This window comes from Paraglaciecola mesophila KMM 241, assembly GCF_000315015.1.
GTDB classification, from domain to species: Bacteria; Pseudomonadota; Gammaproteobacteria; order Enterobacterales; family Alteromonadaceae; genus Paraglaciecola; species Paraglaciecola mesophila.
Window position 1 is genome coordinate 115343 of the sequence record NZ_BAEP01000075.1, and the last position, 57671, is coordinate 173013.

The 57671-nt window shown below is 45.4% G+C and carries 44 protein-coding genes, 2 tRNA genes, 1 other RNA gene and 2 pseudogenes; 23 read left to right on the plus strand and 26 right to left on the minus strand.

Going from position 1 to position 57671, the window contains the following annotated elements; translation table 11 throughout:
• Positions 1–35: 35 nt before the first annotated feature.
• From rpiA to ssrS, 6 genes are all read right to left on the minus strand, one after another.
• On the minus strand, positions 36–692 hold the full coding sequence (gene rpiA, locus GMES_RS18360) for a ribose-5-phosphate isomerase RpiA (protein WP_006994278.1): 657 nt from the start codon (positions 690–692) through the stop codon (positions 36–38).
• A gap of 141 nt (positions 693–833) precedes the next feature.
• A complete protein-coding gene (locus GMES_RS18365; protein ID WP_006994279.1) occupies positions 834–1430 on the minus strand; it encodes a 5-formyltetrahydrofolate cyclo-ligase in 597 nt (198 codons plus the stop codon).
• A gap of 154 nt (positions 1431–1584) precedes the next feature.
• Complete coding sequence (locus GMES_RS18370) at positions 1585–2520, minus strand: nucleoside hydrolase (RefSeq protein WP_006994280.1); 936 nt, start codon at positions 2518–2520, stop codon at positions 1585–1587.
• 21 nt (positions 2521–2541) lie between these two features.
• Positions 2542–3438: a ribokinase gene (locus GMES_RS18375; protein ID WP_006994281.1), complete on the minus strand. Its 897-nt coding sequence runs from the start codon at positions 3436–3438 to the stop codon at positions 2542–2544.
• A gap of 94 nt (positions 3439–3532) precedes the next feature.
• The gene (locus tag GMES_RS18380) at positions 3533–3943 is read right to left on the minus strand and encodes a hypothetical protein (RefSeq protein ID WP_006994282.1); all 411 of its coding nucleotides are present in this window, start codon (positions 3941–3943) and stop codon (positions 3533–3535) included.
• A 135-nt stretch (positions 3944–4078) separates the two neighbouring features.
• Positions 4079–4260: non-coding RNA, 6S RNA (ssrS, locus tag GMES_RS22325), on the minus strand.
• A 213-nt stretch (positions 4261–4473) separates the two neighbouring features.
• On the opposite strand from ssrS, the gene GMES_RS18385 reads away from it, so the two are divergent.
• The 6 genes from GMES_RS18385 (at position 4474) to GMES_RS18410 (ending at position 9556) form a co-directional block, all read left to right on the plus strand.
• Positions 4474–5043 carry a UPF0149 family protein gene (locus GMES_RS18385; RefSeq protein ID WP_006994283.1) on the plus strand — a complete coding sequence of 190 codons (570 nt, stop codon included), beginning with the start codon at positions 4474–4476 and terminating at the stop codon, positions 5041–5043.
• Positions 5044–5056: 13 nt separating this feature from the next.
• The gene (gene pepP / locus GMES_RS18390) at positions 5057–6388 is read left to right on the plus strand and encodes a Xaa-Pro aminopeptidase (RefSeq protein ID WP_006994284.1); all 1332 of its coding nucleotides are present in this window, start codon (positions 5057–5059) and stop codon (positions 6386–6388) included.
• Positions 6389–6427: 39 nt separating this feature from the next.
• Positions 6428–7654, plus strand: a complete 1227-nt coding sequence (locus tag GMES_RS18395) for an FAD-dependent monooxygenase (protein ID WP_006994285.1) — start codon at positions 6428–6430, stop codon at positions 7652–7654.
• Between the two features lie 32 nt (positions 7655–7686).
• Positions 7687–8154 (plus strand): Cys-tRNA(Pro) deacylase, encoded by a 468-nt coding sequence (gene ybaK / locus GMES_RS18400; protein ID WP_006994286.1) that lies wholly within the window; start codon positions 7687–7689, stop codon positions 8152–8154.
• 32 nt (positions 8155–8186) lie between these two features.
• Positions 8187–8663 carry a GNAT family N-acetyltransferase gene (locus tag GMES_RS18405; RefSeq protein WP_006994287.1) on the plus strand — a complete coding sequence of 159 codons (477 nt, stop codon included), beginning with the start codon at positions 8187–8189 and terminating at the stop codon, positions 8661–8663.
• A gap of 284 nt (positions 8664–8947) precedes the next feature.
• A complete protein-coding gene (locus GMES_RS18410) occupies positions 8948–9556 on the plus strand; it encodes a MarC family protein (RefSeq protein WP_006994288.1) in 609 nt (202 codons plus the stop codon).
• Between the two features lie 68 nt (positions 9557–9624).
• On the opposite strand, the gene GMES_RS18415 is transcribed toward GMES_RS18410, so the two are convergent.
• The 10 genes from GMES_RS18415 to GMES_RS18460 all read right to left on the minus strand — a co-directional run bounded on the left by GMES_RS18415 (position 9625) and on the right by GMES_RS18460 (position 24846).
• Positions 9625–11778 carry a hypothetical protein gene (locus tag GMES_RS18415; RefSeq protein WP_006994289.1) on the minus strand — a complete coding sequence of 718 codons (2154 nt, stop codon included), beginning with the start codon at positions 11776–11778 and terminating at the stop codon, positions 9625–9627.
• Entirely contained in the window at positions 11775–14240 is a 2466-nt protein-coding gene (locus GMES_RS18420; RefSeq protein ID WP_006994290.1) for a DUF4779 domain-containing protein, read from the minus strand. Before GMES_RS18420 ends, GMES_RS18415 begins: the two co-directional genes overlap by 4 nt.
• On the minus strand, positions 14240–15745 hold the full coding sequence (locus GMES_RS18425) for an N-terminal double-transmembrane domain-containing protein (protein ID WP_039987829.1): 1506 nt from the start codon (positions 15743–15745) through the stop codon (positions 14240–14242). Before GMES_RS18425 ends, GMES_RS18420 begins: the two co-directional genes overlap by 1 nt.
• Positions 15746–15747: 2 nt before the next feature.
• Complete coding sequence (locus tag GMES_RS18430) at positions 15748–16650, minus strand: DUF58 domain-containing protein (protein WP_006994292.1); 903 nt, start codon at positions 16648–16650, stop codon at positions 15748–15750.
• A gap of 2 nt (positions 16651–16652) precedes the next feature.
• Complete coding sequence (locus GMES_RS18435; RefSeq protein WP_006994293.1) at positions 16653–17714, minus strand: AAA family ATPase; 1062 nt, start codon at positions 17712–17714, stop codon at positions 16653–16655.
• A 55-nt stretch (positions 17715–17769) separates the two neighbouring features.
• Positions 17770–18480 (minus strand): DUF4159 domain-containing protein, encoded by a 711-nt coding sequence (locus GMES_RS18440; RefSeq protein WP_006994294.1) that lies wholly within the window; start codon positions 18478–18480, stop codon positions 17770–17772.
• 69 nt (positions 18481–18549) lie between these two features.
• A complete protein-coding gene (locus GMES_RS18445; RefSeq protein ID WP_006994295.1) occupies positions 18550–19884 on the minus strand; it encodes a TldD/PmbA family protein in 1335 nt (444 codons plus the stop codon).
• A gap of 26 nt (positions 19885–19910) precedes the next feature.
• Positions 19911–21539, minus strand: coding sequence for a TldD/PmbA family protein (locus GMES_RS18450; RefSeq protein ID WP_006994296.1), 1629 nt, complete (start codon positions 21537–21539; stop codon positions 19911–19913).
• 216 nt (positions 21540–21755) lie between these two features.
• Complete coding sequence (locus GMES_RS18455; protein ID WP_006994297.1) at positions 21756–23522, minus strand: DUF885 domain-containing protein; 1767 nt, start codon at positions 23520–23522, stop codon at positions 21756–21758.
• A gap of 31 nt (positions 23523–23553) precedes the next feature.
• Positions 23554–24846, minus strand: a complete 1293-nt coding sequence (locus GMES_RS18460) for a M24 family metallopeptidase (RefSeq protein WP_006994298.1) — start codon at positions 24844–24846, stop codon at positions 23554–23556.
• 234 nt (positions 24847–25080) lie between these two features.
• On the opposite strand from GMES_RS18460, the gene GMES_RS18465 reads away from it, so the two are divergent.
• Both GMES_RS18465 and GMES_RS18470 read left to right on the plus strand, forming a co-directional pair.
• A complete protein-coding gene (locus GMES_RS18465; RefSeq protein ID WP_006994299.1) occupies positions 25081–26352 on the plus strand; it encodes a methyltransferase in 1272 nt (423 codons plus the stop codon).
• Between the two features lie 149 nt (positions 26353–26501).
• Complete coding sequence (locus GMES_RS18470) at positions 26502–26912, plus strand: MerC domain-containing protein (protein ID WP_006994300.1); 411 nt, start codon at positions 26502–26504, stop codon at positions 26910–26912.
• A gap of 99 nt (positions 26913–27011) precedes the next feature.
• Here GMES_RS18470 and GMES_RS18475 read toward each other — a convergent pair whose 3' ends face one another.
• The 4 genes from GMES_RS18475 to rsgA form a co-directional block, all read right to left on the minus strand.
• Positions 27012–27704 carry a glycerophosphodiester phosphodiesterase gene (locus GMES_RS18475; RefSeq protein ID WP_006994301.1) on the minus strand — a complete coding sequence of 231 codons (693 nt, stop codon included), beginning with the start codon at positions 27702–27704 and terminating at the stop codon, positions 27012–27014.
• A gap of 9 nt (positions 27705–27713) precedes the next feature.
• Positions 27714–28580 (minus strand): DMT family transporter, encoded by an 867-nt coding sequence (locus tag GMES_RS18480; RefSeq protein WP_033185805.1) that lies wholly within the window; start codon positions 28578–28580, stop codon positions 27714–27716.
• A gap of 2 nt (positions 28581–28582) precedes the next feature.
• Entirely contained in the window at positions 28583–29443 is an 861-nt protein-coding gene (gene asd / locus GMES_RS18485; RefSeq protein ID WP_006994303.1) for an archaetidylserine decarboxylase, read from the minus strand.
• Between the two features lie 172 nt (positions 29444–29615).
• A complete protein-coding gene (rsgA, locus tag GMES_RS18490) occupies positions 29616–30644 on the minus strand; it encodes a small ribosomal subunit biogenesis GTPase RsgA (protein ID WP_039987782.1) in 1029 nt (342 codons plus the stop codon).
• A 112-nt stretch (positions 30645–30756) separates the two neighbouring features.
• On the opposite strand from rsgA, the gene orn reads away from it, so the two are divergent.
• The 6 genes from orn (at position 30757) to cynS (ending at position 35665) form a co-directional block, all read left to right on the plus strand.
• The gene (gene orn, locus GMES_RS18495; protein WP_006994305.1) at positions 30757–31302 is read left to right on the plus strand and encodes an oligoribonuclease; all 546 of its coding nucleotides are present in this window, start codon (positions 30757–30759) and stop codon (positions 31300–31302) included.
• Positions 31303–31475: 173 nt separating this feature from the next.
• Positions 31476–31550, plus strand: a tRNA-Gly gene (locus GMES_RS18500).
• Positions 31551–31778: 228 nt separating this feature from the next.
• Positions 31779–31853 (plus strand) — tRNA-Gly (locus tag GMES_RS18505).
• Positions 31854–32540: 687 nt separating this feature from the next.
• Positions 32541–33407, plus strand: coding sequence for a formate/nitrite transporter family protein (locus tag GMES_RS18515; protein ID WP_006994308.1), 867 nt, complete (start codon positions 32541–32543; stop codon positions 33405–33407).
• Positions 33394–35136, plus strand: coding sequence for a bifunctional protein-serine/threonine kinase/phosphatase (locus GMES_RS18520; RefSeq protein ID WP_006994309.1), 1743 nt, complete (start codon positions 33394–33396; stop codon positions 35134–35136). Before GMES_RS18515 ends, GMES_RS18520 begins: the two co-directional genes overlap by 14 nt.
• An 82-nt stretch (positions 35137–35218) precedes the next feature.
• Positions 35219–35665, plus strand: coding sequence for a cyanase (gene cynS / locus GMES_RS18525; protein ID WP_006994310.1), 447 nt, complete (start codon positions 35219–35221; stop codon positions 35663–35665).
• 44 nt (positions 35666–35709) lie between these two features.
• Here the strand turns inward: cynS and GMES_RS23000 are convergent.
• Both GMES_RS23000 and GMES_RS23005 read right to left on the minus strand, forming a co-directional pair.
• Positions 35710–36042, minus strand: a pseudogene (locus tag GMES_RS23000) (methyl-accepting chemotaxis protein); the annotation flags it as partial.
• A gap of 207 nt (positions 36043–36249) precedes the next feature.
• A pseudogene (locus GMES_RS23005) lies at positions 36250–37011 on the minus strand (PAS domain-containing protein); the annotation flags it as partial.
• Positions 37012–37333: 322 nt separating this feature from the next.
• Here GMES_RS23005 and GMES_RS18535 point away from each other — a divergent pair.
• On the plus strand, positions 37334–38299 hold the full coding sequence (locus tag GMES_RS18535; protein WP_006994312.1) for an MBL fold metallo-hydrolase: 966 nt from the start codon (positions 37334–37336) through the stop codon (positions 38297–38299).
• 59 nt (positions 38300–38358) lie between these two features.
• On the opposite strand, the gene norR is transcribed toward GMES_RS18535, so the two are convergent.
• Complete coding sequence (norR, locus tag GMES_RS18540) at positions 38359–39945, minus strand: nitric oxide reductase transcriptional regulator NorR (protein WP_006994313.1); 1587 nt, start codon at positions 39943–39945, stop codon at positions 38359–38361.
• A 283-nt stretch (positions 39946–40228) separates the two neighbouring features.
• Complete coding sequence (locus GMES_RS22535) at positions 40229–40366, minus strand: hypothetical protein (RefSeq protein WP_153811089.1); 138 nt, start codon at positions 40364–40366, stop codon at positions 40229–40231.
• A 165-nt stretch (positions 40367–40531) separates the two neighbouring features.
• Between GMES_RS22535 and GMES_RS18550 the strand changes: the two genes are divergently transcribed.
• Together GMES_RS18550 and hmpA are read left to right on the plus strand one after the other, a co-directional pair.
• Positions 40532–41800, plus strand: coding sequence for an NnrS family protein (locus GMES_RS18550; RefSeq protein WP_006994316.1), 1269 nt, complete (start codon positions 40532–40534; stop codon positions 41798–41800).
• A 95-nt stretch (positions 41801–41895) separates the two neighbouring features.
• Positions 41896–43086, plus strand: coding sequence for an NO-inducible flavohemoprotein (gene hmpA, locus GMES_RS18555; RefSeq protein ID WP_006994317.1), 1191 nt, complete (start codon positions 41896–41898; stop codon positions 43084–43086).
• Between the two features lie 68 nt (positions 43087–43154).
• On the opposite strand, the gene GMES_RS18560 is transcribed toward hmpA, so the two are convergent.
• A complete protein-coding gene (locus GMES_RS18560; RefSeq protein ID WP_006994318.1) occupies positions 43155–45353 on the minus strand; it encodes a glycoside hydrolase family 3 C-terminal domain-containing protein in 2199 nt (732 codons plus the stop codon).
• 213 nt (positions 45354–45566) lie between these two features.
• On the opposite strand from GMES_RS18560, the gene GMES_RS18565 reads away from it, so the two are divergent.
• The 6 genes from GMES_RS18565 (at position 45567) to GMES_RS18590 (ending at position 56225) form a co-directional block, all read left to right on the plus strand.
• Complete coding sequence (locus tag GMES_RS18565; protein ID WP_006994319.1) at positions 45567–47075, plus strand: sulfatase-like hydrolase/transferase; 1509 nt, start codon at positions 45567–45569, stop codon at positions 47073–47075.
• Position 47076: 1 nt separating this feature from the next.
• Positions 47077–48609 carry a sulfatase family protein gene (locus GMES_RS18570; RefSeq protein ID WP_006994320.1) on the plus strand — a complete coding sequence of 511 codons (1533 nt, stop codon included), beginning with the start codon at positions 47077–47079 and terminating at the stop codon, positions 48607–48609.
• 542 nt (positions 48610–49151) lie between these two features.
• Positions 49152–51602, plus strand: coding sequence for a TonB-dependent receptor (locus tag GMES_RS18575; protein WP_006994322.1), 2451 nt, complete (start codon positions 49152–49154; stop codon positions 51600–51602).
• Between the two features lie 97 nt (positions 51603–51699).
• Entirely contained in the window at positions 51700–53298 is a 1599-nt protein-coding gene (locus GMES_RS18580) for a tetratricopeptide repeat-containing sulfotransferase family protein (RefSeq protein ID WP_006994323.1), read from the plus strand.
• Positions 53299–53422: 124 nt separating this feature from the next.
• Positions 53423–54109 (plus strand): pseudouridine synthase, encoded by a 687-nt coding sequence (locus GMES_RS18585; RefSeq protein WP_006994324.1) that lies wholly within the window; start codon positions 53423–53425, stop codon positions 54107–54109.
• A gap of 520 nt (positions 54110–54629) precedes the next feature.
• Positions 54630–56225 carry a polysaccharide lyase family 7 protein gene (locus tag GMES_RS18590; RefSeq protein WP_006994325.1) on the plus strand — a complete coding sequence of 532 codons (1596 nt, stop codon included), beginning with the start codon at positions 54630–54632 and terminating at the stop codon, positions 56223–56225.
• Between the two features lie 196 nt (positions 56226–56421).
• On the opposite strand, the gene GMES_RS18595 is transcribed toward GMES_RS18590, so the two are convergent.
• On the minus strand, positions 56422–57549 hold the full coding sequence (locus tag GMES_RS18595) for an S-methyl thiohydantoin desulfurase family protein (protein ID WP_006994326.1): 1128 nt from the start codon (positions 57547–57549) through the stop codon (positions 56422–56424).
• Positions 57550–57671: the final 122 nt, after the last annotated feature.

A 57671-nucleotide genomic window follows, 5' to 3' on the forward strand; every position in this document is an offset into this window, starting at 1 on the left:
AAAAGCGGCTCTACTTGAGTTTGATAAATTAAGCGTTACTCGTTTACTTGAACACCGTTTTCACTGCCTGTGAGCACTACATCGGCCCCGCGCATTGCAAACAAGCCATTGGTGACAACACCAACAATGTTATTCAACTGTCGTTCTAGCTCAACAGGATTCAGTATTTTCAGATTATGCACGTCGAGAATGACGTTGCCATTGTCGGTCACCACACCTTGACGATACACTGGATCACCTCCTAGTTTTACAATCTCCCTAGCAACGTATGAGCGCGCCATAGGAATAACCTCAACAGGCAATGGGAAGGTGCCTAATACGCCGACATTTTTGGTATCGTCGATGATACAAACGAACTTCTGTGCTACCGCTGCAACAATTTTCTCACGAGTTAAAGCCGCGCCCCCACCTTTGATCATATGGCGGTGCTCAGTGATTTCATCCGCTCCATCAACGTACACTGACAATTGGTCAACCGAGTTCAAATCAAACACTTCTATGCCTAACGCTTTTAAACGCTCTGTTGATGCATCTGAACTGGATACCGCACCGATTATATTATTTTTTATTGGCGCTAAGGCCTCAATGAAGTAATTGACAGTAGAGCCTGTACCAACGCCTATTATGGAGTCTTGCTCTACATATCGTACTGCTGCTTGGGCGACTGCTTTTTTCTTATCGTCTTGATTCATCATGTTCTTCTTTGGGTCATTTGATGCGTAAAGTATACCCAAGGTAATGTTAGAAGCCAGAACCCAATGAGCATTAAGAACTGAAATGTACAGGCTGACCGTTAAGCATTGAAAAAGACAAAGGCTAAGCGCGATACACGGTTAGGTGTGGCTATAGATATGCGATGGAGTGATAATTTTGTGCATGGGGATATCCCACTTTTCATTTTTTAAACCGCTGCTTACTTTCTGGCAGTCGTGGGCCACCCCGTATATCTGCAAAGGTATTTCATGGCGTGTCACCGGAGCCAGCGTACGATCGTAGAAACCGCCTCCCATGCCTAATCGTTGGGCGCTATCATCGAAAGCAACTAACGGAGTAAAAATAACATCAAGTTTTGCAACGGGGACAATGTCACAGGCGTTAAGCTTTGGTTCGAGTATGCCAAAGCGATTTGTCTGCATTTTACTGTTTTGTCGGTAGTGCACGAAAATGAGATGCCCTTTGCAAAAAGGGTGCAACACGGGCAAGCAAACGGTTTTGCCCTTCAACCAAGCATCGTTGATTAATGGGTTCAATACGATTTCGCCATCTTGCGCTAAATAACAGGCCACAACGCGGGCATTTTGATATTCAGTCAAAGCGCAGCACTGCATCAAAAGTTGCTCGCTAGCAAAAGTCTGCTGAGCTTGGCTTAAGTTATTTCGCTCGTGGCGAAAGTGTCGTCGCAATTCATTGCGTTTATCAGGTACTGGCATGCTAATAAAAACTGAGGTGACGAGTGGAGAACATCATATTCAATCATCGTTTTTTTTGTCAGAGTTTTTGCTGTTTTATTGGATTTTGCATGGCGTTTGTTACTGGCAAAGAGACTGCACCTGTGTGTGCAGTCTCAATAAAACAGCCTAAGGCTTAGTAGGTGTCTAAATAAAGCTTGGTTAGACGCTCTTTATCTACTTTGACTGCCACATCAATCTGCTGCGCCTCAAGCCAATGAGGGCTTGCAGTCGTGTTTTCAGGAGCAACGGTAGTTTGCCCTATGTTCAACGGGTCGGTAGATACACGCGCGTGACCACGAACAATTTCGAATAAGCTTGGGTCAACCAAATGTGCAATAGGCATAGCATCATGGAAGAAACACACACGCTCTTCACGGTTTTGCGAATAAAAGTCCATGTAGAACTGCGCCGCGTCGTGAACAAACCCACCTAATTTGGCATTGTTATCACGTAAACCTTCTAAAAATGCAGGTTCAAAGGGCAGTGTCATTGTCACATCTAAACCGAACATGGTGAGATTCCAGTCAGCAGCAAATACGATCTCTGCCGCGTAAGCATCGTTCCAAATGTTGGCTTCCGCAACCGGTGTAACATTTCCAGGTACAAAAGCAGCACCACCCATAATAGACACGCCTTTTAACAGCTTAGGCAGTTCAGGCTCTAAACGAAGGGCTAATGCCAAGTTACCCAGAGGGCCAATGGCAACAACGGTGATTTCACCAGGGTGCTGGCGCGCCATATCAACAATAAATTGCGCTGAGCTACGAGGATCTAACGCTCGTTTTGATGGTTCAGGGCAAACGTTACCGAAGCCATCATCGCCATGAACAAAATGCGCATAAGTAGACTGAGGGCCAACCCATGGCATACCCACACCTTTACATACTGGAATATCTACTCCGGCCATTTCGCACAAAGTAAGCGCGTTTTGTGCAGCCATTTCAACGGGTACATTGCCATAAACGGTCGTTAAACCAAGTACGTCAATATCTGGAGATTGAAAAGCGAAAAAGATCGCCATTGCATCGTCGATACCCGGATCGGTATCAAGAATAATTTTATGACTCATACAGTCCTCGTTGAATATAATTTAACTATGATGTTTGGCAAGAAAACGATTAACTTGGTCTTCGTCCGGTATGGATTGCGCCGCCCCAACTTGGGTTACTGCTATGGCTGATGCTGCACAAGCTCTGGTCAATGCGACTTTCGCTTCAGTATGTTCACTGTACGCAGAAAGAAAGAAACCAATAAAGGTATCTCCAGCGGCCGTGGTGTCAACTGCGTCAACCACAAACGCATCAACTTCGATTCTGCGGCCGTTTTTGAGCATGCATACGCCCGCTTTACCTAATGTAATAATCACTTCACAGTCAGGCCAATTGGCGGCGAAATACTGCTCCATAGCATCAATGTCACTATGACCGGTAATTTCTTGGGCTTCTACTTCATTAACGATAAGTAAATCGATACAGTTAACAGGTAACTGTTTGACAGATTCTGTCATAGGGGCTGGGTTGAACGCCACTTTTAAGCCCGCTTCTTTGGCTTGTTTAAGTACTTCGTCAATTGAGCTGGTTTCATTTTGCGTTAGCACCCAATCGCTTGATTTGGCGCCATCAAGCGCGACCATCACATCTTTTGCGGTAATTTCATGATTTGCTCCGCCGAACAATACGATTGCGTTTTCCCCTGATGGGGTAACTTGGATGATGGCATGGCCTGAAGGGGCTTCTGTGCACGCAACATACTTGCAGTTGATGTTGTGCTTGATCATGATTTGCTTGAAGTTGGCATCCGCTTCATTGATGCGGCCAACGTGGCGCACTTCTGCTCCAGCCTTTGCTAATGCAATAGATTGATTCGCACCTTTGCCGCCCAGCAAGCATTGGTAATGCGTTGAGGCTAGAGTTTCACCAGGTTGCACAAAGTGCTCGACCTGATAAACATGGTCCACATTAATAGAACCAAAGTTAATAACAGCCATATAGCGTAATTCCGAAAGTTAATATCATTTTGGCGGTATTCTAACCGAGAAATCGCGTATATGTCCTAAATAAGTAACAAAATACCAGCCTTTTTTACTTTCGGAAGGCAAATATTCGTTTCAGTAGCGGCCTCTTTGAAACAAATGGTTCTTGGCTAACCATAAATAAACGAACCGACACCGTCGCCCCGTGCCCCCAAGGCCACCAAGCGAGCATCACGTCCGGACGCTCAGTTTCTTCAGAGTAATACAGCCTCTGCTTTTTGCTTAAAACAGCGTACTTACCCGCTAAGTGTTTCATTAGCATTGGCGCTTGTTTGATATTCTTCGCATGCCACTCAACCGCATAATGTTTTTTGACGATTGCATTGACTTGAGCTGCTTTATCCGCGGAAAACTCAGCCAAAAGGGCACGATTGAAGTCATCGTATTTCCATTTCACCACGCCATTAAGTGCATCAACGATAACGGCACCCCGTTGGCGTATTACTGATTCTTGATTCATGAGAGCCACTTATAATCGCGATTAATGTTACACGTAATAATGTGCATATTTTTTCATCCTTGAATTCAAAATGCATTAGGGTAATGAAAATAAATATTCATTAAAAAATATTCATAAAAAAGTGTGCAGGGAAGGGTGTCTCCCAAAATGCCGCTGTTCGGTGTTCGCCCGTGAACCGAAAGTTCAGGGCGGAAGTATCATCATTGCCGTAGGCGTCTCGATACGAGCCGAGCTTGCACAATAGCGATGGAATCAACTTCCTAGGTAAAAAGCATCGGCCAGGGACATTACTGAACTGGCAAACATTCCAGGAGACATAGCACATACTCATTGTTGAGCATGTTTTGAACCAAAATCGTTGGCTTTTACCGCAAAAGCAGTAGTAACCGCGATTTCAGAGCCATTATAGTATGGGACGGGGGGCAGTTGTCCAATTTCATTTCAGCAAATGCTGAATTACTCCTGTGCTTAACATGACCTGATTTGCCCATGATGTTAGAATTACACCATTAACCAAATGAGATAACGCTTTGAATACTGAAGAACAAAAATACGAACAGATTACCGCCGCGCTTCAGCGCAATAATATTCTGGCCAGCGCCGCAGAAGTACAAGGCGTGTTTTGCGGCATGCTAGGCGGTGGAATGCCCTTAGAATCTCAAGATTGGGTTGAAGCCATTGCCGACTTTGTCAATCAAGGTGAGCCTTTGGCAAAAGAAGTACAGTCATTATTAAACGAGTTGTACAACGAGACCTGTCAGCAATTGGTAGAAAGCGACTTTTCTTTGGTGCTGTGTTTACCTGATGATGCTGCCCCCATTAATGAACGTGGTCAGGCACTATTAGAGTGGGTTCAAGGGTTTATGCTCGGCTTTGGTTTACATCAAGACGATTTAACTAAATGCTCACCGGACGTGAAAGAAGCCTTAGAAGATTTCGCCGAAATCGCGCGTATGGACGAAGAAATGGCCGAAGGTGAAGAGTTTGAGCAAGCTTTATTTGAAGTGGTTGAATATGTGCGTGTCAGCGCAATGTTGTGCTTTAACGAATTAGGTAAGTCACCTGAAGAGCAGCAAAGCCAACCCAAGACGGTGCATTAAGCTTACTTGCCTTATGATAGAGTTCGATAAAAACGAGTTTGCCCAGCGCCGACAGAAACTGCTTAATAAGATGCTGCCCAATAGTATTTGTGTCGTGCCAAGTAGTGCGTTAGTGACGCGAAGTCGTGACACTGAGTTCCCGTTTCGCCAAGACAGTTACTTCGAGTATTTGAGCGGCTTCCCCGAGCCTGAAGCCTATTTGGTACTCACCAACTCCTGTGATTATCCGAACGGCTTAAGTGTACTTTTTTGCCAAGGCAAAGATCCCAGCGTAGAAATGTGGCAGGGCAAACGTATTGGGCCGCGAAAAGCCAAGCGCGATTTTGGTTTTGATATCGCTTTTGACAACGAAGAGTTCGATGAGCGCCTAATTGAATTAATGAATGGCCAAGAACAGTTGTATTTTGCCTTAGGTGCCAATCAAGAATGTGAAGAGCGTGTATTAGATTGTGTTGAACAGCTTCGTAGTGCACCAAAGCAAAGCCAAGCAGCGCCTTCGAGTATTGTTGACCCCCGCGCGCTTTTAGACGAGATGCGTTTGTTTAAGTCCCCATACGAGCAAAACATTATGCGCACGGCTGGGCAAATTAGCGCTCAAGCACATATTCGCGCCATGGAGTTTGCTAAACCCGAGCGCTTTGAATACCAATTAGAAGCTGAACTGCACCACGAATTTGCTATGCAGGGGGCTAAGCACCCAGCCTATAGCACCATAGTGGGCAGTGGCGAAAACGCCTGTATTCTACATTACACCGAAAACAGCGCTGAACTTAAAGAAGGTCAGCTCGTACTGATTGATGCAGGCTGTGAATTAAACGGGTATGCCGCTGATATCACGCGTACCTTTCCTGTGTCAGGGAGTTTTTCACAGGCGCAGCGCCAATTATATCAACTGGTGCTAGACGCTCAGTTAGCTGCCCTTGAATATATAAAACCTGGGCGCACTATCAGCGCAGCAAGTGCGGCGGCAATAGAAGTCATAACAGCTGGATTAATCGACTTGGGTTTACTCAAAGGCAGTGTGGCAGACAATATAATGGGCCAACATTACCGCGCCTTTTTTATGCACGGTTTAAGTCATTGGCTTGGGCTTGATGTGCACGACGTAGGTAATTACAAAGTTGCTGATAGAGATAGGCCTTTTGAAGCTGGGATGGTGCTAACGGTAGAGCCAGGCATTTATGTAGCAAGTGATGCGCCTGTAGCCGATTGTTGGCGCGGGATAGGTATTAGAATTGAAGATAATGTACTGATCACCGCTACAGGGCATGAGATATTAACCAAAGGTGTGCCCAAAGAAATCTCAGAAATAGAAACGTTAATGGCGGCTAAGTCTGTTAGCTAATCCTATTAGCGTTACGTTCACTTTTTAGGACAGCAATAAATGCAAAGTTATGATGTGGTTATCGTCGGTGGCGGAATAGTTGGTTTAACCGTTGCGCTAACATTGGCGAGTGGTGAGCTGGACGTAGCGATTATTGATGCGCAGTCAAGTGACACGGCACTTGGCGATAAACCTGAGCTACGAGTCAGCACTTTTACCTTAGCGACCCAAACCGTAATGCAAAATTTAGGGGTTTGGCCTTTACTTGCGCAACAGCGGCTATGCGCATATGAGCACATGTCGGTGTGGGACCAAGACAGTTTCGCCCATATAGGTTTTTCCCATACCGAGATAAAACAAGATTATCTTGGTCATGTAGTAGAAAATCAAAATCTAGCGCTTGCGCTGTGGGAAAAGGCAGAGCAAAGCCCTCACATTACTGTTTTGGCTCCGAACAAAGTCAGTAAAATGGTGTTTGGCCAGCAAGAGAGCTTCTTAACACTCGATGATGACACCATGTTAACGGCTAGGCTGGTGGTTGGTGCTGACGGTGCTAACTCCATGGTGCGGCAAAAAGCCAACTTACCGTTAACATTTTGGGATTACGAGCATCATTCGATTGTTGCCACGATTAAAACCGAAATGCCTCACGATAATACTGCTAGGCAGGTGTTTACCCCGAAAGGACCATTAGCCTTTTTACCCCTGTGGGATGCGCATCATTGCTCAATTGTTTGGTCTCAGCAGGAGCCTGCCGCCACAGCATTACTCGCTTTAGATGATGCCGCTTTTGTAAAAGCGCTGATGGCTGCGTTTGATATGCGTTTAGGCATATGTGAGTTGGTCAGTGAGCGCAAGAGCTTCCCGTTAAAAATGCGCTACGCGCGCCAATGGGTAACAGATAGAGTGGCGTTGGTTGGCGATGCTGCGCACACTATTCACCCCTTGGCGGGCCAAGGTGCAAACCTAGGAATTATGGATGGTGTGGCCCTAGCCGAACAGGTTATTAAAATAGCTGAGCAAGGTAAGGATATTGGCTTAACCAAAAACTTACGTGCATATGAGCGCTGGCGCAAAACTGAAGCAGTGAAAATGATTGCCACCATGGAGTCGTTTAAACGCTTATTTGATGGGGCTAACCCAGTGCAAAAGTTAGTGCGCGACATTGGCCTTAGCACCATGAACCACTTACCCAAAGCAAAACAGAAAATTGTTCAGCAAGCCGTTGGACTTGGTGGTGAACTACCCCACTTAGCGCAGAATAAACTGACAAGGGAAGCGTCTTAGGACTAATACTAACTAACAAGGAGAGTGCATCTATGACCCCAGCAATTAACTTACTCATAAAGCAAAAAGTGGCCCATGAAGTGTTGCAATATGAACATGACGCAAGTGCAGAGTCCTTCGGTTTAGAAGCAGCAGAAAAGCTCAACCTTGCGTCCAATTTGGTCTACAAAACACTTGTTGTAAAGCTAGACTCGCAAACATTGTGCGTCGCCATTTTACCTGTGGAGCGAATGTTAAGTATGAAGCTACTGGCCAAAGCCGCTGGGGCCAAAAAAGCACAAATGGCTGACAAAGCAGAAGTGGAACGTGTGACCGGATATGTGCTTGGCGGCGTGAGCCCGTTAGGACAAAAAAAGCGCTTGATGACGGTAATCGACGAATCAGCCCAAAAGTTAACGAATATGTACGTCAGTGCGGGTAAACGCGGGTTAGAAATTAACTTAGCGCCTCAAGCGCTTATCCAACTACTATCCGCTCGCTTCGCTCCATTATGTCAGTAGTCTGTTTCGCTTAGTCAGTAGATTGCTCCACTATGTCAGTAAATCACCAAGTGAAAAATACAAAAATAGAATACGTTGAAGGCTGTCTAAGTGACATTTTGCTCGTTAATACTCAAATCCCAGAGTTTGATAGGCGTATCACCCGGGCCGACTTACAGCTGAGGCTGAATAAGAAGACGCATTTGCTTCTTGTGGCAAAAATTAATGGTGGTGCGGTGGGTTACAAACTCGGTTATGCATTATCTTCAAGCGTGTTTTATAGCTGGTTAGGGGGTGTTATACCCGCCTACCGTCAAATGGGTATTGCGTCTTCATTATCCCAGCAGCAAGAAGACTGGGCACAGAAGTCAGGTTATGAACACGTTGAGGTTAAATCCATGAATCGATACCCAGCGATGCTGCAACTATTGATCAGTAGTGGATATCGAATTACCGGCTACGAAGATAGGGGGGATGAAAATAAGAGTAAAATTTGCTTCAGTAAGACGTTAACTAAGCAAAATGATTAGCGCTTAATTGCCTGAGGAATAAAACTCACTTTTTATTTACTCGACGTTCACTTCTTTTCATCGCTTATAGCCGATACTTCAGTGCAGCTAGATACATTAACTCACACTTTTTCACTCGCGTACCAACTCCATCGCGTGCTATCTTTAAGGCTGTAAGTTATAAGTCAGTGGCATCCATTTTTATAAGGAGTACAGATTCGCCTCCCATTTTTTAGTAACACTCCCAAAACGTGTTGGGTTAATATTTGACCCAAACTCCATGACTTTTCTTTTGTAGGAGCCATATGAGCGAATTAATCCCAGTTTTTATTTTCTTTTTTGCCGTTATCGATCCCATTGGTAGTGTTCCCGTTTTTATTGCAACTACTACAGGTTTTGATGCCAAAGCCAAACGCCATATTGCTTATAAGGCGATCATTGCAGCGACAGGGATATTGCTCTTTTTTATCGTGGCCGGTGAGTACATTTTGTCAGCTATGGGGATCCCACTCTCAGCATTTGAAATTGCCGGAGGGATTGTGTTGTTCTTGTTCGCCCTGACGATGATTTTCGGTGAAGGTAAAGCAAGCAATGAATTACGCATGGCCAAGTCAAAGACTGAGACAGCGATTTTTCCGCTGGCGGTGCCGTCTATCGCAAGCCCAGGTGCTATGTTAGCAGCGGTAATGTTGACTGAGAATGATCGATACTCCTTGGCTGAACAAGCAACGACCACAGGGGTGATGCTCACCGTACTCGTAATTACCTTAATTTTACTGTTAGCAGCAGCGCCTATTCACCGTGTTATAGGTAATGGTGGCGCGAATATCGTTAGCCGCGTTATGGGACTCATTTTGGCATCGCTGGCAACGGCTAGTATCTTAGAAGGTATCAAGACGTACTTCTCTTTGTAGTCTTGTCACTCACTTCATTTTAGCTAAATGACGTGTTCAGTCGTTTGCCTAGATGACTTTTAGTTAGATTAACGTAAGCGGCGTATTAACCATAATGCACTGAGCATAAGCACAAACATAGCGAACGGTGCGCCTTTATTCGGTGTGACGTCACGGGGCCTCGAATTGGTTTTTGCCGAGGAGTTTGCTACCGCATGACTCGCCCAGTGTTTAACTGCTTGCTGGGCCGCCAACCACGAGTTTGGCGAATACACATATCGGTACTCTTGTGCGGTAATAGCATTACTTACCCCTCTCTCAATCTTAGTGCTATTAGGTAGACTATCCTGCTGTGTTGAAGCCAATATGCGATACCAGCCTGTCGATTCTGGCCAGTAATGAGCACACGCAATGTTAGGTTGATCTTTACGTTGATTTAACATCAAAGGTTGCTGCGTTAGCTCGTTACTTTGCCCTTGGGCATATTCAATTGAGACTTGAACGTCTTTATGCCTAATACCGATACGCAAACAGGCGTCGACTTGGTTTCGTTCAAATACCAGTCGTGAAGCGTTCTCTTTTAGCCAATAAATCGCATCTGAATTGCGCGCAATGTGCTTTATGAGATAATGCCACAGCCGTTCATACTCACCGTTTGTTTGGTTCAACTTCCACTCATAGGTGCGGGGTAATAACGTAATAGCAACTTGGCCTAGCCCCAGGGAATGCTGCTTGACTAGCGCTCGCCCATTTGGTGCTTTCAATAATGTTTCAGCCTCTTCATCATCAAATCTGAACGCCCCAATGCTCAAGGTTAAATCAGTCGATGCGGGCACGGCTTGTGTTGCTCGCGGTGCAAACTGCTTGGGGTAAACAATCGAAAATTCATCGGCGGCTTGTTTATCTTCGCGCAGTGCTGGCAATTTCAAGCGCTTTGTTATGTCTTTAGTCTCTTCTAAAACCAAATTACTATCAGCGAACAAGAAGAGGCCTAGGCCGCTTTCTACCGCTTGCTGTAAACGTAGCGCTTGGTCTTTTGACAAATTGACCAAACTGCGGCCATCCATAAACAGGATATCAATACCAGCTAACGTCTCTGCTGAATAAAAATGGTCATCCTGTTGAGTCTGGCCAGTTGAATTAGCGTCTGGGGTAGGTTGATTAATGTATTGGCGTAGGTAAGCGTCTTGGCTTATTTGAGTGGTGATAGTAACTGCGCTACCAGATGCGCTAATCCAATCTTTAATATACTTGGTTTCAAAAGAAGGAGCTGATTGCCAAATAGCTGAGCGCGGAGATGTGTTGATTTGTGCAGTGCTCAATGGTGCGCCCAGTGAGTCATTCTGCGTGACCGATACGGTAATATAATTCTCTTCTAACAAGGTGTCAGTGGTTTTGTCACGTAACCTTAAAGGGTAGCGCCACTGTCCAGCAGCTTTAGGGTGAGTTACCAAGCTAAAAACTTCGCCACGTTTTAATGAAATTTCTTGTTCAATTTCGCCGCTTGGACTGACTAATTGCAAAATATATGGTTTTACACCGCTTGGCGCTGCATCATCCTCACTTGCCTCGCTATCGCTTCTACCAGATAGCGCGCCGCTAATGTGTAATGCCTGCCCAATTTGTAGCTGTTTCTGCCAAGATATATTCACAATGCCCAAGGTTTCAGGGCTTGGCATAAACGTGACTCCCATCTTGCTGTTTTCAGGAGTACCCCAGTTATTCGTTGCTAAAAATAATGTTTGCCACTGCGCTGGGCTAAGCCCGTCTCCGAGTACGACCAGCTCACTCATATCTCCGATGGCATGCGCTAATAAGGAAGGGGAGGGTATATTCTGAGCATCATCAAGCTGTAGCTCACTTTTTAAATCAAACCAGCGCTGGGTATATTTTTTATTTGAATGCAGCTGAATCTGGTTTTCAAACGTTGCAAGCATCTCTGGGGTGGTGCCCTTTGTCACTAAAACCGCACGCTCAATGTGCGTGGTGCTGTTTTTTATATCAAGCACTGTGGCAAGCAACGCCACAAATGCCAAGGTATTGATACAAACTAAACCTATTGCCAAAGGTGCGCTGATACTAGCTGCTTGTTTATTTAATCTTAGGGACCCCCGTAGCATCAAAACGCTACTGGTTAGCCAAGCCGTGAGAAACGCAACACCGAGCACAATACATAAAAGCAAGGGCATACCCTGAGGTGTGGCAAGGGTGTAGGTGCCTACTTGGGCTAATGTCCAGCTCATTGGGTTTGTTGCTCCAATCTAAACTGAGTGAATTGTTTTATCCCAGGCTGTGTGTTTGTGTATCGCCTAGCTGGCTGCTGTGCTTGATAACGAGCTGGTGGCAATAAATGCCAGAGCTGTGCGATTAAGTTATCTACACATGAGCGGCATTGACGAGGCACTCGTTGGTTACTGCTCTGTATTTGCGCCAAAGCACCAAGCGCTTCAATCACTTCTGGGTTGCTCTCTAGCAGGGTATTGAGCAAAGCATCAACTTTGTGCAGTGCATTTTGCTCCTCTGGAGTGAATGCAATATTGGGTTTTAAAGCAGCGTTTAGTATTAAAATTGCTTGGTTTAATGTGCGAATGTCCGTTTCATTTTCAACGATAGGCATGCGCAATACATTATTTTTGATGTCTGCTAGCTCACCTTGGTAGCGGCGCTTTTCAGTCACTGGAGGTGGCTCAAACCCAAGACGTTTTACATAAATACGCTCAGCTTTTTTGGCGCGATTTAGCCAAATTAGAGCTTGTTCTTCATAGGGTAACGCATCTAGAGGGCGGTTTAAGCGTAACTGACTTTCTGCTTGCCACATATACCCGATAGCACGTTTCATCATCACTCTCGGATTTTGCTCAATTCCCCCTTGGGTTTTAAAAATGGCGACATCGGTTTCACCATGAGCATGGCCAAATTGCTCAATAGCGGTTTGATAGCCTGATTTATCTTGCGTGCTGTCATGCTCACCTTCGTGTTGATGTGGAGCATGACCTTCTGCAGCGTGTTCATCATCCTCGTCATGTTGCTCATGTTCTTCATTTGAAGCGTGCTCGTCGTGCTTTTCATCTTGATGTTGGCTGTCACCGTCTTCCATTGAGCGCGTGATCCCACTGACTTCATCCCCAACAAACTGGCCGTATTTGTGTTTCAAATCAGCCTGTGCCACACCTAATGCTTGCGAGGTCTGGTTGAACTCTTGTTCGGATAATGCCGAGTGCTGATGGTATTTATCGCCTGAGTCTAGTTTTTCGCCCGAGCCTAGTTTGTCGCGCTGGCTTGATTGGTTACGACGAGCAATAAGCGCTTTGGTGTCGATAATGATTTGCCGCTGGCTTTTAAAGTAGGCGGGCATGTTATCAATCACAGCACCTTCGCTGAAAACCGATTCAACATCTTCATCTAGCCAGCGAATGATTTTTGTTGAGGATTGTGTGAGTTGGGGCTGGGTTTCGCGGTTGTCCCACGCTTTAACACTGAAATACAGCTCGTCACCTGGCTCCATGCCCAGCGCAGTCAAATTCCACTCTTTACTATGCAGCTGCATACCATCATCATTATCAGTGTTATTCACAGTGCTGACCGTATCAAAGGTAAACACGCTATCGCGAAATTTAACTGCCTCCCCTGAGCCTTTCGCCACCGAAGCCAAAATCTTCACTTTACTCAACCCAAAATCATCACTGATTTGAACCTGGGTGCTAAGCGTCGGCTCAATGCTTTCGCTTTTTGTTTGAATTTCAGTAATGGTTGCTTGAGGCCTTAAAAAGGTGATTTTTGGGGGCGTATCTGCAATCACCTTAATGCTGTGCAGTGCAATATTACGTTGCTGGTGATCCAAAACTTGATAAATCGATGAGCGGTGAACCACTTTGCTAAGCGTGTACCGGCCATCAGGCAAACGGGTTAAAGGTAAATTCTCGTCGCTCATTTGCAGTGAATAATGCTGACTTTGAGGGGGATTTTGAGACGAAAACGTCAATTGCCAATGCACTTCGCTTCCTGCAAGTATCTGCGCATCTAAGGGCTGAGGTTGATTGCTTTGGTAACCATGAATACCAAGTGCATAGGCAGGTGGGTCCACTGTAATGGTTGCATCTATGAGTTGGACCGCAGCGGTCGGGCTATCTTCCTCGTTTTTATTCTCTGTGCTCGGGACGCTGGCGTTTGGCGCGTTTTGCATTTGTTTAACATCCCACAAAAAGTACCAAATAGATAAGCAAAACAGAGCTGTGATCAAATTAGCCATCAAGGTGGGTTTCAAAGGATAGCGGGGCACTAAATCTACCTGCGTATCTTCATGCAATTGACTCAATGCGTGAGCAGTACGCTGATATTGTAATCGTTGCAGCACTGTAGGGGGTTCCTGTGTGCTTTCTAGTAAAAGCTCGCAGCTTTCTTCGAGTGAAGGGAATCGGCGGTTGAGATCCTTAGCCAAATTGCTCAGGGTAATTGCGCGATATGAGGGGCGATAGAAAGCGAATACCGCGCATGCACCTACAGTCATTAATAAAATCAAAATGGCTATCGCAGGTTGCACGGAAAATATAAGGGCTAAGGCGACTGCTACCAATATGATAAGAGGGAAGCATTGCAACAGATGTTGAATGAGTTGCCGCCTTTTGCTCTTATTCAAAAGCGCTTGCAGCCTGTTTTTCACCTGTACTGGTTTTTCTTGGTCGAATACGTCTTTTAACTGCGCCATCAGCTGGTTGCACCTCTGGGTAACGACTTCCCTCGGTATTCGCTCAAAACGCGCTCAAGACAAAAAGCGCAAATAAGAAAGCTCAGCAACCAATAGTGTATTTGCTGGTCTCGTTGAGGGTTCAGCTGTGAAGCTAACTGCTGGCCGGTTAAGCGTTGGCTGGGCATGCTTAACATATAAGATGAGGCTATTTGAGCTTTACTCACTGTTGCTTGGATAATGTATTGTTGCTGATAAAGTGCCTGATTCAACACGTTATCCAAAGTGTAGGGGAAGTCCGGTTGCGTTACCCAATTCGTCCAGCTTGGTTCCAAGCGACTATGAAATGTCAAAATTTGACCGGCTTTATCTTCATTATTTAAGGTGTCTTTTTGCCGTGTTTCGGCTTTTGTTAAGAAAGGTTGCTTATCAGCTGTTTGCCATAATATCTTAGTTTTAATGTTTTTCATTTTGCTGGCTAGAAATGCAGGCTGACCTATTTTATTGATAAACACGTTGTCGCCTTCAGAGCGAGGTAAAAGATAGCGTCCCCCGCTTACTAACTGCTCTGTAGCAGTTACAAACAGCTGACCACCTGCTTGAACATATTGCTCCATCGCTTTTGATAAATCCGCACTTGGGGCTGTGTCACCTAGGTAAAATACCCAAGCATACGGTTTAAGTTGAGCCGCTTTAATAGCGGATGTTGTTAATGATGTATCTACTGCAATATCACGGCTTTTTTCAGTGCTTAAGGCGTCAAATGCCGCTATTAAATACCGCGACTGTATGTGGTTTTTTGCGGAAGATAGCACTAATGTTCTGGATTTTAGTAGCGTATTCGCGCTGTTTTTAATCTGTACAATGTGCCAATTCACTGTGTCATGCATGGCAGGTTTATCACCATTAAATTGGGATAATCGGTCAGTGGTAAATACATGCACGTTATTCGGCGTTATCGATGGATGTAAAAACATGAAGTCAGCCACTTTTTGCCAAATCGATAAAGGGGCTTTTGCTTCCGTGTCTTTTTTTGTGCCGTTGCCATTTGCTGAAACGAGTTTGTTTAGTAAACCGGCTGTTAACAGGATTTTGTCGTCTAACGCCTCGTTTTGTCTTTGACTCAATAGGATTAATCGACTTGAGGTATCACTTTGCGCTTGGTTAAAGGCGTCTAATAAGGTTCGTTTATCATTGTTTTGAGCTGATTGTAGCCAATCTTGACTGACTAAAAAGTAGTGCGTTTCACTGTCATCTGCTGTTTGCTTGATGCACTGAGCTAACAACAAACTCAGTAGCAATAGAATGAGGATCCGTAACAACAGCAATAGCCATTGGCTGAGGCGCAGGGCATTGGGCACGGTGCTTTGCCTGAAAGGAATAAGTGCGTATTGGGCAAAAGAGATCAACGGCGCTTTGCTTTTGCTGAAAAAGTGAATACCGATAGGGATCGCCACGGCTAGCATGCCCAATAACCACAAAGGGGATAGCAGCATATTGCTCAGTGCGCCAAACATGCCCGTCATGATCATTTAACCCGTGCGCGAGACGCTAGGTAGGCGTGCACGCTTTTGTCGAGAGGCTCGTCGATATTAGCCCTAAAAAGCGTAATGTTTTGCTGCGTTAGTCGCTCTTTCAAATCAGATTGATGTTGCTTATACGCTGCTAAATATTGCGTCTTTACTTCTGAGCTTGATACCAGTCGCTGCTCTTTCGTTTCTGGGTTTTCGACTCTTATAGCTCCTTTATAAGGGAAGTTAAGCTCATCATCGCAGACGATTTGCATGGCTACAACTTCATTGTGGCCGTAATTTAATGGTTGAATAAATTCTAAAATTTCTTGGTTGTGCTGTATGAAATCACTGAGCACGAAGATTAAACCCTGTGGGTGCACCTTGCCTAGCTGGCGCTCAAGACTCGCTTTGCTGGGGAATTGCTTACCAACAGTTAATTGGCTTAGGGTTAGCATCAATTTATGCCAATGTTGCTGACCTGTACCACAGGGCAGAAAGTCGATGTGTTGATCTGATAACCCAATAACCCCTACAGAGTCCCCTTGTTGCTGTGCAATATAAGCAATGGTGGCCAGAAAATAGCGGGCGTAATCTAGCTTGTGCCAGCCATTTTTCGCTTTGCTGACGGCAGATTGTTGCAGCATGGACAGGCTGGCATCCAGCACTAGCCAAATTTGGGTATCACTTTCACGTTCAGCTTCACGGACAAAATATTTGTCTGAGCGGGCAAACAGTTTCCAATCCACTTTGCCTAGTTCATCCCCGGGCTCATAGCTGCGATATTGACTAAACTCGATGCCCGAGCCTTTTTGTACACTGGTATGCTGACCATGAAGTACGCCATCGGCCACGGTTTTTGCGACTAAGGGCATGTCTTTCACGCGAGAAAGCGTTAGCGGGTCAATCCATTGTTGCATGTTTAACCCACGCGACTTGAAGAAGCATTCGATGTCAGCGGGCTGTTAGGGAGCGGGGTATTTTTGAGCAAACTGTCTATGACCCCGTCAGTGTCCATATTTTGCGCCTGAGCTTGGAAGTTAAGCAATATGCGATGACGCAGAACGCCATGGGCAACCTTTTGAATATCGTCTAAGGTCACGGCAAATCGCTCATTGAGCAAAGCATTCGCTTTGGCGCACAACACCAAAGCTTGACCCGCACGGGGCCCAGCACCCCAACGCACAAAGTCTTTAACACTTTGGTTGCTCGTGCTGTCTGGGCGGGTATTGCGCGTAAGCTCACTGATGTATGCTAATAATTCGCCAGAGATATCCACTTGGCGCACTAAGCCCTGTAAGGTCATAATATCTTGGGTATGCAGTACCTCATTTAACGTGACCTGTTGAGTGCCAGTGGTGCGCGCTAAAATTTCGATTTCTTCTTCAGCGCTAGGGTAGCCTACTCGCACAAACATTAAGAAACGATCAAGCTGAGCTTCCGGCAAAGCATACGTGCCAGACTGTTCTACTGGATTTTGCGTGGCCAATACGAAAAAGGGCTTCGGCAGCGGGTAAATACTCCCCGCGTAGCTGATGGTGCGCTCTTGCATGGCTTCAAGTAATGCAGCTTGGGTTTTAGGCGGTGTACGGTTAATTTCATCTGCCAATAAAATATTGGTAAATACGGGACCTTGCTTAAACTTAAAAAAACGCTCGCCGCTGTCGTGGTCTGTTTCCAGTATTTCTGTGCCTATGATGTCGCTGGGCATTAAGTCCGGTGTGAATTGAATACGTTTGTAATCTAGCTCTAAGGTTTTCGCTAATGAACTGACCATCAGCGTTTTGGCTAAACCAGGCGCGCCTTCGAGCAAGCAATGGCCACCGGCTAACATGGCGACCAGCAATTGCTGCACGACTTCTCGCTGACCGACAATCACCCGGGCGAGCTCATCGGTGACATCAGCAAGCTTGCTCAGTAACTGTAAAACCTCTTTCTCAGATAGCTCACGTTCCTGAAACGGGAAACTGTTTGTGGTGCTCATGGTCATATTGCCTTTATTCTTATGGATAGTTCGGGCGCTTTATTGTCTTGATGGTTTACGCTGTCATAGCGTACACCACGATATTCACCGCAAATTTCGTGTTGTCTTCTTTAAGCCAGCGCTTGTTACGAAAATCGTAATCCCATTCGCAGCCTAAGTCTTTGTTGCTGTATAGCACGGCTATTTTACCGTTAACGATAATGGCTTTGAGGTAGTTGTGAACCAAGTCATCACCCCAGCCATTGAGCTCAATAGAGGTGCGCGGTGGGCCATCAAAGGTAAAAAATGCGCTGTAAATTGGGTGATCGTTAGGAATTTTTTGTAATGCATCTTCCCCAAACAGACTGCTCATTTGCGCTTCAAAGGTTTTAGCGAACATGCCGTCTATATCGTGATTGCAATCATCTACGAATACGAAGCCACCGTTTTCCACGTACTGTTTAAAGTTTTGTGCTTCAGCGTCACTAAATTGCACTAGCCTGTGGCCCGCCATATAGCAAAAGGGCGCTTTTAGCATCTCAGGGTCGGACAACGGCACAATTCGCTCTTTAATATCCACTCGCAAACTCGTGTATTCAATCAATGAATTGAGTACATTGGCGGGCATACGCTCGTCAACTTCCCAATCACCTGACTCGTAGCTTAAACGGGTAAAATAGAAGTCAAATTCTGTGCTTTGCGCCCATGAATAACGCCCACTCAAAAAAGCCTGTGTAGTAAAAGCCACGCAAGCATTTTTAATAAATTGTCGACGATGCATATTCATGAATTACCACGCAAAGTAGAAAATCGTTAGTGAACGTCTTAGGCCCGAATGGGCCTAAGAGCAGCTGACTTATACCGCGTCAGACAAGCTGCTGAAGGTGAAGTCGCGAATTTTCATCGGCGGTATCATGCTGCCTTCAATTCGCTGTGGTTCACCCAGCGCTTCAATATTGTTAAGCATAATGATCGGGCTTTCATTGAAACGGAAGTTCTTGATCGGATATTTGATCTTGCCGTTTTCAATGTAAAACGTGCCGTCTCGCGTTAAACCGGTATACAGCAAGGTTTGCGGGTCAAGGGCGCGTATGTACCACAATCGCGTAACGAGCACACCACGGCGTGTGCTTTTGATCATGTCTTCAAGTGATTGGTCGCCACCGCTCATAATAATATTGCGATTCGATGGGATATATTCACGCTTGGTGTGTTTCGCCCAGTAGGGGGAATTAGGCATGTTTTTGATGGTGCCGTCTTTTATCCAATCAATCTTATTGAGTGGGTAACCGTTACCAGCAAAGGGAGCACTAGGAGCAATAGCATGTTGAGGGTCAGAATAAATATGCACGCGCTCGTCGAACATCTTTTGAGCCAATTTGTTTTTCGGGGCGTCTTCACCTTCTGCAGCCTTGTTACTCAAAAAGCTGCGTCCTTCATCGGCTGAACGTTGATCAAACGCACGCATCATATTTTGCAATAAATCGACGCTCGCGGCTGGCTCAAGAATAACCGTGTATTTGCCTGGTTCCATTTCCTTGGCATCCGCTGAGCCTTTCGATTTTTGAATCGCAATAGACGATAACTTAGCCGTATCTAGCAATTTTACATCGCTGTAGTTGCCTGATGCCCAGCCTGAACCTTTGCCATCTTCGGTACGAATAGTCACCGAAAAATCGACATTGGTAGAGGTGTTATAAGCGAACAGGCCTTTGCTGTTCATAATGGCGCTCATCTCTACAGCATCTTCTAAAAAGCCAGCTGCGATAAGCTTGTTCTTTTTTGAGGGGGCGATGCTATCAAAGGCGGCTTGAGCACGATCCTCAGGAGTGACAGCTGCCGTAGATTCAAAATAGGTATTGGCTTTGGTATATTTTTGTGGGGCAAATACCGGCATAAATTCTTCGTTTTCCGGTGCCAGTTTGGCCAGTTCTTCAGAACGACGGACGACTTTTTCAAGGGAGGCGTTGTCAAACTCATTGATAGTGGCCGTGCCTGTGCGCTTACCAAAGGTAGATTGCACGATAAGAATAAGGTCGCTTTCTTGACCTGAGGTAGATACCGTATTACGGGCATAGCGAATGTTGCCGCCCACTTTGCTTTCTAAGTTGCATTCGCATTCATCGGCTTTTGAGAATTTAAGAACCTTGCTCAGCAGCTCTTTTGCGTGTTGTTGGGTAATAATAGTCATAATCTTCTTCCTTCTAAGTGAGCTGCTTAAACGTTGCGCGCTGTGTTAATCACGTTAATGTTGTCGAATCTCGTGGTGGGGCAACCATGAGAAACCGCGCTCACTTGTGAAGGCTGGCCTTTGCCATCAAAGAACGAACCGCCCACTCTGTAATCTGATTTGCCAGCTAACTGACTACAGCTATTCCAAAACTCTTGGGTGTTAGATTGATACGCCACATCTTCAATTTGATCGACAATTTTGCCGTCTTTAATTTCATAAAATAACTGGCCGCCAAACTGGAAGTTATAGCGTTGCTGATCGATAGAATAAGAGCCACGCCCGGCAATATAAATGCCTTTTTCAACGTCTTTGATTACGTCATCGGCAGATAAGTCTTTCTCATTCGGACGCAGCGATACATTCGACATACGTTGGAACTGCACATCGCGCCAGCTTTGTGAGTAACTGCAACCGTGGGACTCTTTTTGCCCAAGCATATGTACTTGGTCGCGGGTGGCTTGATAATTCACTAACACGCCATTTTTGATCAATTCCCATTCTTTGGTTTTAACCCCTTCATCATCAAACGCCACATTACCTAAGGTGTGCGGTTGGTTCTTATCTGCATATAAATTAACGATGTCTGACCCGTACTGGAAGTTACCGCTTTTCCATTTATCCAAGGTCGCGAAGCTAGTACCTGCGTAGTTCGCTTCATAGCCTAGTACGCGGTCAAGCTCTAACGGGTGACCAACGGATTCATGAATGGTTAGCATCAAGTGAGCAGGGTCTAGTACTAGGTCATACTTGCCAGGCTCTACAGATTTGGCTTTTAATTTGGCTTGCAGCTGTTTACCGGCGGCTGCGGCGTCTTCAACCATATCGTAGGAATTATGGTAACCGGTGTTTGCGCCTTGAATGCGCACTTTGTCTTTTTCTAAACCATCTAGGTATTCATACCCCATGCCGACAGGGTTACCTAATGCTGAGCGTTGTTTGAAGCCATCTTTGCCTACTGCTGTGGCAGTGAAAGGTGCCCATAAGCGATGAATATCTTGGTCGATGTACGAGCCATCAGTAGATGCAAAGTACTTTTGTTCATTCACTAAGAACAAGCGTGAGCTAATAAAGCTTGCGCCGTTTTGCATAGCGGCATCATTCACTGACAATAATAAATCGACCTTTTCTTGAATTGGGACTTCCATGGCATTCTTTTTGATAGGTGTTTGCCAGCTGACTTCACCAACTCCTTTCACAGGAGCGAGTTGCACAGGTGTGGTTTGAAATTTAGAGTTAGCCATGGCAACGGCGACCGCTTGTTCAGCGGTTTTAGCCACGCTGTCTGGTGTCATGTTTGACGTCGACGCAAAGCCCCATGTGCCGTTCGCAATAACACGTACACCTATACCAGCTGATTCTGTGTTAACGATATTATCGACGCGGCTTTCGCGGGTAGTGACGAATTGATTTAAATAACGGCCAATGCGGGCATCGGCGTATGTGGCGCCTTTTGCTTTGGCGGCATTTAAAGCGATATCAGCAAGCTTCTTTTTATAGGCTACGTCCATCGGTTTATCGAGTAGTTGGTCAGCTGAAATAGCCACCCCCGATATGGGTAGCATAAGGGTGCCCATTCCGGCACTACCTAATTTAATAAAGTCGCGTCTTTCCATTTGCTCTGTCCCCTGATTTAGGTGTTGTATTGGTTATATTTTTAAACTTTCTAAGAAGTCTTTTTGCATTTACCTGTTTATATACCGATTAGGCTCAGCGATAACGTGAGCGCTTAGTTTAGGGGAATACGTAAACCTCTCAATAGAGTGGGGTACGCATTCGTTACTTATTTGTAAGCTCAAAGCCATTAAAGCGTAACAAATCGTGACGAGCGGTTACTCATCGCGTTTTAGCTGTGTTTCAATCCATTGGTTCACGCTGTCTTCAAGTACGGCCATGGGCAACGAGCCTTGGCCGATAATCACGTCGTGAAATTGGCGAATGTCGAATTTTTCTTTCAAGCTGGCTTCTGCTTTGCTGCGTAATTCGCGGATTTTAAGCTCGCCAATTTTGTAAGACAGCGCTTGACCAGGCCAAGAGATATAACGATCAATTTGATCTGCAGTGGCTTTTTCAGTCAGGGCGGTGCGCGAGCCCAAATAATCGATGGCTTGTTGGCGGCTCCAGCCAAAGGCGTGTATGCCTGTATCAACTACCAGTCGCACTGCGCGCCACATCTCGTAGCCTAGGCGGCCAAAATCAGAATAAGGGTCTTGGTAGAAACCGGCTTCTTTACCTAAACGCTCAGAGTACAAACCCCAACCTTCAGAAAATGCTGAATGGCTCAGTGTGCGACGAAACTCAGGCACCTGTAATTCCATAGCAATAGCATTTTGCAAATGATGACCAGGTACAGCTTCATGTAGGCTCAGGGCTTCTAAGTTGTACAGTGGTTGCTGGGCGGGCTCAGACGTTAAAAAGTAAGTACCGGGTGTGCGGTTATCTGGTGGTGGCATGTAAAACGCGCCGCGTGTAGCTGAGCCTTTAATCGTGAAGGTGTTACGTGGCAAGGTAGCGAAAAAGCTGGGTAATTTGCCGTACATTTTTTGCGTGATAAAGGCGGTTTTCTCCATCACATCTTGACGGTCTTGGGCATAAAAGCGCGGATCTGTGGCTAAAAACTGGAGAAACTCTGCGTAACTTCCTTCAAAGCCCACTTGTTGAATAATGGCTTCCATTTCTTTGCTGATGCGAGCAACTTCGTCTAAACCAAGCTGGTGGATCTGCTGGGGTGTTAAGTCTGTGGTGGTGTAATAATTCGCTGTGTACGCGTAATAATCGGCACCGCCTTTAACACTAGAAATACCCGGTTCTTTGCGACAGTGAGTCATGTAATCATTCACAAAGTAATCGTTGAAATGCGCATAGGCAGGTACAACTGAATCTTTGATAAGAGCGGCACCCTTAGCGGCATACTGTGCTTTTTGCGTTTCGCTAAACTGACTAGGGAAGCGAGTGAACGGGTCGTAAAGTGCGCTGTCTTGTGGATTTTCAACGATATGGTCAGTGATAGACTGCCGGTAATTTTTGAAGGTTTCACAGTGCTGTACAAAGCCCTTTTCTACGCCTTGTGCAAGCAAATCGATATTTTCTTGGTTAAAGCGTGGGTAGTCTTCAAGGCTAACCAAGTATTGGTCGTAATCTTGTGCCGTTAAAAACGCCATATTGGCAGGGGCCTGTGCAAAATAGGTATGCCAGCCGCTTAAAAAGTTAATGGGGAAGTAGCGGTCTTGAAATTGATAGCTTTTGGCTTCGGTTTCACGCTCATACTTGAATAAGCGGTAGCTAACTTGTTCGTCTACACTCAGTTGTTTAACGTCAATTTGCGCTAATTGTTCAAGCATTTTCTGATTAAAGTCTTCACGGCGCTCGAACCCCTGTGTGCTGAAATCTGCTAATTTCCCTTGGGGCTTCCATGCATCTGGGTCAGTGCGAAAGAATATTTTCTCTTTTTGTGCTTCTTGCCAGTGGCTATTGAGTAAATCGTTAAATTCTTCGCTGGCATCCGCCCATGTGTTCCCTGACATAGCCAGTAATGTGAGCATACCAAGGGGTTTGCCGATTGCATGAGATAGTGTGTTTTTGATAATGCTGATTTTCATTAATTTGATTCTTATTTTAATAAAAGGGTGTTTAAAGCACGGCTAGAGCGCCAATCGGGGATTCTAGGCTATCAGGCGGTGTGGTGAACCAGCGCGGCCCTTTGTCGGTCATGTAAATGCAGTCTTCTAAACGTACCCCAAATTCCCCAGGTAAATAAATACCTGGTTCATCAGAAAAGCACATGCCCGCCTGCAGTAGCGTTTGTTCTTGATGCACGAAGTTAACCGGTTCATGACCTTCCATACCAATGCCGTGGCCGGTACGATGGGAAAGCCCAGGTAATTGGTATTCAGGGCCTAAGCCTTGGCTTTGATAATAAGCACGCACCGCGTCATCGACTGCACCGGCGGGTACGCCAATCTGGGCTTTTTCGAAAGCAATTTGCTGGCCCTTGCGTACTGTTTGCCAAATTTTTTGCTGTTTTTTACTTGGCTCACCAAATACAAATGTGCGGCTGATATCAGACTGATAACCCTGCACCGCGCAGCCACAATCCATTAAAACAACAGAGCCATTGTTAATGGTTTGAGCCTGTTTGCTGCCGTGAGGATAGGCACTGGCTTCGTTGAACAAGGCCATAGTCCAAATACCGCTGCCACCCAACTGGGCCTGAGCGCTGCTCATTAGTTGGTTGACGTCTTGTTGGCTCATGCCCAAGGCTAGATTGGCGTATACATGTTGATACGCCCTAAGGGTGATTTCATTTGCTTTATGCATAAGGGCGATTTCGTGGTCGCTTTTAAACATGCGACAGCCCTGAGTAATGGGGTCTGCCGAGGTATGCTGCATATCACCCATTAGGCTCATTACTCCATCGAGCACGAAGTAACGCACTGAGTGCTCAAAGGCTAGTTGGCCTTTTTCTACGCCGCGATCGAGCAAAATCTGTTTAACTAACGCGAATGGACTTTCATGCTCTTGCCAGACGCGCACATCGTCACCCACTTTAAGGGATTCACGGATACTCGGCTCTTCAAAAAATGGGCAAAGCACGGCAATGTTGCCTTCTCTGGGGATAACCACAGCGGTTAAGCGTTCGCTGCGCCACCACTGAATGCCGGTAAAATAATCCATCGCTGCACCGGGCTCTAGGATCATGGCGGCTATGTTTGCTTTCGCCATTAATGATTGCGCTTTTTTGATACGCGCTTTGCGTTCATTGACTGTGATAGGACGGCTAGATGCCGTGATATCGGATAATGTTGCTGCTTTATCTGTGGTTAGAGAGGCAGAATTATTTGCTGCAAATACCGATTGTGAAAGGGGAAGGGTGGCAACGGCTGCTGCGCTGGCTTTGATAAAAGCTCTTTTGGTTATTTTCATCAGGTTCATTCCATATGACACTTGCCCACAACATTATTACAAAACGTAAAAGAGTTATAGCCAAGACATAAAATTCAACACTGTGCGGTGTAAGGAATTTAACCCAGTTGCGGGCTGCCAATTGCGTGGAAAATATTTCGATTCCTTGGCAATTCGTGGGAGAATGAGGCGTTTTGCGCCATACGTAATTTCCCTTTCTAAGGTTTCTTTTAACCCAACAAGCCATACCAATACATGCTAAATAACGCCCGAGACGATTTCAATTATGCCCGCAGGTTTGAGCAGTTAACCCATTTTTTATCTGAACACAAAACCCTATGGCAATTTGCGACTTTTAATCAAGCTGATTTGCCATGGCGTGAAGGCTACCCTGAGTTGTGTAATTGGCTAGATTCCCAATCTGTGACTGACCTTTTATCTGAGGATAGCCAAACGCGAATTGGCCAATTTTTACCATTTGTTTCACAGATAGAGGCACTGACTCAGCTTGATGATTTTACGCTTGATTGTTCAACACCCAGCGAAAACAATGATAGCGCTGTATTTACCTCCGCTCCGGTGCATTTTGGTCATGGTATTGGCGGGCGAAAATGGCAGCAAATTAACGCTTTTTTTGCTGCTCTTGGGCCTGCGCAACAGGCTGGAAGCTATCTTGAATGGTGCGCGGGTATGGGGCATCTAGGGCGCTTGGTCGCGCTTAAAACGGCTTCCAGTGTACTCAGTTTAGAATGGCAACAGGCTTTGTGTGATAAAGGTAGCACGCTTGCCGAAAAGGCGAATGTGCAACAATATTTTGTGTGCGATGATGCGCTTCGTGCTCAAAGTGCTACCTATTTAGCAGGCAAAAACTGCGCAGTGGCCTTACACGCATGCGGAGATCTACATACCGCTTTGTTGCGAGCGGCAGGAGAGGTTAAAACGCCCCACGTGGTTATTTCACCTTGTTGTTACCACCTGACCCGAGATGCTCGCTACCTTGGGCTTTCCCAATTCTGCCAAGCTAACTTGATTCAATATGGGCTTAAAATAGACAAAGACGATTTAAAGCTCGCAGTTAAACAAGTCGCGACAGCTGGCGCAAGAGAACAAGACTTACGAGAGCTTGAACTGACTTATCGGCTTGGTTTTGACACATGGTTACGAGAGACACTAAACGCCGATAATTACATTCCCCTTCCATCCGTGAAAAAGAGCCAGCTGAACCAAGGGTTTGAAGCGTTTTGTCACTGGGCTGCACAGCATAAAAAGCAGACATTCGACGCCAATGCTGAGCAAATAGCGCATTACTTAGCAATAGGCGAACAGCGCCGCGTATTACTTGCCCGACTTGAAGCGGTGCGCAGCTGCTTTCGCCGCGCGATGGAGCTGTGGTTAGTGCTCGACCGAGCGCTCTTTATGCACGAGCAGGGTTATCAAGTAGAAGTAGGCACATTTTGCTCTGGGCAATTAACCCCGCGTAATTTTATGCTGCGGGCTACCCGTAAACAAAAACCCAGGACTCAGTGATTTCAGTTTATATGAAGAATTAAGCTACAAAAATCAGTATAAGTTAGCGCAATTTTGCTCAATATTTATTGCAAATCAGCTTGAAAATGTTTGGCATAATCCCATTGATGTTATATTATAACGTTCAACTTATTGAGGATTGACCAGAAATGCAAGCAACAGAAAACAAATCGCTATTAGACAGATTAGGCATATGGGCCTCTAGTTTATGTGCGGTGCATTGTTTAGCCTTGCCGATTCTTATCCCTTTGCTGCCTTTGATTGGCGCGAGTTTTTTTGCGCAAGATTGGTTTGAGCGTACTATTTTGTCTTTGTCTATGATCGTAGGATTTTGGGCATTATTGTCCGGATTCTATCGCTATCACCGCCAAATATATCCTTTGTATAGCTTAATGCTTGGCGGGATTATTTATTGGAATAAAGACATGTTTGGCGAAGCCTATGAGCCATTTACCATTGCCATTGGCGCAATGTTGATTGTTGGTGCTCATGTGGTGAACCTGAAATTATGTCAAAGTTGTCATAGCTGCGAGTCTGAAAGCAGCTGCTCCGCCGACTAGTATCTTCTTTAACGCTGCAATGAATGCAGCGTTAATATAAACCGCTAAGTTACTGTAACGCCCTGTTATGATTTAGCGGCCGCCCCCATCAAGTGTGACTTAATCAGTAATAACCATCTTCGCTTTACCTGGACCGTTACTAAATACGCCATCCACTTGCCAGCTTGCCAGTTGTGCTAAATCTGCTGGTTGATCAACCGTATACACAAAAAATTTCAATCCTCTGCGTTTGGCGTCCAATACGAATGCTTCATCCACGAAGGTAACATCAGCATTGACCGAATATGCCCCTAGTGCTTGTGCAAAACCTGCATAATCGATAGGTTTACTTGCTGTCAACGCACCAATCTTTAAATCAGGGTTATGTTGTTTAATACTGCGTAGTAAATGATGATCAAAAGATGAAACAATGAAATGCTCCAAGGTGAAATTCAGCTCGTGAATGGCTTTTTCAATATTATCCAAAACCAGTTGAACATCGCTTACGCCTTTTATTTCAATGTTCAGTATGCAGCGCCCCGCGATCAGCGCCATGGCTTGCCAAAGTGTAGGGATGCGCTCGCCTAACCCTGCATCAAGCTGTTGCAGGGCTTCAAAACTATGCTCACTAAGCTGGCCTGTGCCATTTGTAGTGCGATGCAACCAATGATCATGGATAAGCAGCAGCTTATCGCCATGTTGATGAACGTCTATTTCAATGCCGTCGCAGCCTTGTTCAAGCGCTTTGTTGATAGCAAGCAAGGTGTTTTCTGGAGCATCGGCGCTGGCGCCGCGATGAGCAAAAACAAGCATAGAATCGGCCTATTTCTTGTGTAATTTCTGAGTGTTAACAGTTTCGTACAAAGCAGCAGATATCACCAATAATCCACCTACATAAGTTTGCCAGTTGGGCTGCTCGTCGAGCACTAATATGGCCAAAATAACGCCGTAAAGGGGCTGCATACACGCCACCAACGAAAATGTTTTTGCGCGTAAATGCTGTAAGCTGGTGGCAATTAGTGCGTGAGGTACAGCAGTGAAAAACGTACCTAACAATGCCAAATAAATATACGTTTGGCCGCTCGCGTTTAACAATTCTGGAGTAATAAAAAAGCTTAAACAAAAGAAGATCACTAAGGTTTGGTACGCCATAGCCAGCGAACCACTGTAGTGAGAAAAGTATTTTCTGTGACATAAATTGCGAAAGGCATATAGCACGGCTGACATGATACCAACTAAAATACCTAAAGTGACATCGTTCTCTAAAGACACCTCAGGCACAATCAAAAATATGCCAATCAACACTACTAACGCGCTTAATATATCTTGCCAGACTAGGCGAATACCCTCGAAGAAGGGCTCAATTAAAACCGTTATAACAGGGAAAGTGAACAAGGCTATCATGCCAACAGACACACTCGAATACTGCATGGCGGCAAAATAGCTTACCCAGTGGGCAGCCATCAAAATACCCAAACCTATGCCGATAAAGTAATCTTTTTTGCGGGCAAGGGAGAGTTTACCGCCAGTCATTTTGACTAACGAAAACAACATGAAGCAAGCAATTATGGAGCGACCGAAGGTGATATCAGTCGCTGAAAGGGGGATCACTTTTGAGAAAAGTGCCGTTGCCCCCAACAAGATAACAGTGAGGTGTAGAGACCACAGGCTCTTTTTAACCGGATCCACGACTATTGAGTCAGAGTAGCGAAAACATCACCAAGGCGAGTGTCATCTCCAGCGCTATAGTCTGCGAACTCCACCATGTCAGGCTCGAAACACGCCACTATGGTTGAACCTAATTTAAAGCGACCAAGCTCGTCACCTTTTTTAAGGAAAACGGCGTCTTCACCTTCGCTTGGGTATTGCCAATGAACAACATTTTTACCTACCGGTGGTGACACTGTGCCTGCCCAAACGGTTTCAATGCTGGCAACAATGGTGGCACCCACTAATACCATGGCCATCTTACCTCTAGGGGTATTAAAAATAGCCACGACTCGCTCATTACGGGCGAATAAACCTGGTACGCGCTCTGCGGTTAACGGACTAACCGAAAACAGTTCACCGGGCACATATACCATGTCAGTTAGCTGACCATCCATGGGCATATGAATGCGGTGATAATCTTTTGGCGACAAATATACAGTGGCAAATTTACCGTTTTTGAAAGCAGCCGCTAATTCAGGCTTACCGCCTAACAAAGTAGTGAGGCTGTAATCATGGCCTTTTGCTTGAAATATACTGTCGTGCTTGATATCGCCTAACTGACTTACCGCGCCGTCTACTGGCATAGCTAAGTCTTGTTCGTTAGGACAAATAACCCGGGCGTCATCTTTTAAAGCGCGGGTGAAGAACTCATTGAACGAAGCGTAATCGGCGGGATTTTCACGCTCTGCTTCGGCCATGTTCACCTTATATTGTTTAATAAATAGCTTAATTAACCCAGTGGTTAAGCCACCCGCTTTAGCGGCGGCGAGTTTACCTACTAAGCGCGAAATCAGATGCTTAGGTGCAATGTATTGAAATGCAATTTTTATCGAATCGAACAAAATGAGAATCCTAAAACGAAAAGTTTTTTACCGCCAACGATTGTACAGCAATATTTTATTGAGTGGGAAGGATGATAAGCACGAACTGCTATATGCTAGTTAATAATGGTGAGAAATTTTGTCAGCCGCTGTGGTGCTGATAGACTCTCACCATGTTAATACATCTTATTAACTACACCTTACTGTGCGAAGGACGCTGCTCATCTAAATTTGACAGTATTTTATGGTAGCTCTCATAGCGTAACATGCTGATGTCGCCGTTTTCAGCCGCGGCGCGAATGATACAACCTGGGTCGTCAGCATGAGTACAATCGCGGAATTTACACCCACCTATGTAATCTCTGAATTCCTTGAAGCCCCAAGTTAGGCGTTCCATGGGCATGTGCCATAAGGCAAACTCGCGCACACCAGGTGAATCAATTAAATCACCGCCTTGTGGGAAGTGCAGTAATTTGGCTGTGGTCGTGGTGTGTTGGCCTAAGCCAGAGTTATCCGATACTTCATTGGTAATCTCTTCGGCTTCAGGTAGTAGCTCATTGACCAAGCTTGATTTGCCAACGCCTGATTGACCGACGAACACGCTAACCTTGTCTTTCAAACATAGGGCTAGGTCACTGATCCCAGTACGGGTTTTACAACTTGTGTACACCACGCGGTAGCCAATATTACGATAAATTTGTAACTGTTCTTCAACATTTGCTCGTTCAGTTTCACTTAGCAGTTCTACTTTGTTGAGCAAGATAACGGGTTCTATTCCAACGTCTTCTGAGGCCACTAAGTAGCGATCAATAATGTTTAATGACAGTGCCGGTATAACCGAGCTTACGATTATGATTTGATCAATATTGGCGGCCACGGGTTTTACGCCGTCGTAAAAATCTGGGCGTGTGAGCACAGATTTACGATCTTGCACTATTTCAATCACGCCACTGATGCTTTCGGTGCCATCTTTGCCTGGGCGAAATAGCACGTCGTCGCCACACACTACACTTAGCACGGTGCGGCGAATGTGACAGCGATGAATATTGCCGTCCTTGTCTTCCACGTCGGCATGCTTACCGAAACGGCCGATCACTCGACCGGATTCCTGATCTTCTAACTGATCGTCGGTGGGGGTGCTTGCCGGCTCAGCCAACCGCTTTGTGCGATTATGTGAGACTTGTCGACGTTGTTTATGGGTAAGTTTTGGTTTTTTCGCCACAGGTGAATATCTGCATTTGCTTCTAATATCTAGTATTATGGTAACGTTAGCTCGATCGGAATTATAGCAATTCCGCACAACAACTTAATTTAGCGCGATTTTAGGAGAAACCATGGCGGTGGATGCACAAAACCTTGTTTGGATTGATATGGAAATGACGGGATTGCATCCTGAAGTAGATGTGGTGCTGGAAATAGCCACAATCGTGACGGACGCCAACTTAAATATATTAGCTGAAGGGCCGGTACTTGCGATCCACCAATCTGACGACGTGCTTAACAACATGAACCAATGGTGTATCGACACCCACGGTAAATCGGGATTAACTGAGCGTTGCCGTAAAAGTACGGTAGATGAACAAACCGCAGTAGCCGAAACCATCCGCTTCCTCGAAAAATACGTGCCTAAAGGCGCTTCGCCATTATGCGGTAATACCATAGGTCAAGACCGCCGCTTTATGGTGAAATACATGCCGGAACTTGAAGACTATTTTCACTATCGCAATATTGACGTAAGCACCCTGAAAGAGTTGGTTAAGCGCTGGAAACCAGAAGTACTTGAAGGTTTCAGCAAGAAAGGGGTGCATTTAGCCTTAGATGACATTCGAGAGTCGATTGCAGAGCTCGTGTTTTATCGTCAACACATATTCAATATTTAAAGTGAAAATGCGCTGTTTGCGCTTTTCTTCAGCGCAATGCCGATAATCTGAGCACTCAAGCTAAACAATTTCGTATAAATGCAATTTAGGGCTTGCGTCCCCCGCTAGTTTTTGTAAAATGCGCACCCGCTGTTGATGACAGCGGATGATTTTGTCATAAATCATGATGCGATGCGGGAATAGCTCAGTGGTAGAGCACAACCTTGCCAAGGTTGGGGTCGCGAGTTCGAATCTCGTTTCCCGCTCCAAATTTGAAAGTGTTAAAAGTAACGGAAAATTGTTACTTAGTATGCGACCCCAAGAGGTCACGACAACTCGGTTGGCGGATGCGAATCTCGTTTCCCGCTCCAAATTTGAAAGTGTTAAAAGTAACGGAAAATTGTTACTTAGTATGCGACCCCAAGGGGTCACAACAACTCGGTTGGCGGATGCGAATCTCGTTTCCCGCTCCAAATGACAACATCAACATACCATATGCGGGAATAGCTCAGTGGTAGAGCACAACCTTGCCAAGGTTGGGGTCGCGAGTTCGAATCTCGTTTCCCGCTCCAAATTTCAAAGCTTTAATAGTAATGCGGCATTGTTGCTTAGCTCGCAACCCCAAGGGTCACGATCGAGCGTCGACCGCAACGCAGTTGCCGTAACGAATCTCGTTTCCCGCTCCAAATTTCAAAGCTTTAATAGTAATGCGGCATTGTTGCTTAGCTCGCAACCCCAAGGGGCCGCGATCGAGCGTCGACCGCAACTCGGTTGCCGCAACGCAGTTGCCTTAACGCGGTTACTCAAAACTAAGATTTCTTCAGCGTCTTTCTAGTTTTGCCTGTTACTCATTTCCCTGAGGAAACTGCACGCGTAAATAGCTGAACGCACAAATATGTGCGCTTCAACAACCTGAGCCCACAAAAAGCCGCGCTTCAAAATACCGTGCGCCAAAATGTGGCGTTGGCTGTCTCTTTTGGGTTATCTGTGCACCATGGTGAATCACGTATACCCAAGGGAGACGATATAACTCACTGAAAGTATTATCTTTAATATTCTGGCATAAGATTTGTACTAAGCATTGCGTGTTCGGGTGATTTTGCCCTCTCAAACAAATTAATTCTGACGACGGCGTCTAGTGTTTCTACTTTTTAGTGGGAAAACTGACGCCGTTTTTTTTGTTTGTTTGAAAGGTCAAAATTAACGAAATACCCGAACCACCTTAAACATTGGCTAAACACACTTAAACGGGGTTCAAAATGGCTTATTTATTACCATCAGAGTTTGCCACCAAAATGGTGGACGCAGGGGAAGCAAAGATATTCATGTCAACACGAGATACTATCATTCGTGCATACATGGCGGGTGCTATATTGGCATTGGCAGCGGTATTTGCCATCACTATCGCGGTACAAACAGGGGTGTTCTTGATCGGTGCAATCTTGTTCCCGGTTGGTTTTTGTATGCTTTATCTTATGGGCTTTGACTTACTAACCGGTGTGTTTGTCTTGACGCCGTTGGCACTGATTGACAAACGACCCGGCGTTACCATTCAAGGCGTATTGCGCAACTGGGGTTTAGTGTTTGTCGGTAACTTCTGCGGTGCGTTAACGGTCGCCATTATGATGGCGTTTATTTTTACCTATGGTTTTAACACTGACCCAGGTGCTATTGGTAAGAAAGTCGCATCAATCGGTGAAGCGCGTACTTTAGGTTACGCTGAGTTTGGCACTGCTGGTTGGTTCACCATTTTTATTCGCGGGATGCTGTGCAACTGGATGGTGTCATTAGGCGTGGTAGGTGCCATGATCTCAACTCACGTAAGCGGTAAAGTTATCGCAATGTGGATGCCTATCTTCTTATTCTTCTTTATGGGCTTTGAGCATTCAGTGGTTAACATGTTCTTATTCCCGTTCAGCATCATCTTAGGCGGCGATTTCTCGGTGATGGATTACCTAGTATGGAATGAAATTCCAACGGCCCTTGGTAACTTAGTCGGTGGTTTAGCCTTTACCGGTTTGACCTTGTATAGCACGCACGTACGTACGGGTAAAAAACGTGATTTGCCTTATAGCAAAACCTCTGACGTAGCTGCAAGCTCAGTCGCTGAGCATGCATCTCGCTAAGATAACAGTCGGCCAGCAGTCTATTGCTGGCCTTAAATCTGTTAATCAAGATTACTGTGGTAGTCACAGTGCGAGCGATGCCCAAGGCCGATTAAAAGGCCAAGTATTAGCCATGGCCGATGGCATAGGTAGCAGCAGCGTTAGTCAAGTGGCGAGTAAAGCCGCAGTGAACAGTTTTTTGCAAGACTACTATGCCACCTCAGAAGCCTGGTCAGTTGAAACGTCTGCCAAGCGCGTCTTACAATCTATTAACGCTTGGCTGCACGGTTACACCAAGCAAAGCGAATTTCGCTACGATATGGAGAAGGGGTATGTTTGCACCTTCAGTGCCGTCATCTTTAAAGAGCGCACGGCACATATTTTTCATGTGGGTGATGCCCGCGTCTATTTGTTACGTAAAGGCGTACTGGAACAACTGTCGAATGACCACCGTCAATACGCTGCTCAAGGGCAAAGTTATTTGAGTCGAGCACTGGGCATGCACAGCCAGTTAGACATCGATTATACGAGTGTGGCACTTTGCCAAGAGGATGTATTCATCCTATGTACTGACGGAGTACATGAATTTCTTCCCCCACAAGATTTATTAACCTCTCTTTCATCAATTCAAACGCTCACTGATCCAGAGTCCATTGATCCATTAGCAGGCGCTTTGGTACAAACAGCGCTCGATAATGGCAGCGACGACAACCTTTCTTTGCAACTTGCCTATATCAGTGAGTTGAGCCAAATCCAAGACAAGCCAATAACCGCAGGGATGCTCGCCTTGCCCTTACCGCCTATTCTGCAAGTAGGTGAGCAGATTGATGGCTATAGGGTATTGCGTTCGATGCATGTGTCTGCCCGTAGTCACGTGTATTTAGTTGAAGATGAAAAGACACTTGAGCAGTGGGTTTTAAAAACACCCTCTGTCGATTTGTCAGATAGTGATGATTACTTAGAGCGCTTTTGCCTTGAAGAGTGGATAGGTAGGCGTCTTCATAACTCTCATGTGTTGCATGTGCCTCCTGCAGAACACCCTAAACAGTATATTTACTGCGTAGCTGAATATGTTGAGGGCCAGTCTCTGAGCCAATGGTTAACGGACAACCCTAAACCTGATTTAGAAGTCGTGAGAGGTATTATTGAGCAGGTGGCCAAAGGACTACAGGCATTTCATCGGTTGGACATGCTGCATCAAGATATTCGACCTGAAAATATCATGATCGACCGAAAAGGCACGGTGAAAATTATCGACTTTGGCTCAACCACCGTTGCAGGCTTGCAGGAAGTCGGTCAAGGGTGCGGTAACAGTGAATTACTTGGCACCGCACTTTACATGGCCCCTGAATATTTTTTAGGTGACGTAGGTACACCACGTTCAGATATTTTTTCGTTGGCGGTATTGGCTTATCACATGTTAAGTGGGCGTTTTCCTTATGCTACTCATGTTGCCAAAACCCGCACTCGGGCACAGCAAAACCGCCTTATTTATCAATCTGTACGTGACGAAAACAGCCCGGTACCGGCATGGTTGGATGCAACGCTCGCTAAAGCGTTAAAAGTGGACCCTTTCAAACGATATGCCGAGCTTTCTGAGTTTATACACGATTTACGTCACCCCAACGCCGATTTTGTGCGCCTATCTAAGCCGCCCATTATGCAGCGAAACCCTGTGGCATTCTGGCAAGCTGCGGCATGTGCGCTACTTATCAGTAACCTTTACTTTATTTATCTGTATTTACAGTAAGCCATTGTTTAACAGATAGTTTAATCAATGACTTAACCAATGATTTTATCAACAACATAGATTCTTACCTAGGAGAGAAACAATGCAAAGCAGAGAGCAAGTTACCCAAGCTATATTGGTCGCAAAAGTACAAAAAGGTATTACGTGGCAAGAAGTATCCGAAGCGGTAGGGCAGTCAAAAGAGTGGACCACCGCAGGTTGCTTAGGGCAAATGACTTTTAATTCAGAGCAAGCAGGCGTAGTGGCCAAGTTGTTTGATTTAGATGAAAACGCTGAGGCGTGGTTACAGGTAGTCCCTTACAAAGGTTCTTTCACGGAGGCGGTGCCTAGTGATCCGTTGCTTTATCGGTTATACGAGATGATCAACGTATATGGTTCGACCATAAAATCCCTAATCCACGAAGAATTCGGCGATGGCATTATGAGTGCAATAGACTTCTCGATGGATATTCAGCGTGAAGAAAATAGCGCTGGTGACAGAGTCAGCATTGGCCTGTCAGGTAAGTTTCTGCCCTATAAATCTTACTAAATGAAACAGCCCCTTGGGTGCATAACACACCCAAGGGCACATACTTAGCTCTCACTTCGTAACTGATCGACTGTTTCACTGACGTATTTCGCTCCTGTCAGCACTTCTTCGATGATCGTCGCTGCTTCTTCTACTTGCTTCGCGCTTTGCAAAGACTGCTGATGAATTTCGCCGATGCTGTCTTTGGCTTGTTGGGTCAGCGCACTGTTGTTTGTCACCAGTTGCTCAATACCCGCAGTTGAACTCACAGTGCGTGCTGCCAACGTGCGTACTTCATCTGCCACTACCGCAAAACCTCTACCATATTCGCCTGCTCTGGCTGCTTCTATCGCCGCGTTAAGGGCCAGTAGGTTGGTTTGATCAGCGATTGAGCTGATCGTGGTGACTATCTTTGATATTTCTTCTGAGCGTTTATTCAATTGATCAATTAAATCAGTCGAGGTTAATGTACTGGTCACAATAGCGTTAGATGTGTCAACTGTGCGTTGCAAGATAACCGCGCCGTCTTTGGATATCTTAGCTGTCTGCATGGATGTGCTGTAGGCAATCTCTGCGGCCTCTTGTGTCGCCAACTGCTTTTGAATGCGAGAAGTGATATTGGATGCAATCTTAACCACCTTAATGACTTGCCCTTGTTCATTCAATACAGGGTTGTACGTTGCCTCAAGCCATATGGTACTGCCATCACGAGTGAGGCGATTAAACTGCCCACCTTTGAATTCCCCTTGTTCTAGCTCGCGCCAAAAGTTGGGGTTGTCTTGGTAAAAGTCTTCTGTACAAAACATGCGGTGATGTTTACCTACTATGTCTTTAACACTTGCATAGCCCATAGTTTGAATAAAGTTTTCATTCGCGCTGATGATCTCGCCATGTGGCGTAAACTCTATTAAGGCACTGGAGCGGTTGAGGGCTTCAAAAATAGCGGTTTGGCTGTTTAAGCGCTCTTTTTCAACCGTGATGTCATTGGCTATTTTTACAATACGCACTATTTTACCGTTTTGTTCTACAGGGAAATACGTAGCCTCTAGCCATAAATCGTCGCCACTCTTGCGCTTGCGTAAAAATGTACCGCTTGAACTTTCGCCCTGTGCAAGGTTTGCCCAAAATGAACGATACCCAGGAGAGCCTGATTCCATAGCGCTGCAAAACATGCGGTGATGTTGCCCTTTAATTTCGGCCAAAGAATACCCAACCGTGCTTAGAAAAAGCGAATTTGCATCTAGGATCATGCCATCAGTATTAAACGAAATTGTGGCGCAATGGCGCTCTAAAGAATGGATAAAACAAGATTCGAAACTCTCTGGAATGGGAGTGTCTGCTTTTGCTGTTGAACGGGAAAAAAACATAGTCACCAACCTCTATTACATCATTAAATGTTATGGAAAAATACTTACCCATCACTACTGGTGATGCTAAATGTTATAGTATATTAATACGCCTACTTTTAGCGCGTGTATTTCACCTAAATACTGATAAAACGGGGAGGTAAACCGATTTTGGTTATTTTCACTAGTTTCCAAGGTTTGTGCAGTTTTTATACTTATAGAACGCTCATTTCAGAGGTTTTGCCACGGATTTAGCCCATTAATACACCAGATTTCCCTCTTCTAGAGCGGAAATAAAGCTGATAATGTGTAAAAAACTCATCAAGTGAAGGATGTATACATCATGAAAATTGTGAAATTTACCCGTTATCTAGTTTTAGCCTCTAGCTTGCTATTACCTTTTAGTGCTTTTAATCAAGCAGTTGCACAACAAGATTCGATTGATAAATTTGCTCCAGGTTTCTATCGCACTCAGCTTGGTCAGTTCGATGTTATCGCCCTGAGCGATGGCACTGTGGATTTACCCATGGATAAATTGCTGCACCAAGACAGCGAAACGACAAAGCAACAATTAGAAGAGTCATTTTTATCGGTACCAACGGAGACCTCCGTCAATGGTTACTTAATTGATACGGATGGTGAACTTGTACTAATCGATACAGGAGCAGGTAATTTATTTGGCCCCACATTAGGCAATATCATAAAAAGCCTAAACGCAGCGGGCTATTCACCGAGCGATGTTGATCACATATTGATCACTCATCTACATCCAGATCACGTCGGTGGTCTAACAAAAGAGGGTAATCGCGTATTTGTTAATGCCACGGTGCATGCGAACCAACGGGATCTGGATTTCTGGTTAAGCGATAAAGAAATGAGTAAAGCGCCAGAGGCGAACAAAGGTTTTTTCCAAGGCGCGATGGCGTCTTTAAACCCTTATGTGAAAGCCAATAAAATCAGCGCATTTAACGCAAATGAGCAAATTGTAAAGGGGATTAATACTGATGCTACCCATGGTCACACGCCAGGGCATACATCTTATATTGTGCAAAGTGACGGTGAGGAAATGTGGGTTATTGGCGATCTTATTCATGCAGGGGCAGTGCAATTCTCACATCCACAGATAACCATTGATTTTGACTCGGCTCCACAACAGGCCAAAAAACAGCGTGAACGTATTTTTTCTCACGTCGCTAAGAGTAAAGCGCTGATGGCGGGGGCACATTTACAATTTCCTGGCTTGGGCCATCTGCGCGAAACGAAAAGCGGATTTGAATGGGTACCTGCGAATTACAGTCGCTTACGCTAGGAATTATTGACCTTTGCTGACATTATTACAAAGGTCTGTAAGTCGGTTTGACTAGCAGACTAAAACGTTTCGTTTTTAATGCTTTTATGTACCTGTACGCCAAGCCGCCTTGCTAATCTAGCGAGGTTGGCTCTGTCCATGTCTAATTGTTTGGCCGCCAAAGTCCAATTGCCTTGGCAATCAGCCAGAGCGCGACTGATCATATTAGCTTGAAAGGCTTCGGTCATAGTTTTGAGATTTTGTGGTTCGGCATTTCCACATAGGCTGCTTTGTGGTGTTGGCTGAACATGAATCTCTTTTGGCAGTAAGGCGCGTTCAAAATCTAAATCTGCTGTGTTAAGTGAGATAATATCGTGTTGATTCGCACTGCGCGTTGCCTTCAGAGAAGCACGGCTGATGACGTGCTCTAATTCCCTTACATTACCAGGCCATGAGTAGGCAAGAAGTGCTTGTTGTACGTCGTTTGGTATTTTTAGTTGGCGGATCCCTAGCTTGCGAGCGGTCACTTCCAAGAAATAACCCGCGAGTAGCAATACATCATTCCCGCGCTCTTTTAGTTCCGGGACTTTGATAGGGTACACGGAGAGGCGATGATAAAGGTCTGCTCTGAAACGCCCAGTTTTAACTTCTTGTGCTAGGTCACGATTAGTTGCGGCTACCACGCGTACATTGACTGTCGATACTTGATCCTTTCCCACAGGCTGAATCTCGCCACTTTGTAACACGCGTAATAATTTACTTTGCACGCTTAATGGCAATTCACCAATTTCATCTAAAAATATCGTGCCTCCATCGGCTAGCTGGAATTTGCCGGCGCGCTCTTTCTCGGCGCCGCTGAACGCACCTTTCCCGTGACCAAACAATTCACTTTCCGCCAAGGTTTCTGGTATTGAGGCACAGTTAACGTGCACCAAAGGCTGAGTGCCTCGATTAGAACGTTGATGTAATGTTCGGGCAACCAACTCTTTACCTACGCCTGTTTTTCCCCATATCAGCACTGTGTAGTCAGAGCCAGAAACCAATTGAATATCGCTTTTAAGGGCAAGCATACTGGGGCTATTACCTATTAGCTCGCCGCCATCTCGTGTTAGCGCTTCGTTCGTTAGCTCTTGCACTAAATCGTGTGCTTGTTGTGCGCGCTGTTCCAACCCGCTCAGTTGGATAGCCGTTTTCAAGGTGGCGGCGGACAGGGCAGTGATTAGCTGCAATGTGCGCTCGGGGATCTCTGAAAAGGCTTCAGGGCTCAGACTATCAAGGGTCACGACGCCCATAAGTTGATTATCGCTATACAAGGGCAGACCCATACACGAATGCACGGGCAAGTCGCCTTCTTTTGCGAGCAATAAGCCATCATAAGGATCCGGTAATGGCGAGTCTGATGCAAAACGCACCGGCTGTGTCCCAGCACAAATGAGCGAAAGACGAGGGTGGTCGCTGAGATTAAAACGCCGCCCAAGGGTGTCGGCTGCAAGACCTTGTATTGCCAATGGTTTTAATTGTTCTCCTTGATGTATCAACAATACAACCGCATCGCAATTGATGGCTTTTCTGATAGAGGATAGCAATCTGTCGAACCTATCTTCATTGGTGATGCTGTTGGCGAGATCTAACGCCACTTCTAACAGAAGGGTTGAATTGAGTTCCATGATAGGGGGCTCCAATGGTCAATGCTGATGTGATAATGATGCCATAGAATGCATTGTGTCATAAAGACTTTTACGAGTCTTTACGACTCTAACTGAATTGAGTCAATATGACTCTTTCGGGTGGGATTTATTTCTATCTCACTGATAATTATGCAATTTTAAAATTGGCATCAAAGGTGCTATCTAAAGTGTATCTCTGCTGATGCAACACCAAAACAGGTTTTGAACAGCGCACTTAGGGGGCACTAATGGGCAAGGTTTTCGTGAATGACATGATTAATACTCAAATGACCAACATAGGCATGACCAACTTAACCACTTCTTGCATAGACATTACCAATAACGAGAGCGTATCGAAGCGCTTTGGCGCGTTATTCAAGTTTGCGAATATAATCTTATCTGTGTCCCTCACATTGCTCATTATATGTATTGCGGTGAGTTACCCCTTGTCGCACTTATTTTCAATGCTACTCAGGTGGCGAGTCATCTTATGATTATCGTCAGTGCGAGTGTACTGAAAGTCGCTTATGTAGTGCGGTGTATTGCGCAATATGAACAACATAAACAACATAAGCGGGTGCTGTAGATGATGAAAACTACAGCATCGAAGAAGCGCGCATCGACTCAATCGGGCATTCATTTTGCCCAACCCGCTGAGCCCTTGGGCGATCACGCAACTTCACGGGGGATCCATCACGCCGCGGTTTGGTCACTCGCCTTTCGACCATTCTTTTTATTAGGGGCGCTTTGGGCTGTCATCGCCTTGATAGTTTGGGCATTGTGGTTCAGCGGGCATTGGCCACACTCTTTCGTATTGCCTCCTTCTTTATGGCATGCCCACGAGATGATATTTGGCTTTGCCGCAATGATTGCTGCAGGCTTTCTACTGACGGCTGTGCAAACCTGGACAGGGTTTCGTAGTGCTCATGGTGTATGGCTAATCATGCTAAGTGGACTGTGGATTGTTGCACGTATAAGTGGGGTATCCAGCGCCGAGCCGTGGGGCCTAGGCCTTTTCATATGCAGTCACTTTCTATGGTGGCTGGGTGTGATTGGATGCTTCAGTTATCAGGTTATTAAAGCAAGAAATACCTCTAACTACATACTCATCGCCTTATTGTGCGGTCTGTTTAGCCTAAATCTTGTCTTTTTCGCGCTAGTGAACGAGCAAGCCTACGTACTGGCGTCGCAGTTGCTGCAAAGCGCGGTGCTCTTATTCTGTGTGCTAATCACGGTTATTGGTGGCCGAGTGATCCCCTTTTTTACCGGAAGAGCTTTAAACCGACCTCAGGTAAAACACCCCAGATTCGATTTAGTGCTGCTGATTTTTTCTCTGCTGGCGGTTGCACTTTTTATAATCCAATTTTTTGTTCCTGTTTCTAATCTCGCTGCAATCGTTTTGATTGTGCTTGGTGTCGCGCATCTTTGGCGCTTGGGACAATGGTTTGCCCAGGGTATTTGGGCAGTCTCACTATTATGGTCACTGCACTTGGCGTACCTTGCCTTGGCTATCGGTTTGTTGCTGGTGGGGATGAGCTTACTGACTTCTTGCTTACCCTTAAAAGACAGCTTGCACTTGATCAGTATCAGCGCTATTTCGGCCATGATCTTAAGCATGATGTCACGAGTGTCACTGGGACATACAGGGAGAGCATTAGCCGTATCTCGCGGTATAAGTGCAGCATTTGCCTTACTTTTATTAGCAGGTTTGCTACGTGCATTGGCATCACTTAGTGAGCAGGTACTTCTTTTTTGGCAGCTCAGTGCTTGGTTATGGTCAGCAGCCTTTATTCTGTTTTTTGTGTATTACTGGGCCGTGTTAACCAAGGCGAGAGTCGATGGGAAACCAGGCTAAAAAGGCTATCTAGACCAGTATTCAACAAATTTAACTGACCACCACATTTTATATTTTTTACTAACATCAACATCATACACAGCAAGAGGTTTTATATGTTATCCGCTCAAACCATCGCCACGGTTAAAAGTACTGTTCCCCTTCTAGAGTCTGCCGGCGTAGCCATTACCGATCATTTTTACCAACGTATGTTCCGTTTGAATCCCGAGCTGAAAAACATATTCAATATGGCGAATCAGGCCAATGGCCGTCAGCAGTTTGCGTTATTTAATGCGATTGCCGCTTACGCAAAAAATTTCGATAACTTGGGCGCCTTAAGTGAGGTTGTTGAGCGGGTGGCGCATAAACACACCAGCTTTTTTATTCAACCTGAGCACTACGATATTGTGGGTCATCACTTAATTGAAACACTGCGAGAACTGGCCCCAGAGGCATTTACCCCTGACGTAGAGCAAGCGTGGGTTGAGGCATATGGCGCATTAGCAAAAATTTTTATCAACCGAGAGGGTGACTTATACAATCAATCTGAAACAGCCCAAGGAGGCTGGTTAGGCCCGCGTCAATTTCGTGTGTTGAGTAAAACGCCTGAGTCCGCTTTAGTGACCAGTTTTGTGCTCACCCCTATGGATGGCCAACCAGCGATTGACTACAAACCAGGCCAGTATTTAGGGGTTAAAGTACATCCGGCGCATTGCGACTACGTGGAAATGCGCCAATATTCTTTGTCAGATAAACCTAACGGCGTGACGTATCGTATCAGTGTTAAGCGCGAGCAGGGGGAGGTTAACGGTTTAGTGTCGAATCATTTGCATGAGTCTGTTGAGCAAGGTGATGTGATCGATATATTGCCACCAGCAGGCGACTTTTTTCAGCAGAACCAACACTTGCCTACTGTACTTATTTCCGCAGGCGTAGGTTTAACGCCTATGATGTCGATGCTCGAAGCGACAGTCGAGAGTCACCCAACCACAGAGATACATTTTTTACATGCGTGTGAAAACCCAGCGCAACACTCCTTCATCAAGCGAGTTGCTGAACTTGAAAAGAATACGCCACAACTTAGCACGCATACTTGGTATGCAAGCCAAGCACCAAAGGCGGATAGCGTATCTGCAGGCTTAATGTCACTAGCGTCGCTTGGTGACGCTCTGCCCATAAGTAGTGGTAATTTCTATATCTGCGGCCCGACAGGCTTTATGGCATTTATTAAAAAACAATTACTTGAGCTCGGTGTTAAAGACGCACAGATCCACTATGAAGTATTTGGTCCACATAGCGACCTATAGTTTACACGGCAGGCAGCAGTGTGAGTACTTCGTCATCCCTGAAGCCTGCTGCATCTTAAAAGTGAATTTTAAAAGTGTATTTGTTGAGAACCATGAGGCGCTGCCCCTAACTCGATGCTGCGCTTGCTTGGCAATGAATCGCCAACGGCCAAGGTGTATGCACCGCTAGGCCAAACATTTTCACCGGCATCGTTAACTCTGTAAAGATTTTTTCCTTCAATAGTAAATTCAATTAAGCGCTTCTCATATGCGCCAATGTGGACGCGCTTAAACGCTTTTAAATTTGTTATCGCTTCATTTTTCAACGGTACCTGAGGGGAAAGATACACTTGCACTACCGTTTCACCATCTAGGGCTGTGCTGTTTTCAACTTCAACACTGATGTTTATATTTTCCCCTTCTTGAGGAGCGCGCTTCGATAAGCTGAGCTTACCAAACTTAAATTGAGTGTAAGACAAGCCAAAGCCGAATGGATACAGAGGCAATTTCTTAAGGAATTTATAGGTTCTGCCTGTCATCGTGTAATCATCAAAGGGAGGGAGATCATCAATTGTTTTTACGAAGGTGAGTGGCAAATGACCTGATGGGTTAGTATCTCCAAAAATCACATCTGCCACCGCATTGCCACCTTGCTCACCTGGATACCATATCCATAGTATGGCATCCGCCAATGGGTCTAATTCGCTGATATCCACTGGGCTTCCCGCAGCAACAACCAATATCAACGGACCTTTTTTGTTTTCCGCAAGTTGCTTTACATAATCGACTTGATTTTGGGGCAAGGTGATAGCAACCCTATCTCCTCGATCGGCAGAGGCTATTGCGTCAACTTCTTCGCCCTCCATATCGGCAGATATGCCTACTACAGCAATCACAGCATCGGCTGTTTTAGCTACTTCTGGCGCCCAATTAAGGGGGTTAATGTTACTGTGAAAAGGCAAAGCGCCTGCGCGGTAATTTAGTGACGAGCCTAATGATACTTTTCCTGCAATGCCTTCAAGAACAGTTACCAAGCTATCTGAGATACCGTAATAGTTGCCCATCAACATATCGGAGGAAGCCGCAAATGGGCCGGTGACATAAGGCACTTTAATATCTTTTGATAGGGGTAATACTTGTTTTTCATTTTTTAATAAAACAATCGATTTCGCCGCCACTTTACGCGCTAGCTCAATATGTTCAAGGCTGTGAATGACTTCTTGGCCTATGGCATTGTGCGGGTTTAACTCACTAGGGTCGAATAAACCCAAACGAAAGCGGATCATAAGCAAGTTTTTCAGACGCTGGTCAATTAATGATTGGGTAATAAGGCCTTCTTCAAATGCAGCTTTCAGGGATTTTTCATAGGTAAAACCGCAATTTAAATCGACCCCCGCGCGCAATGCGAGTGCCGCTGACTCAACGCGATTATGGGTGACTTTGTGTCCGCTATGAAAGTCGTGCAATGCGCCGCAATCTGACACAACATAGCCATTAAATTGCCACTTTTTCTTTAACATTTCCCCCAGCAAGAACTCACTTGCACAGGATGGCTGACCATACACCCCATTGTACGCACACATCACACCTGCGACTTTTGCTTGGGTCACTAGCGCTTCAAAAGCGGGTAAATAGGTCTCGTACAAATCCTTTTTGCTAGGCTCTACATCAAATTGATGGCGCAAAGACTCCGGTCCTGAATGCACTGCGAAGTGTTTGGCTACACCGGCAGACTTCAAATATTTGGGGTCGTCCCCTTGCAGACCTTTTACGAACGCAGTGCCCATTTGTGAGGTTAATAAGGGATCTTCACCGTAAGTTTCTTGACCGCGTCCCCAGCGAGGATCGCGAAAAATGTTCACGTTTGGTGTCCAAAATGTTAGCCCGGCATATTGCCCTTGATTGCCTATCGACTGAGCTATGGCGTACTTGGCCCGCGCTTCGTCCGATATCGCATTGGCTACTTCTTGTGCTAATTCAGGATCAAAGGTGGCCCCGAGCCCAATCGCTTGAGGGAAGATAGTTGCTTTGCCGTTACGAGCGATACCATGCAGCGCTTCATTCCACCAATTGTATTGAGGCACCTCTAAGCGCGGTATCGCTGGAGTGGAATGTGACAATTGAGTTATTTTTTCATCTATTGTCATTGCGTTAACGAGCGCTTGGGCGCGCGTTTCAAAACTGAGTTCGGGGTTAAACCATATCTGTTGCTTTACATGGTTTATCTGTGCAGCACCTACCAAGTGGCAGGTGAACATTAGTACTGAAACAAGAAGCGTTTTAAGCATGATCAATCCTTTGCTTATGTAAGTAAGGGGAACAGAAATATTCAATTCGAAAAAATTTGTTTTCCGATGTAAATGTAGGTTAGGTTTATTGTATACTGTTAACAAAATGATAATCAATACGGTTGTTATCGAAAGACAAATTCGTTGTTAATCAAATTAAAGACCGTCAAATAAAGTAAGAATTGTCAAAATAGAGAAGGGAGCCAACAGCGGATGGTATTCAGTCATCAAATTAATATGCGCAGCTTTAAGTTGAGGAGTAGACAAGGGGGCAGTGTCATAATTAGCATCCTTTTATTATTGTTACTCGATGTGAATGCCGAGGCGGCTGGGGATGGTAATAGGTTAGAAAGTGCTAACCCAAATCCTAGAGGCAGCAATAAGGATGCACCGAACATCGTTCTGATTCTGTCTGATGATGCAGGATACGGGGATTTTGGCTTTCAAGGTAGCAGCCAAATCCGTACACCAAATTTGGACAACTTAGCCGTCCAAAGCACGGTGTTTACTCAGGCTTACGTTAGCGCAGCAGTGTGTGGGCCATCAAGGGCTGGCATACTAACAGGTAAATACCAACAACGGTTTGGTTTTGAGGAGAACAATGTTCCAGGTTACATGAGTGATTCGGGCCTAACAGGGGATGACATGGGGTTGCCATTAAACCAGCGCACCATCGGCGATTACTTGACTCACTTTGGCTATTCGACCGCGTTGATTGGCAAGTGGCATCAAGGTAATGCTGATAAATTCCACCCTACAAAGCGTGGGTTCGAGCATTTTTATGGATTTCGAGGCGGAGCACGCAGCTACTTTGAATTTGGGCCAAATAACCCAGTTTCTTACCCTGAGGATCGTTTGGAGAGAGGTTTTGCTCATTATAAAGAATCACCCCATTACTTAACCCAAGCGTTGGCAGATGAGGCGATTAAATTTATTAAGCAAAACCAGAGGGAGCCGTTTTTCTTATTCTTGTCATTCAATGCGGTGCATACACCTATGGATGCCAACAAAGAAGATCTTGCACAATTCCCCCAGTTAAGCGGAAAGCGTCAACGAGTTGCTGCAATGACGTTGTCGATGGATCGCGAAATCGGCAAAGTGCTCGCTAGTCTTGATGAATTGGGATTAAGCGAAAATACCTTGCTGGTGTTTACAAACGATAACGGCGGTCCCTCTGACACGAATGCTTCCGACAATACCCCTCTAAGTGGCACCAAAGCCAACCATCTTGAAGGGGGCATTCGCGTTCCCTTTTTGATGCGTTGGCCAGCAGGCAATATTGGGCCTAATACCTATCACGAACCTATCAGTACTCTAGATTTGCTACCCACTTTTTTCGCGGCAGCGGGCGGTAAAAAAAGTGCGGTAGCGGATCTAGACGGCACTAATTTACTCCCTTATGTGCGCGGTGAAATCACGATACCTCCACATCAGACCTTGTATTGGAAGAAAGAAAACCGAGGCGCGATTCGTCACGGAAATTGGAAGCTACTTCGTTTCCCTGACCGTCCGGCAGAGCTTTACGATCTGAGTCAGGATATTTCTGAACGTCATGATCTTTCTGCAACCAACCCTGAGATCGTGAAGGATTTATATCGGCGACTATTTACGTGGGAGCTCTCGCTAGAACGCCCACTTTGGCAGCTAAAGCGTGAATACGAAGGCGCAGCGATGACTCGTATGGACAACTTCCGTCAACCCATCTTACAGGACAAGCACTAGCATGCAGAACTACTTACCTATTTTACCGATCCGCCAAACATCGAATTCGATGCTACGGTTTAATCTCTTTTCATTATTGTTTGTGGCTTTGTGCTTAGCGGGTATTGTATTTAGTAGCGACCTTGCGGCGCAAACTAAGAAAACTCACAAGTTAGTAGCAAAGGAGCGGCCAAATATCGTGGTGATTTTAGCCGATGATTTAGGCTACGCAGATTTAGGTTTTACCGGTTCGAAAGAAATCTTTACCCCGAATATTGATGCCTTGGCTAACAATGGTGTGGTGTTTAAAAATGGCTATGTAACCCATCCATATTGTGGCCCCTCGCGAGCAGGACTACTAACAGGGCGTTATCAGGCGCGCTTCGGCATGGAAGTAAACGCAGCCCACTCTCCTGACGATCCGTATATGGGCTTACCGGTCGAAGAACTAACATTCGCCAAGCGCATGCAACAAGCAGGCTACAAAACAGCGGTCATGGGTAAGTGGCACATGGGCTCACATCCTAATTTTCATCCTAACAATCGTGGCTTTGACGAGTTCTTTGGCTTTTTAGGTGGTGGGCATGATTACTTTCCGGAGTCGGTTAAAGTGAGTAGTGCTGAGTACAGTATTGCTTTGTCACGCAATGGTAAGCCCGCTCAGTTAAACGAGTATCTTACAACGGCCATTAGCAAAGAAGCTGCACGCTTTGTATCGGCTACTGAGCAGCCATTTATGATGTACGTGGCCTATAACGCTCCGCATTCTCCTTTACAGGCTACCGAGCAAGATTTGGCCAAATACCAGCATATCGCCGATTTGGATCGCAGAACCTATGCCGCCATGATTGATTCTATGGATCAAGGCGTTGGGCGTATCGTTGCCGCCCTTAAACAAAGCGAAAAGCTGCATAACACCTTAATTTTCTTTTTGTCAGACAACGGTGGCGTGTATCCAGAAGAGTGGATGCCAGATTCAGATTGGGCGAATAATGCCCCCTTTCGCCGTGGTAAAGTGAGCCTAACCGAAGGCGGCGTGCATGTGCCATTTATTGCCCACTGGCCAGCCGGTTTTAGCTTAAAATCCGAATATGCCGGATTGGTTTCGTCTCTGGATATTGCTGCAACTTCGTTGGCCTTAGCGAGAGCGGACGTGAGTCAGGCGAAGTTAGACGGAGTAAATTTACTGCCCCACATTAACGGTGAAAACCCCGCATCACCGCATCCCGCGTTGTTTTGGCGCTTAGAAGAAGCCAGTGATTTGTGGGCTGTGCGTACCCCTGAATTCAAGTACTTGAATCAACCATTGCCAGGAGTCGGAAAGAGCTTCTTTGATATGCAGACTGACCCATACGAATCGCACAACCTAAATGGTGCTATGCCCAAAGAACAGTCCGAGCTTGCGACGCTATGGAATGAATGGAACAAGCACAACCAACAAAATATATTACTGCAAAATGAGCCTTACATAATGCGCCGTGCAGAATTTTACCAAACGCTATATCAAGCCCAATTAGAGAAAGCGTTGGCAGCCGAGCTTCAAGTGATTAAGTAAACTTACTACTTTTTAAGGCTTACCAGCCCATGGTAAGCCTCTGACCCCTAATCGATCGTTTTCTATCAATTCTATCCTGTGATTTACGTCTGAAAAACGCGTTCAACTATCTTCGTGTACTTTGCTGACGAGGTAGCGCGCTCTATTATGCGCTCGATCACGCAATTCGGTGCTGGAAATAGTGGTGCAACAGGGAATTGCTTAGTGAAAGGTGAATAGTTATGCACGATCAACCACTTCTATTTGGTGCGTATTCCAGTTTAATCCACTTTATTGGTAGCTAAACCTCAATGTCTGCAAAGATTAGTTGAGTTTCTCTGCACAATGCATCATTAAGGTGCGCTTTACATTTATCGCAATAGAAAACCACAATTAGTGCATAAATATCTGCATAACGCAGATTTTTGGCACTTTTTTCACTCGGACTATGCACTAAAGTACCAGAAAAGCAGGCATGAAACCTGCTGGGCTAGCTGGGATTAACACGCAATTACGCAACCGTTCACTATTAAAACGTTCACTATAAAAAGAGAAACACATACATGGCGATCACTAAACGCTTCCTAACAAAACACACATCAATTGCATTGGCAGTTTCAGCCACGTTTGCACCAATCCCATCGGTTTTGGCGCAAAGCGCGGATAATGGAATTGAAACTATCGAAGTCACAGCGACACGCCGCGCTGGTTCATTGCAGGAAGCACCATTGAACATTACCGCCCTTACTTCTGATACCTTGGCTGAGCAAAATATCGCCGACTTAGACGACGTAGCCCGCTGGGTTCCAGGTTTAACCATTACTGATCAGGGCGGGCGTAATGACTCGCCTATTATAGTGCGTGGTTTGAACACTAATTCTTCTGGGCCAAGCTCGGACGGCGGTACTGTATCGACTTACGTGGGTGAAATTCCCCTTTTTATTAATATGCGTTTGAATGATATTCAGCGCGTAGAAGTCCTGATTGGGCCGCAAGGTACTTTGTACGGTGCAGGTACGCTCGGCGGTGCCATTCGTTACTTACCCAATAAAGTAGAGCTTGATGTTACCTCGGGTGAAGTTACAGGCAATGTTTTTAGCGTAAATGAAAGTGATAGTGTCGGTGCAGAGGGTGGTTTCGTCTTCAATACCCCCTTGATTGAGGATGTGCTTGGCGTACGTATGTCGCTAAATAAATTCCATGATCCTGGTTTTGTTGATTATAACTACCTAGTGCGTGAAGGTGGGGTCTCTATAGCCGACCCTGATTGGACAGACGCAAGCGATGTTGACAGTAATCTGCGTTCGAAAAAAGACGCTAACGGTGAAGACACCCTTTCAGGGCGCGTGGCCTTGCGCTGGACTCCCACTGAAGATATTGACGCCACGCTGACTTATATGTATCAAAAGCAAGAAGTGGAAGGGCGCTCTATTGTTCACTACAACGGGTTATCACCAGATAATGGCTTGAATGACATCATCGGCAAGTACGAATCTGCCTATCGCTACGAGGAGCCTCGTGAAAAAGAAGACGACTTACTCAGTTTAGAGCTTACCGTTGATTTAGGCTTTGCTGAGCTAGTGTCTGCAACGGGCAAATCCACGTTCGAAGCGGTTGGTCAGCGAGATCAAACCGATTTATTGATCCGCCTTGCTTATAGCTATGAAGAATTTCCTGCGTTTTCAAGTTACACCAGAGAAGAAGACAATCGCGATATATTCACTCAAGAGTTGCGATTGGTTTCTAAAAGCGATTCAGACCTAAGTTGGATAGCAGGTGTCTTTTACAACAAAATAGAAAGTGACGGCAGAAGTTTAGAATTTACGCCTAATTTCGATGAGTATGCGATAAATACATGGGAAACTGGCGGAAATTTGCGTACTGATGATCTCGAATACATATCGTTTGATGAAACAGAAGTAACTGAAAAAGCCCTGTATGGGGAAGTAAGCTACGCGGTTACCGAGCGATTAGATATTACCCTAGGGGCTCGCTTTTATCAGTACGATTTAGAAACCGCGTCTGACGTTGATTTACCTTTGTTGTATACCTCTATTTCAGTTGAAGAAGGTGCTGATGACTTTAGGCAAGGGGATGAAATTATCTTGATCCCCCTTGAAAACGAAGCAGACGACAGTGGGAGTTTGTTCAAGTTTAACGCCAGTTATCAAATTACGTCTGATGTGATGGGGTACGTGACGGTCAGTGAAGGCTTTCGTATTGGTGGCTCAAACGGTGTGGGTGCTTGTCCTCCCGACCTATCGGGCGATACACAAGAAGTCTGCGCTTTGCCTAACGAACAAATTTACGCGCCTGACACTACCACCAACTATGAGCTGGGCCTAAAAAGTACTTGGCTAAAAAACAGGTTCCATTTCAATATGGCCTTGTTCAACGTGGATTGGGATGACGCTCAAGTCACGGGTACCACAGAAAATGGTCAGCAGACTATTTTGGTCAATGCCGGTAAAGCCAATTCAAAAGGTGTTGAGATGATGTCACGGGCAATTTTTAGCGATGAATTCAGTGCCTATGCCACTTATGCTTACACCAAAGCTGAATTGACCGAAGATGTAGCTGAGTTGTTCGATGACTCTGATGCGCTTGATGGCGATCGCCTACCAGGCTCGCCGGAGCACCAGTTCTCCCTTGGGGTTAAGTACTCCACAGAAGTGTTCGGCGATAAATTATTAGATGTGACCTACGGCCTAACTGCGCAAAGCGACATTTACTCTAAAATAGGCTTACACGAATCTGGCGAAGTTATTTCGGGATATGCGCTAAGTAATTTAAGCGCGTCTTTGTCTGACGAAGATTGGTCGGTCACCCTTTATGTTGACAACCTTTTTGACAAATACGCAGTGAGCTCGTCACGAAATGATTTGGGTGATATTGGTTTGGCGGTTGCCCCCGATACTAACTCGAACCGAGGTGATATATTGCGTTACTATGGTCATTACTTAGAAAGACCACGTACGGTCGGACTTAAATTTAATTACCAATTTGAGATGTAGTCTAGGTTAAAATTCTTAATGAATAAAAAGGGCACTGAGTGCCCTTTTTTATAAGTGAAGAAAGCAGCCCAGTTCCATTTACAGTGACAAGAAACCTATGCCAGACATTAAGCAACTGCATCAACAAGCCATTCATGCGCTGAATCAGCGAGATTTCGCTGATGCCCATAGCCTATGTGTACAGATCGTGAAACAGGATCCATTCGATCACGATGGATATTTTTTATTGGCCATGATCAACCTCGAAGTAGGTCAAATTGCTAAGGCGATTAAGTTAATTGAAAAAGCTAACGACATCGCGCCGCAAGCTGAATACTTTGCTTATTTAGCCAAGTGCCATTCATTGCGCGGTGAATCACAATCAGTGCTTGATGCAACAAATAATGCGCCTATCGAACAGATCAACAAGCCTCTTGCGCTTGATACCCTAGGCGTAGCACTTAGCCGAGTAGGACAGCATGAAAAAGCGCTGGCGTATTTCAGTAAGGCGTTGTCGCTAGATAAGCATAATGCGCATTTTTACTATAACTCTGGGGTATCGAGTAAATTCGCAGGTAAGTTCGAGGATGCTAGAGCGCACTTTGAGCATGCCATTCGTATCGCACCAGATTATCATCAAGCGCACTTTGCTTTGGCAGACTTGGGCGGAGTTAGCGCAGAAAATAATCATATTTCACGCCTTCAAGCTGCAGCGAAACGCACCAAAACGGTTGATGCTGATATGCATATTGCGCACGCATTGGCTAAAGAATACGAAGGGCTAAAAGATTACACTAGTGCATTTGATGTCCTCGAAAATGCCAAAAGCGCGAAGCTGGCGAGTATTGGTTATGAATTTGCCGACGATGCCGCATTTTTCGATTGCGTAGAGCAAACCCAGCTCAAGGATTTAGGCAACGGTTCTTCTCAAGCAGATGATTTTGCTAAAGCGGGTGATAGCTCGCACCAGCCAATTTTTGTGATGGGCATGCCCCGTTCGGGCACCACGTTAGTCGAACGTATCTTAAGTAATCATAGTGAGGTGTTATCAGCGGGAGAACTGCAAGATTTTGGCGTGGCGGTGAAGGAGCTAGCACAAACCCCATCACCCAGGGTGTTAGACGTAGAAACATTGCGCAAAGCCATGCAGCTTGAGCCGGCAAAAATAGGCCAGCGGTATATTCAGCGAACACAAGCCATAGTGGGAGATTCTCCCCATTTCGTGGATAAACTACCGTTTAACTTTTTCTACATTGGTCTTATTCGACGCGCTTTACCCAATGCAAAAATTATTTGTTTACTACGAGACCCAATGGATACCTGTGTCGGTAATTATCGCCAGTTATTTTCACTGAACAGCCCGTACTATGCTTACGCTTATAATTTGCAGAATATCGGCCGTTTCTATAATCGGTTTCACACACTAGTACACCAATGGCAGGCCACAGGAATGGATAATTTCAAGCTACTTAATTATCAAGGTTTGGTGCGCAATCCTGAGGCGAATATTCGTGATTTACTGACGTTTTGTGGTTTATCTTGGCAACAAGAGTGTTTACATGTAGAGCGCAATCAAGCACCTGTGTCTACAGCCAGCAAAGTCCAAGTGCGACAACCGATCAATCAATCCTCAATCGGCCGCTGGACGCATTATCGACAACACACTCAGGCGCTTGAAACCTTCTTTAAGCAACAGCAAATCCCATTTGAATCCTAAATCGCCCCTGTTTTAGCCACCGTACTTTTGGGGACTTGCCTTATATGACATACTTCGCGCCGCTGAGCATGCAAGCGCGTGTGCGGTGAATCTATCAATTTTTGTATTACATCCTTGGAGCCTTATGCCCGCCCTTAAACGTCTTGACCAACTACTGAGTAATTTAGGCTATTGCAGCCGCAAAGAAGCCCGATACTTACTCAAAGACAAACGCGTTACCATCAAAGGTGAATTCGCTAAATCTCCCGCGTTAAAAGTTGATCCTGCCACCGTGCGGGTAGACGGCGAAGCTCTTGATTCTCCTGATGGTATTTTAGTGATGCTGAATAAGCCCTTAGGTTATGTGTGTAGTCACGACAATAACGAGGGCATGCGTATTTACGATTTGCTGCCTGAGCGCTGGGAGTTTCGAAACCCAAAAATAGTTAGCGTCGGCCGATTGGATAAAGACACCAGCGGACTTATTTTGGTTACTGATGACACCAAGCTTGTACATCAACTCACGTCGCCCAAGCATCACGTAGACAAGGTTTATCAAGTGACAGTGGATAGCCCATTGCAAGCTGACATCATCGACGCATTTGCCAAAGGCGTGGTATTGGGGGAAGGGGCTGAGAAGTGCTTGCCCGCAAAAATGGAAATAATCAGCGATAATGTAGCTAACGTGACGCTAAATGAAGGTAAATACCACCAAGTGAGGCGGATGTTTGCCGCTTGCGGCTACCACGTTGAAGCGTTGCATCGTAGTCAGTTCGGGGAATACAAGCTGCAAGATTTAGCCCAAGGCGAGTGGCGCAACTTATTTGTGTAATTTAACGCTTTGACAAACCCAGTATTTCACTTTGAGTACAGGAATTATTCTGAATCTGTAGCGATTTTCTTCATGTTTTGACGTTAAGCGTTGGACTTAATTATTGGTAAGACCAATAATTCTTTTTAATATGTTCGCGCGGCTGATTCGTCACTTTTTGAAAAATGTTCCGCGCCTTTTATATCCGAGCTTGATTCTTCTTTCCTAAATTTTTTCGTTATCTTTCCTTTCAGTATAATCAAGCCCGCTATGAATTTTAGTTTTCACATGATGTAACTCTTTGTTCTTTATTGATTAATAATGTTATTTCTGATTTCATTTTCAGTGGCTAAACTGCACGCATATAAATATAAAGGGTAAATAATTTACCTTTTTTGCTTGTAACTGTTTTTAATTTGGTTAAGTATGTTGTTAACCAATTGTAGCTAATTGGTATTTTGATGTTGCAGGAAACTTAATTCGGTCTCGTTTCATCGTGCAATAAATATAACCATTAACTTAAACATCAAGGCAAAAAAGTATGACATTGAAAACTACAAAATGGTGGGGAATTTTTATCGCTACAGGAGCGCTTGGCATAGGCGTGAGTAATATTGTGTTAGCGGCAACAGTAAGCGTAAACAATGGGGGGTTTGAGAATAGCTACGCAGGTTGGACAAACGTAGAGCCCACGGCTATTTCGAGTGTTGCGTACAGTGGAAATAACGCATTAAAAATTACTGGTTCCGGCGGAAAAGTAGAGCAGAATGTTTCCGTGCAACCAAATACGAACTACACCTTGGTCGTGTATGTAAAAGGCAAAGGAAAAATAGGGGCGCTTGTGAATGGGGTCAGCTATTCAGCGACTACTGACAATGAAGAGTTCACGCCAGTTTCCGTCACGTTTAACAGTAGTTCAGCTTCTTCAATCACACTTTATGCACATTTTAATGGTGATGAGGGACGATTTGATGATTTCAGTTTACAAACTGGTACCTCCACCGATAGCCCCACAGATAATACCTGTAGCGGGACTGATAGTCTGGTTATAACCTCTGCATCTGATAATGGTACAAATGATGGGCATGGACCATTGAACACCCTTGACAACAATCTTGCTGACGAATCCAGATGGTCATCAAATGGCGTGGGTAAAGTTATAACTTATGATGTTGGTAGTACAGTGCTAATGAAGGCTTTAGATGTCTATTGGTATAAGGCTACTGAGCGAAACTCATATTTTGACATCGACGTATCTGACGACAATAGCATCTGGACCTCGCTTGTTGCAAACGGCTCATCCAGTACGTCAATCGGTGGATATCAAACTGTAGATTTCACCGATACCCAAGCCCGCTATTTACGTATCACCGGGCTGGGCAACTCAGTCAATAATTGGAACAGCATAGTAGAAAGTAATATTATTGGTTGTGGTGGTGAAATCGCTGAGCCAACACCAGACATCCCAGATGAAACAGATAATACCTTTGATATGAGTCTTTGGGACCAAGAGGGAAGCGATCCAACTGTTGGTAACACTTTTGTTTTCAAGGCACTTGAAGAGAAATATGTCACACCTAACGGCAATGGCTGGCGACATGAGTTGAAGATAAAAGAGGAACTTAGGGTCGCGATGACTAAAGTGTACGAAAACTTTAGCGCAAATATCAAGGTGGAAATGTCAGATGGCTCCAAAGCCATTGTGGCTCAACATCATGCCAGCGACACTGGTACTATTATGAAGTTGTACGTATCTGACAACAGTGAGTCTGGTTTTATCGACAGCACTGCAAATAACGGTATATTCGACGTTTACGTCAGACTTGCAAAAGCGGACGGCTCTGGCGAAGAGAAGAAAGCTCTAGGCACGATTCAGTCCGGCGATAACTTTGATTTTCAGGTTATCAACGATCACGGTAATGTGACTGTTAGTGCGTTTGGTAAATCGTTTAACTTGGACATTGAAGATAGCTCCGCCTCCTACTTAAAGTTTGGCAATTATCTTCAAGCTCAGGATCCGATTACCCGTGAAGACGTTGACGACTCAAGTGATTGGGCCGATTTTTATGCCGACCAAGGCATCACTGTCAGTAAGCTGACATTTTCGAATGTTAACTATATCCGCAATGTCGATTAGTACTTTAAGAGCTAATGCCCTTAGTTGAATGCGTGTTGCTAAAAAACGCATCGGATAAATAGGGCTGCACTTCGCACGCCCTTTATTCGTTTAAGACAAATCACTTTATTGGGGTTCTATAATGCGTTATTGAGCGACTTAAGCCTCTTATCGTACTTTTTATTTTTGCATACAAATTAACGCTATTTCTATTTTTTTACACTTCGCGCTTTTTAGCGAAATGCTTACTTACAGCACATTCGTAAGCTTGGTCAATTCCTGCGTAGGCAGGGCCGAATACCGAAAGCCCTTTTTCGCCAGTAAATTCCTTCGGTGCGGGTAAAATCACTACTGCCAAATTAGCACCGACCTTGTGATGCGGGTTAGTCACAGGTACGTTGTTATCCAAGTCCAGTACACAAATCAGATCAGGAATGGTCACATCTACTACGTCATTTAATCGCGCCGCCATGTTTTCATTTTTTACATCAATAGAATACGTCGAGCCTTGGTATTGGCTGTGGCCTTGAATGTCGATAGTGCCTAAGGTAAATCCATCTTTGGTTTCAAAATGAAACTGACTAACATTGCCGCGAAACGCCACATAGCCACCGGCACAATCGGCGATGGCATCGGCAATATCACGTTGTTCTTGAGCCGCAAAGCGAATAGCTTGACCGACGCTTAAGGCTTTGCTGATGGTGCCAGGAATCACTGCACCGCGAAGCTGTTCTACAGGTAGAGCATGGTCGATAGCTGCAATGTCATTGCGACTAACCATAGCAAGGGCGCGCACAACACGCTCAGCGCGTTGATCATCTGCAACGTTTTCACAGATAAAGCATTCACCAAACTCATTCGCCGTAACGATAGGCGCCGCAGGTAAACCATTGAAATAATAGGTTGAGTGAGTGATTTCAGGTACGGCGCGCCCAGCTGGGTCGGCATCGATAATGTAGCCGTCTGTCATGGCGGCTAGATAAAAGGAAATAGCAGTATTGGAGCCTCCGAGCTCACAGCAAATAGTACCGTAATAATTATCACCCGTCAGGGCTTTTAGGCGCTCATAGGCTGTTAACATGGGAATACCGCTTGCTCTTGGTAGAGCTGCATATTCTTGCTCTTCTTCGGCAGAAATAGGGGTTAGCGCACCTAACATATAAGGTGTGCATAGGTTCTCACCGGCGGGGACTTTATCTATGTCTACCAAAGTGAAGGTTTTACCCTCAGCAAAGGCGGCTTCAATATAGCGAAAACCTTCGCTTAGCTCACCACCGCCACCAGTGCCAAGTACTGCGCAGCCATGTAATATGTCTGATATGTCTAAACGGGTTAACTGTTTCATGTTTACTCCTATTTTGCGCTGGGGAAGCACTTGCCCAAAGCAATTTGTTTTTAGCTGCGTAAATGTTAGCGATGTAGCGCAATGTATTTGTTGGCAAATGGTTGCTTTACCCGCACAACTTG

What these genes read in the sequence shown, in the direction of transcription:
- GMES_RS18580 (WP_006994323.1), top strand. Translation starts at nt 51,700, where the DNA reads ATGCCAGACATTAAGCAACTGCATCAACAAGCCATTCATGCGCTGAAT.
- GMES_RS18405 (WP_006994287.1), top strand. Translation starts at nt 8,187, where the DNA reads ATGTCAGTAAATCACCAAGTGAAAAATACAAAAATAGAATACGTTGAA.
- hmpA (WP_006994317.1), top strand. Translation starts at nt 41,896, where the DNA reads ATGTTATCCGCTCAAACCATCGCCACGGTTAAAAGTACTGTTCCCCTT.
- GMES_RS18380 (WP_006994282.1), bottom strand. Translation starts at nt 3,943, where the DNA reads ATGAATCAAGAATCAGTAATACGCCAACGGGGTGCCGTTATCGTTGAT.
- GMES_RS18585 (WP_006994324.1), top strand. Translation starts at nt 53,423, where the DNA reads ATGCCCGCCCTTAAACGTCTTGACCAACTACTGAGTAATTTAGGCTAT.
- GMES_RS18440 (WP_006994294.1), bottom strand. Translation starts at nt 18,480, where the DNA reads ATGAATATGCATCGTCGACAATTTATTAAAAATGCTTGCGTGGCTTTT.
- norR (WP_006994313.1), bottom strand. Translation starts at nt 39,945, where the DNA reads ATGGAACTCAATTCAACCCTTCTGTTAGAAGTGGCGTTAGATCTCGCC.
- GMES_RS18415 (WP_006994289.1), bottom strand. Translation starts at nt 11,778, where the DNA reads ATGAGCTGGACATTAGCCCAAGTAGGCACCTACACCCTTGCCACACCT.
- GMES_RS18515 (WP_006994308.1), top strand. Translation starts at nt 32,541, where the DNA reads ATGGCTTATTTATTACCATCAGAGTTTGCCACCAAAATGGTGGACGCA.
- GMES_RS18445 (WP_006994295.1), bottom strand. Translation starts at nt 19,884, where the DNA reads ATGACTATTATTACCCAACAACACGCAAAAGAGCTGCTGAGCAAGGTT.
- ybaK (WP_006994286.1), top strand. Translation starts at nt 7,687, where the DNA reads ATGACCCCAGCAATTAACTTACTCATAAAGCAAAAAGTGGCCCATGAA.
- GMES_RS18365 (WP_006994279.1), bottom strand. Translation starts at nt 1,430, where the DNA reads ATGCCAGTACCTGATAAACGCAATGAATTGCGACGACACTTTCGCCAC.
- GMES_RS18430 (WP_006994292.1), bottom strand. Translation starts at nt 16,650, where the DNA reads ATGCAACAATGGATTGACCCGCTAACGCTTTCTCGCGTGAAAGACATG.
- GMES_RS18475 (WP_006994301.1), bottom strand. Translation starts at nt 27,704, where the DNA reads ATGCTTGTTTTTGCTCATCGCGGCGCCAGCGCCGATGCTCCAGAAAAC.
- GMES_RS18520 (WP_006994309.1), top strand. Translation starts at nt 33,394, where the DNA reads ATGCATCTCGCTAAGATAACAGTCGGCCAGCAGTCTATTGCTGGCCTT.
- GMES_RS18470 (WP_006994300.1), top strand. Translation starts at nt 26,502, where the DNA reads ATGCAAGCAACAGAAAACAAATCGCTATTAGACAGATTAGGCATATGG.
- GMES_RS18575 (WP_006994322.1), top strand. Translation starts at nt 49,152, where the DNA reads ATGGCGATCACTAAACGCTTCCTAACAAAACACACATCAATTGCATTG.
- GMES_RS18370 (WP_006994280.1), bottom strand. Translation starts at nt 2,520, where the DNA reads ATGAGTCATAAAATTATTCTTGATACCGATCCGGGTATCGACGATGCA.
- GMES_RS18375 (WP_006994281.1), bottom strand. Translation starts at nt 3,438, where the DNA reads ATGGCTGTTATTAACTTTGGTTCTATTAATGTGGACCATGTTTATCAG.
- GMES_RS18455 (WP_006994297.1), bottom strand. Translation starts at nt 23,522, where the DNA reads ATGAAAATCAGCATTATCAAAAACACACTATCTCATGCAATCGGCAAA.
- GMES_RS18395 (WP_006994285.1), top strand. Translation starts at nt 6,428, where the DNA reads ATGCAAAGTTATGATGTGGTTATCGTCGGTGGCGGAATAGTTGGTTTA.
- GMES_RS18570 (WP_006994320.1), top strand. Translation starts at nt 47,077, where the DNA reads ATGCAGAACTACTTACCTATTTTACCGATCCGCCAAACATCGAATTCG.
- GMES_RS18460 (WP_006994298.1), bottom strand. Translation starts at nt 24,846, where the DNA reads ATGAAAATAACCAAAAGAGCTTTTATCAAAGCCAGCGCAGCAGCCGTT.
- pepP (WP_006994284.1), top strand. Translation starts at nt 5,057, where the DNA reads ATGATAGAGTTCGATAAAAACGAGTTTGCCCAGCGCCGACAGAAACTG.
- GMES_RS18465 (WP_006994299.1), top strand. Translation starts at nt 25,081, where the DNA reads ATGCTAAATAACGCCCGAGACGATTTCAATTATGCCCGCAGGTTTGAG.
- GMES_RS18590 (WP_006994325.1), top strand. Translation starts at nt 54,630, where the DNA reads ATGACATTGAAAACTACAAAATGGTGGGGAATTTTTATCGCTACAGGA.
- GMES_RS18450 (WP_006994296.1), bottom strand. Translation starts at nt 21,539, where the DNA reads ATGGAAAGACGCGACTTTATTAAATTAGGTAGTGCCGGAATGGGCACC.
- GMES_RS18435 (WP_006994293.1), bottom strand. Translation starts at nt 17,714, where the DNA reads ATGAGCACCACAAACAGTTTCCCGTTTCAGGAACGTGAGCTATCTGAG.
- GMES_RS18595 (WP_006994326.1), bottom strand. Translation starts at nt 57,549, where the DNA reads ATGAAACAGTTAACCCGTTTAGACATATCAGACATATTACATGGCTGC.
- GMES_RS18560 (WP_006994318.1), bottom strand. Translation starts at nt 45,353, where the DNA reads ATGCTTAAAACGCTTCTTGTTTCAGTACTAATGTTCACCTGCCACTTG.
- GMES_RS18410 (WP_006994288.1), top strand. Translation starts at nt 8,948, where the DNA reads ATGAGCGAATTAATCCCAGTTTTTATTTTCTTTTTTGCCGTTATCGAT.
- GMES_RS18565 (WP_006994319.1), top strand. Translation starts at nt 45,567, where the DNA reads ATGGTATTCAGTCATCAAATTAATATGCGCAGCTTTAAGTTGAGGAGT.
- GMES_RS18420 (WP_006994290.1), bottom strand. Translation starts at nt 14,240, where the DNA reads ATGGCGCAGTTAAAAGACGTATTCGACCAAGAAAAACCAGTACAGGTG.
- orn (WP_006994305.1), top strand. Translation starts at nt 30,757, where the DNA reads ATGGCGGTGGATGCACAAAACCTTGTTTGGATTGATATGGAAATGACG.
- GMES_RS22535 (WP_153811089.1), bottom strand. Translation starts at nt 40,366, where the DNA reads ATGAGCAATGTGAGGGACACAGATAAGATTATATTCGCAAACTTGAAT.
- GMES_RS18425 (WP_039987829.1), bottom strand. Translation starts at nt 15,745, where the DNA reads ATGACGGGCATGTTTGGCGCACTGAGCAATATGCTGCTATCCCCTTTG.
- cynS (WP_006994310.1), top strand. Translation starts at nt 35,219, where the DNA reads ATGCAAAGCAGAGAGCAAGTTACCCAAGCTATATTGGTCGCAAAAGTA.
- rpiA (WP_006994278.1), bottom strand. Translation starts at nt 692, where the DNA reads ATGAATCAAGACGATAAGAAAAAAGCAGTCGCCCAAGCAGCAGTACGA.
- GMES_RS18550 (WP_006994316.1), top strand. Translation starts at nt 40,532, where the DNA reads ATGATGAAAACTACAGCATCGAAGAAGCGCGCATCGACTCAATCGGGC.
- GMES_RS18535 (WP_006994312.1), top strand. Translation starts at nt 37,334, where the DNA reads ATGAAAATTGTGAAATTTACCCGTTATCTAGTTTTAGCCTCTAGCTTG.